Origin of the sequence: Parvibaculum indicum (assembly GCF_011762095.1) — a bacterium.
GTDB lineage: Bacteria > Pseudomonadota > Alphaproteobacteria > Parvibaculales > Parvibaculaceae > Parvibaculum > Parvibaculum indicum.
In genome coordinates this window covers 1-56,688 of record NZ_JAASQO010000020.1, presented here as the reverse complement: position 1 = coordinate 56,688, position 56,688 = coordinate 1, and the positions used below count along the sequence as shown (strand labels likewise).

The window sequence follows — 56,688 nt, the reverse complement described above, 5'->3', positions numbered from 1 at the left end:
CGCCGGCTTCGTCGGCAATGTTGTCGGTGAGCTTCACCACTGTCATGGCCGGTACATTGGCAGCCTCCGCATAGGCGCCGACGGGGCCCATGCCATAGGCGACACGGTCGCCGGTCTGGATGTTATCGACACCGGGGCCAACCGCCTCCACCGTGCCGGCCGCCTCGAGCCCGATACCGGAGGGAAGTTTCAGCGGGTAGAGGCCGGAGCGGTGATAGGTGTCGATATAGTTGAGGCCGATGGCGCCATGGCGGATGGTGATCTGACCGGCGCCGGGCTCGGGCAAGTCGATCTCTTCTAGGGTCATAACCTCCGGGCCGCCCTGTTTTTCGATGCGGATGGCTTTGATTTTCATGGGACCGTTCCTGTTGGTGCGAGTTCGGGAATCCAGTTGTCATAGAGGCGTCAGCGGCGGCTGAACGCGAGGCCGAGGCCTGCGAGCGCAAGCACGGCGCCTGAAACCTTGTTGCGGATCGTCTGGGCGCGGCGCGATTTCAGCCAGGGGGCGAGTGCGCCGGCGCCGACGGCATAGGCTCCATCCGAGATGGTGCTGACGGCGATGAATGTCACGGCGAGAATGATGAGCTGCGGCGTGGCGGGTGCTGCCGGACTCACGAATTGCGGAAAGAAGGCGGCGTAGAAAGCGAGCGTCTTGGGATTGGTGACGGAGATGAGGAAACCGCGACGCAGCAGCAGGTCGATCGTCGGTCGCGATGACGGTTCTGTGTCTTCATCCATCGGATCATAGGGTGCGCGCCAGCTCTGGATCCCGAGCCAGATGAGATAGGCCGCGCCGACGAGCTTCAGAGCTACCGTCCAGGGCCCCAGCGCGGCCAGGAGAGGCGCAAGGCCCAGCACGGTCAGCACCATATGAAGCGAGAGCGCGCCGGTGGTGCCTGCCAGTCCGGTGAGAGAGGCGCGCGGGCCGAAGCGGATGCCGGTCGCGACAAGCCATGTCACCACCGGTCCGGGGATGATGCAGAGAATGAATGTGGCGGCGATGAAGCCGAGATAAAGATCGATCGGGACCATCGCCGCCTTCCTATCGGTTTAGCCGAGATGACGGCGGAAGAAGTCGAGCGTCCGGCTGTTCGCCTCGTCGGCATTCTTCTTGTCGTAATGCGCGCCGCCCACACGCGCGAAGGCGTGGTCGTTGTCCGGATAGCGGTGGATCGTCACCAGCGCATTGTCGCGCAATCCTTCGACCATCGCTTCCTGCGCTTCCGGCGGCACGAATTCGTCCTTGCCGGCGACATGCAGCATGAGCGGGGCCCTGATGCCCTTGGCCTCGTCCAGACGGTTGGCGATGTTGACGCCGTAATAACCGACCGAGGCATCGCTCGTCGTATGGCAGGCGGTGAGATAGGCAAGCAGGCCGCCAAGGCAGTAGCCCACCGCGCCGACCTTGCCGCCGGTCATCGGGCGCAGCGTGTCGATCGTCGCCTGAATGTCCCTGGTGCCCTGGTCCGGATCGAACTTGCCCATCAGATCGAAGGCCTTCTGCCATTCCGCATCTGTCTTGTCGGTGATGTCGACGCCCGGTTCGATGCGCCAGAAGAGATCCGGCGAGAGGGCGACATAGCCTTCCGAGGCGAGCCAGTCGCAAATGTCGCGCATCACCTGATTGACGCCGAAGATTTCCTGAAGGACGACGATGCCCGGGCCGGTGCCGGAGGCGGGCTTGGCGAGATAGCCGCTGAATGAGCCGTCATCTGTCTTGATCTCGATGGTTTCGCCGCTCACTTGCTGATCTCCTTGGATTGCCTGGATAGGGAGGTGGGGTTTCCTGCGCGGGACTCTAGCTCTCTGCGTTCGTTGAATCGAGGCCCGATTGGCGAGTGCTGCGCAGGTTGTCGATCAGAGCGTCGGGGTTCGTCACCGGTAATGAGCAGGTTTCGCCGACGCAGACATAGGCCGTGGGTTTGCCGCCGACCATTCCCTTGCCGGAGGCAGGATGACTCTGCGGCAAGCTGGCGTCCGGCGGCAGATGGGTGACGATGCGGTTGGGCAGGGCAAGGGCGTAGACGGCGCGGCGCAGGGGTTCGATCCCGTCGGCCTCGCCCGCCAGTACGATCTGGATGGGGTGAAGGCGGGTCTCGAAACTCGCGATATAGCTGCCCATCGGAAAGATGTTGCGCTGAAGCTCGCCCGCAAAGGCGCGGATGAGGCCGTCCGCCTTTTCGAGATACGCATTGTCGCCCGTGAGAAAAGCGAGGCGGGTGAGTACGCCCGGCAGAATGCCGTTCGCCGAGGGCGTGGCGTCGTCATAGACGGTCCGTGTACGGACGATGAGACCCGGGGCGTCGTCGGCGGTGAAGAAATATCCGCCATTCGCGGTATCCGCATAATGGGAATCCAGTTGCCGAATGAAGGTTTGCGCGGCTTCGAGGTAGCGGGGGTCGAATGTCGCCTCGTGAAGCGCCAGCGCCGCATCGGCCATGAAGGCGAGGTCGCTTGCCATAGCGAGATGCTGCAGCTTGCCGTCGCGCCAGGCGTGATGGATCCGGCCGTCGCGGGTCATGTTTTCCTCGGCGAAGCGGAAGGCGTCCGCGGCCAACGCGATCCATTCGGGCTCGTCGAAGGCAAGGCCGGTGCGGGCCAGCGCGGCGATCATCAGCCCGTTCCAGTCGGCCAGTACCTTGTCGTCGAAACCGGGGCGGATACGGGTGGCGCGGCGGGCGAGGAGTTTTTGCTTCGGGGGGGAGAGGGCGGTTTCTTCCTCCTCCGTGACGCCGGTATCGGCATGGTGGAGGCGGTTCAGGATATTGGTGCCTTCCCAATTGCCGCCGGCGGCTACGTCATAGGCCTGCTTGAAGAGGGGGGCATCGTCGCCCAGGACCTCGTCGATTTCGGTTTCGCTCCAGACATAGAACTTGCCTTCCTCCCCCTCGCTGTCGGCATCGAGGGACGCGGCGAAAGCGCCGTCGGGGAGGCGCATTTCCCGCTTGAGCCATTCCACCGTTTCGCGGACGCGGCGGGCGTAGAGCGGCTTTCCCGTTTCCTGCCAGGCGCTCGCATAGAGGTCGATGAGCTGGGCGTTGTCGTAGAGCATCTTTTCGAAATGCGGGACGAGCCAGCGCTCATCCACCGCATAGCGGGCGAAGCCGCCGCCCAGATGGTCGTAGATGCCGCCTTCGGCCATGTGATCGAGGACGCGGGTTGTTGCGGTCTCGAAAGAGTGGCCGTCAGGGGCAGGGGTGCCGCGCAGATGGGCTCGCCAGAGGAGGGAGAAGATCCCGACCTGAGGGAATTTGGGTGCGCCCTTGAGGCCGCCTTCTTCCGGGTCCATCAGCTCGGCGAATTTGCCGGCGACGATGTCCGGCACTTTTGCGGTCGGCGCGCCGGGTCTTGCGTCGGCCGATTGGGCGGCGAGAGACTTTGCTAGCGCGGCGCGGTTCTGTTCGATCTTGCCGGGCTCCTCGCGAAAGAGGCGGGCGACCTCTTCCATCACCTGGATGAAGCCCGGACGTCCGTATTTCGGTTCCTTCGGGAAATAGGTGCCGCCCCAGAAAGGTTCGCCATCCGGCGTCAGGAACATGGTAAGCGGCCAGCCGCCCTGTTCGCCGAGCATGTGGAGCGCACTCATATAGATAGTGTCGATGTCGGGCCGTTCCTCGCGGTCGACCTTGATGGGGACGAAAAGCCGGTTCATCACAGCGGCCACGTCCTCGTCCTCGAAACTCTCATGCGCCATGACATGGCACCAATGGCAGGCCGCGTAGCCGACCGAGAGGAGGATCGGCTTGCCCTCGTCGCGCGCGGCGGCGAGCGCGTCCTCTCCCCAGGGACGCCAGTGAACGGGATTGTCCTTGTGCTGCAGGAGATAGGGGCTCGTTTCCTCTGCGAGAAAATTGCGTGACATAGGGCGTTCCTGATTGTTCACTCGACGAAAGACGGTACCCCGCATGTAAGGGTTCGCCGCGCCCGCGTCGATGGATGGATGAGCCATGAAAGTAAAGATCGACCTCGATATGACGCCCGAGGAAGCGAGAACGCTGATGGGGCTGCCGGATTTGCAGCCGATGCAGGAAAGGCTGCTTGCGCAGCTCGAAAAGCAGCTCGCCAGCAATATGACCTATGTCGATCCCGAGCAGATCATGAAAGGCATCATGCCGATGGGTGCGCAGTCCATGGAGCAGTTTCAGGAACTGCTCTGGGGCATGGCGCGCAGCGCGATGGGGTCCGGTGGCAAGAACGCCAAAGACAAGACGAACAACGACAAGGACCAGAAGGGCGAGTGATTTTCGCCTTCTGACGGAGACCGGATTTCTTGGACACGATCTATGCTCTTTCGAGCGCGGCCGGACGGGCCGGCGTTGCGGTCATTCGTTTGTCCGGACCCGAAGCGGGCGGGACGCTGCAGGCGCTGACGGGACGGGCGCCGGGGGACGCGCGCAAGGCGGAGCTTCGGCGGTTGCGGCGTCCCGATGACGGCGCGCCGCTGGACAGGGCGCTGGTGCTCTTTTTCTCAGGGCCTGAAAGTTTCACCGGCGAGGATGTGGCCGAGCTGCATGTCCATGGCGGGCGGGCGGTGGTCGCCTCGGTTCTGGAGGCGCTGGCCGGAATCCCCGGATTGCGCGCCGCGCTGCCGGGGGAGTTCACCCGGCGGGCCTTCGAGAACGGCAAGCTCGACCTGACCGAGGTGGAAGGGCTCGCCGACCTCATCGACGCGGAAACGGAAGCGCAGCGGCGCCAGGCGCTGAGGCAGATGGAAGGTGCGCTGGGCCGTCTTTATGAAGACTGGCGGGCGCGGCTGATGCGGCTTCTGGCCTATGCCGAGGCGGAAATCGATTTCCCGGACGAGGAAGTGCCCGGCGATCTGCTGAAATCGCTGGGGCCCGAGGTCGAGGCGTTACGCGCCGATATTGCGATTCATTTGAAGGACGGTCATCGCGGCGAGCGCCTGCGCGAGGGGGTGGAGGTCGCGATCATGGGGCCGCCGAATGCGGGCAAATCGAGCCTTTTGAACCGGTTGGCACGGCGGGAAGCGGCGATCGTTTCGGCTGAGGCGGGGACGACGCGCGATGTGGTCGAGGTGCGTTTCGATCTCGGGGGGGTGCCGGTGACGCTGGCCGACACGGCGGGGCTGCGCGAGGCGGCCGGAGAAATCGAGGCCGAAGGGGTCCGCAGGGCGCTGGCGCGGGCCGAGGCGGCGGATCTTCGGATCGTGGTGGAAGCCTGCGACGGGAAAGGGGGGCTCACCGGCAGCTTCGCATTGGCGCGGGAGGGGGACCTGAAACTCCTCAACAAGGTCGATCTGGGAGCGCCCGACAATGTCGATGCGATCATGGTTTCGGTCATGAATGGGGAAGGTTTGGGCGAGGTAGAACAGAAGCTGAGCGAGATTGTGTCTGAGCTCGCTTCGCTGAGTGAGAATCCGGTTGTCACGCGCGCCCGGCACCGTGAGGGGCTGGAGGAATGCCTGGCCTCGCTGGAGCGGGTCGGGGAGGGCCTGAGGGCGGGCCGGGAGACCGAGTTGATCACCGAGGATTTGCGGCTCGCCGCCCGGGCGCTGGGCCGGATCACCGGTCGGGTCGATGTCGAGGATCTGCTGGATATCGTTTTCCGGGATTTCTGCATCGGGAAGTGACGGGAGGCGATGTTTCACGTGAAACAGAGTCGGCGGTTTCCGCTCTCCGTGCCTCATCCATTGACCTGCGGACAATCTTGAGTCTATCTCTCGGGCAATGAGCGGCGGCGGTTCCGCCGGATATTTCTGTCAGAAAGCCCATGTCCCATCATTTCGACGTCATCGTGATTGGCGGCGGCCATGCCGGTTGCGAGGCGGCCTCGGCCGCGGCGCGGGCCGGCGCGCGAACCGCGCTCATCACCCACAAGGTTTCGACAATCGGCGAGATGTCCTGCAACCCGGCAATCGGCGGGCTGGGGAAGGGCCATCTGGTGCGGGAGATCGATGCGCTGGACGGGCTGATGGGCCGTGTGGCCGATGCGGCGGGCATTCAGTTCCGGTTGCTGAACCGGCGGAAAGGACCGGCGGTGCGCGGACCGCGCGCGCAGGCGGATCGCAAGCTCTACCGCGAGGCGATGCAGGACGCGATCCTGAACCACCCGAACCTCGAAGTGATCGAGGGCGGGGTGGACGATCTGCTCGTCAGGCATGGCCGCGTCTCCGGGGTGAAGACCGAGGACGGGCGCGAATTCGGGGCCGGGCGCGTGGTGCTGACCACGGGCACTTTCTTGCGCGGCATGATCCATCTCGGCGAAAAGCGGATTCCCGCGGGCCGGGTCGGCGAAGCGCCGGCACTAGGGCTTTCGGAACGGCTATACGGGCTCGGATTCCGGCTAGGGCGCCTCAAGACGGGAACCCCGCCGCGCCTCGATGGCGGCACGATCGACTGGGGGGCGGTGGAGATGCAGCCCGGAGACGAGCCGCCGGTCGCCTTTTCTTTTCTGACGGACGCGATCACGACGCCGCAGATCGAATGCGGGATCACGCGGACGACCGAGGCGGGGCACCGGATCATCGAGGAGAACCTGCATCAGTCGCCGGTCTATTCCGGGCAGATCGAGGGGGTGGGGCCGCGCTATTGCCCGTCCATCGAGGACAAGGTGGTGCGCTTCCGCGAGCGCGACAGCCATCAGATCTTCCTGGAGCCGGAAGGGCTCGACGATGACACGGTTTATCCCAACGGGATTTCCACCGCGCTGCCGGAAGAGGTCCAGCTCGCTTTTCTGAAGACCATTCCGGGCCTGGAGAACGCCACGATGCGGCGGGCGGGCTATGCCATCGAATACGATTATATCGATCCGCGCGAGCTGCAGGCGACGCTGGAGACAAAGAAACTGCCGGGGCTCTATCTGGCCGGGCAGATCAACGGGACGACGGGTTATGAAGAGGCGGGCGCGCAGGGGCTGATCGCCGGGCTCAATGCCGCGCTGGCGGAGAAGGGGGACGATCCGCTGATCCTCGACCGGGCCCAGGGCTATATGGGCGTGCTGGTGGACGATCTCATCACGCGGGGCGTGTCGGAACCCTATCGGATGTTCACTTCCCGGGCCGAATACCGTCTGACGCTTCGCGCCGACAATGCCGACCAGCGCCTGACGCCGCTCGGGATCGGCTGCGGCGTCGTGGGCGATGCGCGGGCGCGACGGTTCCGGGAGAAGGCTGTGGCGCTGGAGGAGGCGGGGACGCTGTGCCGCTCGCTTCGTCTGTCGCCCAATGAGCTGAACAAGCGCGGCTTCAGGATCAACCAGGACGGCGTGGTGCGGGACGTGTTCGACCTGCTCGCCTATCCGGATATCGACATGGCGCGGCTGATGGGTGTCTGGTCGGAGCTAGGCTCCCTGGAATCCCATATTTCGGAGCAGGTTGAGATCGAAGCACAATATGCAGGGTATTTGGAGCGGCAGGAGGCGGATATTCGCGCCTTCCGGAAGGATGAAGGCATGAGCCTTCCGCTCGACCTCGACTATGATGCCATTCATGGCCTGTCCAATGAGGCCAAGGTCAAGCTGGCCTCCGCGCGTCCCGCCACGCTGGGGCAGGCGGCCCGGATCGACGGCATGACGCCCGCGGCGCTGACCAGTGTGATGATTCACGTGAAACAAAACACACAATCGCGCAGCGCTTGAGGGGTATGATCGGGTATGCCCCAAAATCTGGTACAAGTCGTTGATGCGGAATCCTTTTCGGCCACGACCCATGTTTCACGTGAAACAATGGAGCGACTCGCGCAATACGAGTCCTTGCTGATCAAGTGGCAGCGCTCCATCAATCTGGTGGCCAAATCCACGCTGGATAGCCTTTGGCAGCGGCATATGCTGGATTCCGCCCAGCTTGCCGATCTCGCACCGGAAACCGCGCGTTGCTGGGTCGATCTGGGCAGCGGGGGCGGGTTTCCGGGGCTGGTGGTGGCCATTCTTCTGCGGGACCGCCCGGGATTCGAGATGCATCTGGTGGAAAGCGACCAGCGCAAAGGCATTTTCATGCGCGAGGTCATCCGGGCGACCGGCGCACCAGCGGAAGTCCATACGCAGCGGATAGAAGCCTTTGCCCGGGAGACCGAGCTGACCCCCGAGGTTGTGTCGGCCAGGGCGCTGGCGCCGCTGGACCGTATTATAGAGTGGGCGCACCTGCTTTTCGGGCCGGAGACGATGGGGCTGTTTTTGAAGGGGCAGGGCCTCGAAGACGAATTGACCTCGGCGCGTAAAGGTTGGATATTTGAAAAAACCGTCATACCCAGCCTGTCGGACCCCAGCGGCTCGGTGCTGCAGCTAAGAGGCCTCCATGGTGCAGATCGATGAAGATCGGATGGAAGATATTCCGTCTGCGGACAGCTCCACCCACAATATGCCGTCCGAGCAGTCAGGCGATGACGACAAGCCTGTGGCCCATGAAGATGCGCCGACGCTGATGAGCCATACCGGGTCGGACCGCGCGGTTGTTCCGTCCACGGACCGTCCCCGGGTGCTGGTGATCGCCAATCAGAAGGGCGGCGTAGGGAAGACCACGACGGCCATCAATCTCGGGACCGCGCTCGCCGCGGTCGGCGAGCGGGTGCTGGTAGTCGATCTCGATCCGCAGGGCAATGCGAGTACCGGGCTCGGTATCGGGCGCGGCGAGCGCAAGGTTTCCTCCTACGAGCTGCTGATCGGCTCGGCGCTTGCGGAAGATTCCATCGTGCCGACCAAGGTGCCGGGGCTCGACATCATTCCCTCGACCATGGACCTGCTGGGTGCCGAACTCGAACTGGCGACCGTGCAGCGCCGTTCGCACCGGTTGCGCGACGCCTTGCTGCGCATGCCGCGCCACGGAAAGGTGCGCGAGGGAAGCGACGCGGAGATGAAAAGCACGTCGCGTCCCTACTCTTATATATTGGTGGATTGCCCGCCCTCGCTGAACCTGCTCACCATCAACGCAATGGTCGCGGCCGACGCGGTGCTGGTGCCGCTGCAATGCGAGTTCTTCGCGCTGGAAGGGCTCAGCCAGTTGTTGCGGACGGTGGAGCGGGTGAAGACCAGCCTCAATCCCCGGCTCGAAATCCAGGGCGTCATCCTGACCATGTTCGACCAGCGCAACAAGCTGTCGGAGCAGGTGCAGGCGGATGTCCGCAGCTATCTCGGCGAGAAGGTCTACCGCACGGTGATTCCGCGCAATGTCCGGATTTCCGAAGCGCCTTCCTATGGCAAGCCGGCGCTGGTGTACGACCATCGCTGCGCGGGCAGCAAGGCCTATATGAAGCTTGCCGCGGAGATGATCCAGCGTGAGCGAATTTTGCGGAAGAATGCGGCGGCATAGCCGAATCTCCGTGTGCGGACAACAGGTCCGCGAGGAATTTTAAAGTCGGATCTGAAGACTCTTAACAAAACACTACAAGTCTCTGATCCGGCTTTCGAATCCGGTCATACCGGGTAGTGATGCATGTTTTCGGACCATAATCCGGCGCGATATTCCGCGGTTTATGGTCAATCGTTCCGGCCATACCGCATATGGCATCGGGCCCCGCGCAAGGAAGACTCGCGGCGGCATTGGAGAGGGAAGACGAGATGGCTGAAGAAGCACCGAGCAGGCTTGGACGCGGTCTGGCCGCCCTGATCGGCGACGATACCGCTTATGCGCTGGGCGATGCCGAGGCGCCGAAGCCGACCGGCATTCGCGAAGTGCCGATCACCGCGCTGCGCGCCAACCCGTATCAGCCGCGTCATCGTTTCCGCGAGGAAGATCTGGCCGATCTTTCGAACTCGATCCGCGAGAAGGGCATATTGCAGCCCATCGTGGTGCGGACGCTGTCCGGGCAATCCGACGCCTTCGAGATCGTGGCGGGCGAACGCCGCTGGCGTGCCGCGCAGCGCGCGCAGCTTCATCAGGTGCCGGTCATCGTCAAGGAACTGACGGATGCCGAGTCCCTCGAAATCGCGATCATCGAGAACGTGCAGCGCGCCGACCTCAACGCGGTGGAAGAAGCGGCGGGCTATGAGCGGCTGATGGCGGAGTTCGACTATACGCAGGACACGCTGTCCAAGCTGATCGGCAAGAGCCGCAGCCATGTCGCCAATACGCTGCGCCTTCTTTCGCTGCCCAAGCCCGTTCTCGGGCTGGTGGAGGAAGGCAAGCTCACCGCCGGGCATGCCCGCACGCTGATCGGCCAGGCGGATGCGCCGAGACTTGCGCAGGAAATCGTGAGCAAGGGGCTGAGCGTGCGCGAGGCGGAAAACCTGACGCGCAAGCCGGATACCGCGAAAAGCGGCAAGTCGTCCGGCTCGTCGGCCCGAGTGCAGAAGGACGCCGATACGGCGGCGCTCGAGCGCAGCGTCTCCGAACATCTCGGACTGGCGGTGGAGATCATTCACAAGGGCGACAAGGGCGGCGACGTGAAGATTTCCTACAAGACGCTGGAGCAGCTCGACGAGGTTTGCCGGCGGCTGGCCGGGCACAAGCCCCAGCCCATGGGTTGAGAGGGCGCCGCGCCGGTCTTTTGCCGGTCAGCGCCTGCCCGCGCGGGCGCCCTGTGCGATGCGCAGCAGGGTCTGGCCGCAGACCGAAACGTCGGGTTGGCCGGTCGTCTTGCACAGATTTTCCGCATCCAGCGCCAGTTCCAGGGCGCGGTCGAGCCGTTTGCGCGACCAGAGCTGAAGCTGGCGCTGAACGGTTCCCTGACGGCTGAAATGGACCGGCGGGCGCATGGATTTGAGCGCCGCGGACCGGTCGCCGCCTTTTTCCACCCGCGCCAGCGCCAGGTGAAGCTGCTGCAGGTGGCGAGTGAGGGCGTTCAATATGGCAACCGAATTGACATCCGCCGCACGGGCGCGCGCCAGCGCCGTGTCCAGTGCGCCGATATCGCCCGAAGTCGCGGCGTCGACCAGATCGTCGAGGCTCGAAGCGGCGTTGTCGCCGATACAGGCGCGCGCTTCTTCCAGCGTCACGTCGGATCCGCCGCTCATATAGAGGACGAGTTTCTCCAGTTCGTTGCGCGTGATGCCCCGGTCCGCCCCCAGATGGCTCATCAGATAGTCGAGGGCGGCGGGTTCCGGCCGCAGCCCCTCGCGCGAAAGCGTATCCCGGATGAAGGTTTCGAGCGCGCGCGCATCGTCGGCGTAACAGGGCAGGGCGGCGGCGTTTTCCGCCGCTTCGAAAAGTTTCCGCAGGCTTGATCGCGGTCCCAGTTCGCCGGCTTCGACAAGCACGAGCGCATCGCCCGCGGGATGGGACAGAAAACTCTCGACCGTCTTGGTCAGGCTGTCGCCGGCGCCGCGCACCCGGATGACGCGCCGGCCGCCCAGCATCGAGATCGCGGCGGCCTCGTCGGACAGGCGGGCCGGATCCTGCCGGAGATCCTGGTCGGTCAGATCGCAGAGGCGGAAAGGGTCGGAGAGGTCTTCCACCACGGAGGCGGTGAGCTTCTTCGTCCGCTCACGGATCAATCCGCTATCCGGTCCGTAGATCAGAACGGCCCGGATTGCCTCGCCCGGCCCGGCGGCAAAACGGTCTGCTTCTGCCGGTCTGATCTTCAAGGATCCCGTCCTATTCCGCCGTTTCCCGTTTCGCCGTCTTGTGGCCGTCGAAATAGATGCCGAGCTGCAGCTTGATGTCTTCGGCCACCATTTCGGTGCTGCGCTGCAGGCCGTCTTCCGATGCGACGATATTGGCGAATTCGGAATCCACGCGGTTATAGGAGGTCCGCGAGCGGGCGATGGAGCGATAGAGCGGCTTGTCCTCGTCCAGCCGGGCCAGCGTGAAACTCACCAGGAGCACGATGTTCTTGCGCGTGACCGAGGCATCCTGCTGGATCGCCACGTCTTCCTCATAGGTGCGCGGCGAGAGCTTCACCACATATTCGGGTGTGGCGGCGGGCGTACCGGCGGCGCGCAGATTGTCGATCAGCGTGTATTTCAGATCGCGGCCGAGCCGGGTATCGGGCGCTTCGACCGCTACATTGGCGAGGCTTGCGCCCAAATCGCCGTCGCGCGTGGCGTAAAGCGGGCTGAAGCCACAGGCGGCAAGCCCGGGGGCCAGGCCGAGAAGCAGCAGCACCAGAAACGGCATCGCCCTTGTCAATCCGCGCTTGCGCGCCGGCAATTCAGTTGGCGACGATATTGACGATCTTGCCCGGTACCACGATGACTTTCCGCACCGTCTTTCCATCGATCGCCCTTTCCACTTTCTCAAGTGCGAGCGCGGCGCGCTCCACGTCTTCCTTTGCGGCATCGCGTGCCACGGTCAGCTCGTCGCGCCGCTTGCCGTTCACCTGTACCGCCACCGTTACGCGATCATCTACCAGCAATGCCGGATCGGCAACCGGCCAGGGCGTTTCCACGATCAGCCCGTCGTGGCCGAGCGCCGACCAGCACTCCTCGGCGAGATGCGGCATCATGGGCGCGGTGCAGAGCACCATGAACTCCAGCGCTTCGCGCCTTGCCCATTTCCCGGCATCGTTCTGCGCCTTGAAGCCCGAAATCGCATTGGCGAGTTCGTAGATGCGGGCGACCGCGCGGTTGAAGCGCAGATGCTCGATATCCTCAGTGATCGAGGCGAGCGCCTGATGGGCCGCGCGGTGCAGCGCCAGGGCCTCGTCGTCGAGGTCCGGCATGGGGCTGCCGGCCGGGCACAGCTCGTCGACGCCTTCCGAGGCCAGGCGCCAGAAGCGCTGGGTGAAGCGCCATGCGCCCTCCGCGCCGGCATCCGTCCACTGGACGTCGCGCTCGGGCGGGCTGTCGGACAGCATGAACCAGCGCGCGGTATCGGCGCCGTACTGGTCGATGATGTCGGTGGGGTCGACGGTATTCTTCTTCGACTTCGACATTTTCTCGACCGAGCCGATCGAGACCGGCGCGCCGGTTTCGGCGTGTTTCGCGATCCGCTTGCCGTCGACATTGTCGAGGACGACCTCGGAGGGCGCGACCCATTTGCCGTCGGCGTCGCGATAGGTCTCGTGGTTCACCATGCCTTGCGTGAAGAGGCCGGCGAAGGGCTCGGCAAGGTCGAGATGTCCGGCCTTCTGCATGGCGCGGGTGAAGAAGCGCGAATAGAGAAGATGCAGGATCGCGTGCTCGATGCCGCCGATATACTGGTCCACCGGCAGCCAGTGTTCCGCCGCGGCCTTGTCCACCGGGCCGTCCGCATGCGGAGAGGTGAAGCGGGCGAAATACCAGGAGCTGTCGACGAAGGTGTCGAAGGTGTCCGTCTCGCGGCGCGCGGGCTTGCCGCAGGCGGGGCAATCGACATGCTTCCAGGTCGGATGACGGTCGAGCGGGTTGCCCGGCACGTCGAAGGTGACGTCGTCGGGCAGCGTTACCGGCAATCGGTCCTTCGGGACGGGCAGGGTGCCGCACTCGTCGCAGTGGATGACGGGAATGGGGCAGCCCCAATAGCGCTGGCGGGAGACGCCCCAGTCGCGCAGGCGGTAGTTCACCGTGCCTTCGCCGATTTTCAGGCCTTCGAGCTTTTCAATGGCCGCGTGCTTGGCGGCGGCGACATCGAGGCCGTTCAGGAAGTCGGAATTGACGGCCACGCCGTCGCCGGTGAAGGCCTCGTCCGCCTTGGCGGCGAAATCGGCAAGCCAGCTTTCCAGCTCGGCGCCGGTCTTGTCCTTCGGCGCGACCACGGGAATGACCGGCAGGCCGTATTTGCGGGCGAAATCGAGGTCGCGCTGGTCATGCGCGGGGCAGGCGAAGATGGCGCCCGTGCCATATTCCATCAGCACGAAATTGGCGACATAGACGGGAAGCGTGCGTCCCTCGATGAAGGGATGGCGCGCGGTGAGCCCGGTATCGAAGCCCATCTTCTCGGCCGTCTCGATGGCTTCTTCCGAGGTGCCCAGCCGGTCGCATTCGCGGATGAAGGCTTGCAGCTCTTCATTGTCCGCGGCGAGTTTCTGCGCCAGCGGGTGATGCGGGGAAACGGCGCAGAAGGAAGCGCCGTAAAGCGTGTCGGGCCGCGTGGTGAAGATTTCGAGCGCTTCGTCCGGCGCGTCCGCAAGGCCCTCGATGGGGAAGAAGACGCGGGCGCCTTCCGATTTGCCGATCCAGTTCTTCTGCATCAGCCGGACTTTTTCGGGCCAGCGATCGAGCGTTTCCAGCCCCGCGAGCAGGTCTTCGGCAAAATCGGTGATGGTCAGGAACCATTGCACGAGCTCGCGGCGTTCGACAGGCGCGCCGGAACGCCAGCCGCGTCCGTCGATCACCTGCTCGTTGGCCAGCACGGTATTGTCGACCGGGTCCCAGTTCACCGTACTCTTCTTGCGGGTCACGAGGCCCGCGTCGAGCAGGTCGAGGAAGAGCGCCTGCTGGCGGCCGTAATATTCGGGGTCGCAGGTCGCGAACTCGCGCTCCCAGTCGATGGCGAGGCCGATCGCCTTCAGCTGTTCGCGCATGGCCGCGATATTGGCGTAGGTCCATTCCTTGGGATGGACGCCCTTTTCGATGGCGGCGTTTTCGGCCGGCATGCCGAAGGCGTCCCAGCCCATGGGGTGCAGGACGTTGAAGCCGCGGGCCCGGCGATAGCGGGCGATCACATCGCCCATGGTGTAGTTGCGGACATGCCCCATATGGATGCGCCCCGACGGGTAGGGGAACATCTCCAGCACATAGTATTTCGGCTTGTCCGCGCTATCGGCTTCGGTGCGGAAGGCGGCCTTTTCGGCCCAGGCCTTCTGCCATTTGGGTTCGCTGGTGCGGGGATTGTAGCGGCTGGACATTGACGGAAATCGATTGCTGGTCGGATTTTGGGGAAAAGGGGCTCAGAAAGCGGACCGCCCGCCCGGCGGAACCGGGCGGGCGGGGAAGGTATAGCTTGCCGCGCGGTGCGGGAAAAGGATCAGTTGTTCTGGTTTTCCACCGAACGCATCCGCAGTTCGCGGGCGCGGACCAGAATGGCGTTTTCGATTTGGGTGGCCGTCGCCTGATCGACGGGCGTATCGACCCAGCCACCGTCCTCGTCCTTTTTCTGACGGAAGACGGCTACTTTCACGCCGTCGGCGCGCAGGCGCTTGTCGAGAATATAGGTGGTGACCTTGAAGCGTTCGCCCTGGGCCTTGGGATCCTGGTACCAGTCGGTGATGATGACGCCGCCAAAGGGGTCGGCAGAGGCCAGCGGCATGAAGCTCAACGTGTCGAGCGAGGCGCGCCAGAGATAGGAGTTCACGCCGATGCCGCCGCCGGTATCGTTGCCGCTTCCGCCGCCGCCGAAGATGTTGAGGCCGCCCTCGCCGAAAATCGTCTCGCGATCGCCGGCTTCCGGCGCAGGATTGCTGGGCCCGGAGCGGCCCGCGGTGTCCGGATATTGCCGCTCGCCGCCGCTGAAAACGCCGCATGCGGTCAGGCCGGTCGAGACAGTGAGCAGCAAGGCCGCGGCCATTGCAAAGCGGATGACATGGCGCAGTTTTCCGCCCGTTGCGGAATTTCTACGCATCGCGCGTCGTTCAACGGTCTTGGTCATGAGTTCCGGCAAGCCTCTTGTTTGCGCCCCCCGGGCCGTCGGTGCGGCCGGTGCCGTGATTATATGTCCGCCGCCTTCGGCCTCGGACCCGTTCCTTGCGCCCGCAAGCGCCCTGTTCGCCGTTGCGGGCGGGCCTTTATAGCGAGACATGGCGGTTCTCCGCAATCGCGCAGCAGCTTAAGTTTGCGAAATGACGCGGTGCGAGGCGCCGCGGGATGCGTTACGCGCGCGCCACAGCCGGGACTGTTTTTCGATGCGCGACGGAGCTTCCGGTTTTCTCTTCTCCTCATGCAGCGCGCATGTGCCGAGATTTGAGGCAGACTGCCTGGGCAGACCGCCTACATGTTGCGCAATAACCACATGCCATGACGCTTTCTTGACGGTCGACGCTGCGAACGGCGCGACTGATTCGCGCTGAAAAATGCGCGTCCGACGCAAAACATCCTTGTGGCACAAGCGGTTTGGGCATGGCGACGGCCCTTCTTCGTTAACGGTTCGTTAACCACCTCGAGGCCGCTTGTGCTGTTTCGGCAACATCTATCGACATTCCATCGTCATAAGGGGCCGGTGCGCTTGACCCTGAGGGTTATCGACGGATTAATCAGCATACGCGCTCGGGGGGCACCTTGTCGGCCCGGCGAATGTTGCGATCCGGTCGGGCGGCCTGGGCAAGCGTTGGGGGGAAACTCCTTATCCCGCACGCCTCAGACAACCCCGGCGGTTCGTAAATGGACCAGCACTAGCTGCTACTGCGAGGAACACATGAAAAAGATTCTTCTGGGGACGACCGCTCTCGTCTCTGCCGGCCTGGTGGCCGGTCCGGCTCTCGCCGGCGACCCGCTTTCCGTTTCGGTCAGCGGTTCCGTCGTGACCGGCTTCTATGTTGTCGATGCCGATGACGCCGTCGGCGGCACGGGATACCAGGACACCAAAGTCGCGCTCGTCGCCCGTAACATCGACATCATCGCCGAAGGTACGCTGGACAACGGCATGACCGCCGGCGTCGACGCCAAGCTGATGCTCGGCAGCGACTGGAATACGATCCACAATGTTGCTTCTCCGTCCGGCGTGACGTTCCGTCAGCTCTTCGCCTATCTCGAAGGCGGCTTCGGTCGTTTCGAAATCGGTGGCGTGGACGGTGCGGCCTACAAGATGCACTACACCTCTCCGTGGTTCGTGCCGGGTAACGGTGTCGACAGCCCGAACATCTACAATGGTGTGACGAGCACTGGCGGTTCTGCTTCGACCCGTCTGTCGACCTTCTCGCTGATGGCGACGGATGCGAACAAGGTCACCTACTTCACGCCGCGTTTCGCTGGCTTCCAGCTCGGTGCGTCCTACACGCCCGACGTGACGCAGAGCACCACTGGCCCGCGTGCCAGCGGCCGGGGTGTGCTGCCGGCGCTGACCGGTGGCGCCGGCGTTGGTCCGGTCACCGACGTGTTCGAAATTGCCGCCAACTATGCCGGCACGATTGGCGGTCTGGATGTCGGCGTCGACGGTTTCTACGTCGATGGTGACGGCAACGCCACGAATGCCGATCCGAAGGAATACGGCTTCGGCGCGAGCCTCGGCTACATGGGCTTCACGCTCGGTGGTGCCTGGTATCAGAACGAGGACATTGCCGGCCCGACCAACTACGGTGCCTTCACGCCGTCCGCTTCGCTGTCCGACGCGGGTTCGGAAATCCAGACCTGGACGGTCGGTGTGTCCTACGGCACGGGTCCGTGGACTGTCGGTGTTGCTTACATCGAAAGCCAGGACGACTCTTCCGCTACCTCGGCGTTCGGCAGCAATGGTGCCGAAACTCAGGCCTGGCAGGTCGGTGGCGGCTACTCGCTCGGCTCCGGTGTGGACCTCGGTCTCGACGTCCAGTTCACCAGCGACAAGTCTGCTGCTGGTGCGCCGACCTACGACTCCACGTCGGGCGGTCTGGTGCTTGCCGTTTCGTTCTAATCCGAACGAGACATCGAGAATTACGGAGAGCGGGTTTCGGCCCGCTCTCTTTTTTTGAATTCGGGCTTCGTGTCTGTCGGTGGCAAACAGGCACAACGCCGTTGTCAGCCAAGGAACATCACCGATGGGTGCGTTGATCTGGCTCGCGTCCTATCCGAAATCCGGTAACACCTGGATGCGGAGCTTCCTGCACAATCTGTTGCGTGGCGGAGCCACTCCCGTCGACATCAACAGCATGTCGGATTTCTGCCTCGGAGAGTCCGACGCGCAGTGGTATGCGCCTCGAGCGGGCAAAGCCGTCGACGAGTTGACGCCGGAAGAACTAGCGGACGTTCGACCCATCGTTCACCAGGACTTCACAACAGCGTTCCCCGACTCTGTTTTTGTGAAAACGCACAACTTTCTCGGAGAGTCCTTCGGCCGGCCAATCCACAATATGGAAGTGACGGCGGGTGGAATTTACATCCTGCGGAATCCGCTCGATGTGGTGTTGTCCCTTACCAACCACTATGCGATCTCGATCGAAGAAGCGATCGAGATGCTCGACGACAAAGAGATGACGACGGGCGGCAATGAAAAGCACGTCTTTGAATATCTGTCTTCCTGGTCGCTTCATGTGCAGAGTTGGACGCAGCAACCCAACCCGCAACTTCTCGTCGTACGGTATGAAGATCTGCTCGCCAAGCCGCGCAAACACTTCAAGCAGGTTGCCAGTTTTCTGGGCCTGAAACCGCCATCGGAACGGCTCGAACGTGCAATCCGGTTTTCTTCCTTCAAGGCCCTCAAGGCACAGGAAGAAAAAGGCGGGTTTCGAGAAAAGCCCGATAAAGCCCAAAGCTTCTTCCGTGAAGGCAAAGCGGAGCAATGGCGTGAAAAGCTGACGGAAGATCAGGTCCGCCGCATTATTTCCGACCATCGTGAACAGATGGAGCGCTTCGGCTATATTCCGAAAGAATATCTCTGAGTCATCGGAATTCGTACGCCTCACAAGAAACGGAAGGGTCGATAAATGGCTGGTCTGATCTGGCTTGCGTCCTATCCCAAGTCCGGGAACACCTGGATGCGGACCTTTCTCCACAACTTGCTCATGAATACGGACGAACCTGTCAGCCTCGACGAGTTGACGCGTTTTTGCATCAGTGAAGTTACGTCGACGCATTATCGCCGCCGCCTCCAGAAGCCTTGGGATCAGGTTACTCTTGAGGATGTCATGAGGGTACGCAGTGCGGTTCAGGCTGATTTCACATTCGCGAGCCCCGACTCCGTTTTTGTCAAAACGCATAACTATATGGGGGACTGGCTCGGTCTCCCTCTTATCAATCTGAATGTCACCGCAGGCGCCATCTATATGGTTCGTAATCCGCTGGACGTCGTTCTCTCCGCACGGGACCATTTCGATCGTCCGATCGATGAAACGATAGAGATCATGAATAGCGCCGATGGCGGTGTCGCAAAAACCGATCACCATGTTCCCGAGCGATACAATACATGGTCGGCCAACGTCGAAAGCTGGACCAAACACGCCAGCCCACAACTTCTCGTGTTGCGTTATGAAGACATGGTGGAAAAACCAAATGAAGCTTTCGGGAAAGTGGCGAATTTTCTCGGGCTGAATCCGCCGCAAGAGCGGTTGGACCGCGCGATTGCAAACTCCTCATTCGACAAGCTGAAGAGGCTTGAGGAAGAGGAAGGTTTCGTCGAGCGCCCGAAACATGCCAAGGCATTTTTCCGAAAGGGTCAGACAGGCCAATGGCGCGAGGAGCTGACCGAGGACCAGGTTCGCCGGATCATTTCCGATCATCGCACCCAGATGAAGCGCTTCGGTTATATTCCCGAAGAGTATGCCTGACGCTCACTTGTCGAGCAGAAAGCCGATCCCGGCGATGCCGGTGACGCCCGTTCCTTTCAGGCGGCGTATATCCGCGGGGGACGATACGCCGCCCAGGGCGTAGGAGGCGAGGCCGAGGGCTGCGGCGTGTCGGGCGAGCGAGGCCAGGCGCACCGTGCCGAGATGCGCGGCGCCGGGATGGCTTTGCGTGGGAAAGACCGGCGACAGCAAAACGGCATCGACGCCCCGCTGGGCCGCGCGGCGGATCGCGGATCGGGAATGGGCGGCCGCCGTGACGATGAAGCCGGGCCCTCGTTCTTGCGGATCCATCAGGTATCCATCCGTCAACGGATCGATTAGCGCGTATTCGGGCAGGTGCATGCCATGCGCGTGAATGGCAAGGCGCGGCTGGCCTGCCAGCAACAGAAGGCAATTGCGGTTTTCGGCAAGTCTCGCGACATGGCGTATCTCGTCGCGGCCGAGGCGCTGGCCGTAAGCGCGCCAGATCAGGATATTGCCCGGGGGCAGGGCGGCGAGCGCCCGTTCCGGATCGGGCAGGCGGACCGGATCGGTCATGCCGATCAGCGCCGGCGCGCCGTCCGCGTTCAGGCGCCGCGCTGCGCGGGCGAGCGGCGATGCCTTGTTTTCAGGGCCTTGCGGCACTAGCTTCGACCTCCCGATTGAGAGGCTCTAGATGACACGGAACGAGGCGGAACATAAAGAGGAAACGGCGGTGACGCGGCTTGCCGGCGTGCGGCGGAAAATCGCCGCGGCGGCCGGCGAGGCCGGGCGCGATCCGTCGTCGGTGACGCTGATCGCCGTTTCCAAGACGTTCGATGCGCAAGCCATATTGCCCGTCCTCGACGCGGGGCAGCGTGTTTTCGGCGAGAACCGGGTTCAGGAAGCGCAGGGCAAATGGCCCGATCTCAAAACGCGCTTTCCCGATGTCGAGCTGCATCTCATCGGACCGCTCCAGACCAACAAGGTGAAGGATGCGCTGGCGCTTTTCGACGTCATGCACACGCTCGACCGGGAAAAGCTTGCCCGGGTGCTCGTCAACGAGCGCGACAAGGGGGCGTCGCTTCCCCGGCTTTTCGTTCAGGTGAATACGGGCGAGGAAGACCAGAAGGCCGGGCTGCGGCCTGCCGAGGTCGACGATTTCATCGCGTCGTGCCGGGGCGAATGGCAGCTCGAGATCGACGGGCTGATGTGCATTCCGCCGGTCGAGGAAGAACCGGCGCTGCATTTCGCGCTGCTGGAAAAGATCGCGCGGCGTAACGGGCTTGCGAAGCTTTCCATGGGCATGAGCGGCGACTACGAAACCGCGATCGCCTGCGGGGCGACGCATGTGCGCGTGGGCAGCGCCATTTTCGGCAGCAGGGACCGGCTCTAGGCGGAAATCGAGATCATCGTCTCGTCGTCGATACGCGCCAGCAGCGCCAGCATGTCGTCGAGGCGCAACGCGACGCAGCCTTGCGTCGGCTGAAGCTTGCCGTTCTCTTCCTTCGCCTGATGAACGAAGATCGCGCTGCCGGCTTCGGGCACGACCGGATCGTCATTATAGCCGACAACGATCACAAGGTCGTAGAGATGGTCGTCGCGCCACATCTGCTCGGCGCTGGCGGTATAGGGAAAATCCACCGGCCGGTTATAGGCGGGATCGGCGGAGGCGTCGCACCAGCCATCCTTCGGTCCGATGGGGATCAGGGGCAGGCCGGTGTCGGGTGCGCTCATGCGGTCCTGCCGGTAACGCAGCTCACGAAGGGGGAAGGTGCCGATCGGCGTGCCGCCATCGCCTTCGCGTTTCTCCCCGGCAAGTCCGGTCCTGCCGATGGCGCAGGGGAAGGTATGGTCGCCCGCCGTCAGGCGGCCCGTCCGGGCACCCGGCTTTGCCGTTACGCTGATTTCGCTGAGCCTGTCCATGGCGCAAGAGTAAGGGCTCCGGGGCCGCAAAGCCATATCCTATCGGGTGGCCGCCTGCCGCTCGCGCATGTCCATCATGCTGCGGTATTTGTCGAGGCCGTTGGCCATGGCGGCGGCAAACCCCGATGGCGGCACCGGGGCCGGATCGGCAGCGGCCAGGCGGGGTTCGGCGGATTTTGGCGTGGCCGTTTCTGCGCGGGCTGTTCCGGCGGTCGCGGTGTCGTCGCCAAAGGCGGCAAGGATTGCGTTGAAGCCTGCCGGGCTCAGCTGCGGGATCGATGGGTTGCCGGTCCGGGCGGCGGTCTGCTGTACGGGCTTTGCCGGCTCCGGGGCGGTGTCGCGCCAGGGTGTGCCGAGGCGGTAGGCGGTGGCGATTTCCTGTCGGTCGGTGCGATCTTCCGCCGGTGCCGGGTTTTGCGCGGCGTCCGTTTCGCCGCCCAGCGCCGCGACGAGCGCCCGGCCCGGCGAGCGGCCCTCGGCGGTCTGAATGGCGCTGGAGAAGATACCGGATACGAGGCCGAGCGGACCGCCGTAAAGCGCATCGCCCACGACCTGCGCGCTGCCGGAGATGCTGTCGCCGGTCAACGATCGGTAGATTTCGGACACGACCGGGATGTGCTGCAGCGGGTTGGCGATGTCGAGAAGATCGCCGAAGCCGAGGGGCTGCCCGCTATCCGCCATGCGCGTGTCGCCCGCCGCGTCCCGCTGCGTGCGGAGCGCCTCGAAGGCGCGGGAGGCCATATTGTGCTTGCCCGCGCGCGGGTGGAAATCGGGCCTGACGGCGGCGGCGGAAAAATCGGTCATGCGCGGTGCGCTCTTGCGGATTCGGAATGGTTGCCCGTTTCCACGCAATAGGCGGGCCAATGGCCGAACGCAGGGAAATTCCCGTATATTCAAGCGATTGTGAATTGTGCGTGTGCCGCGCAGGGCAGTATTTGCCGGGTCGGCGTTCGATCTTGCCCATTCACCCGGTCGCGGGGCGCAATGCTTTGGCGCCGTGGCGGGCTGTGGCAGATTGGCGAGACGAACGGCGAAAAGGGTAACGAAGACATGGCAAAACCTCCGTCCAAAACACTTCCGGGGCTTCCCGCCGGCCGGCCGGGGCAGGCGAGGGCCGGCGGGCCCGGCCCGGCAGGCTTTGGCGGTGGAACCGTGCCCTTGCCGGGCGCGGCCGGGGGGACGGCGGGCTTTGCGCCGCGACCCGCACAGGCGCCACGGGCCAATCCGCAACAGCTTCTCATGGCGATCCAGCAGGCGGCGGCACTTTACGGACAGGGCCGGATGCACGAGGCCGCGGAGATGGCGCAGCGTATCCTGAAAGCCGATCCGGAATACCCCGATGCGCTGCACCTTCTCGGGCTCATTCTCTATGAGACGGGCAAGGCTGCGGACGGGGAGAAATTCATCCGGCAGGCGCTGGATGCGGCGCGGAAAAAGAAGACGCCCGTGCCCGCCTCGCTCTGGATCAATCTCGGCAATGCCCGGCGCGCGCAGCAGAAATATTCGCTGGCCGAAAAGGCCTATGACGAGGCGCTGAAACTCGATCCGCGCAATCAGGACGCTTGTCTGGAACGCGGTATTCTCAATCAGCTTTGTTTCGACCATGACGCCGCGCTGGCCGATTTCACGAAGGCCATCGAGATCGATCCGCAACGTCTTTCGGCCTATCTGCGGGCGGCGCAGTCTTCGGTGGATGCGGGCCGGTTTCGCAAGGCGCTGGAGCTGTGCGACATCGCGCTGGCGCGGCTCGACCCGCCGCCGGCCGAGCTTACCGCCTTCATCGGCATGGTGCATGAGCGCCTGTCCGAGCTCGATCTCGCCATCGAATGGACGGAACGGGCGCTGGCAAGCGGCGAAGCGAATGCAACCGCGCTCAAGAGCTGGGCCAAGGCGTCGCGGCGCAAATTCCGCAAGGATACGGAGAGGCTCCGGGAAATCCGGTCCCGGCTGGAGGCTGCCGATTTCAGCCAGTTCGAGGCCGACAACCGCCGGGCACTCTATGCGGAGCTGGGGCTCGTCTGCGACGATCTGGGCGATGCGGATGCCGCGGTCGAATGGTTTTCCAGGCAGAACAAGGCGAGCGAGGAGTTCGGCAAGACGGTCGGGATCGATCCGGAATCCTATGTCCGGCAGGTCGATGGGCTGCATGATGCCTTCACGCCGGAATTCGTGGCGTCATGGTCGCCCGTTCCCGGCTCGGGCAAACGAGCCGCGCATCGCGCGGCGCCGGTGTTTCTCGTCGGCTTTCCCCGCTCGGGGACGACGCTGCTCGACCAGATTTTCGACGCGCATCCCGATGTGCAGGCGCTGGAGGAACGGCCCACGCTTGTGGCGCTGGTGGAAAACCTGCGCGCGAAGAAGGCCGGCTATCCCGGATCGCTTGCTTCGCTGAGCGAGAAGGAACGCGACCGGCTTTCCGATCTCTATTACGAAGAGGCGGAAAGACACGGTGTCGATTTCACGCGGCATGTTGTGGTCGACAAGATGCCGCTCGATCTGGTGCATGCGGGGCTCATCCACCGTGTGTTTCCGGATGCCAAATTCATCTTCGCGCTGCGTCATCCCGCGGCCTGCGTACTGTCCTGTTTCATGCAGGATTTCGTGCCCAACGCCTCCATGCTCAATTTCGGTTCGATCGAACGCGGCGCGCGCCTCTATGACAAGGTGATGAGGCTTTGGGGCCGGTATCGCGAGGTGCTGCCGATCGAGGTTCAGGAAGTGCGCTATGAAAATCTGATTACGGATCTTCGCGGCGAGGTGGAACCGGCGCTCGAATTTATCGGGCTCGGCTGGGATGAGGCGGTGTCCGATCCGGCGGCGCATGCGCGCCAGCGCGGCAGCATCCGCACACCCTCCTATGCGCAGGTGACGGAACCGATCTATAACCGCGCGGCGGAACGCTGGCGGCGCTACGAGAAATATCTGGAGCCGGCCCTGCCGCTTCTCAAGCCGCATATCGAGCGGTTCGGCTATTCCCTCTGACACGCGGGCGAAGATGAGCGCGACAAAGAAAATCCTGATCGTCGACGATGACGATGTGCTGCGTGGATCGCTGATCGAGCAGATGGAGCTTTACGAGGAGTTTTCCTGCGCCGAGGCGGCGACGGCCGCGGCGGGGCTGGCGCTGGCCAAGGAAGGGCATTTCGATCTCGTGCTGCTCGATGTCGGCCTGCCGGATATGGATGGCCGCGAGCTTTGCCGCCTGATGCGAAGGGCGGGGATCAATGTGCCGATCATCATGCTGACCGGCGCCGACACCGATTCCGACACGATCCTGGGGCTCGATGCCGGGGCCAATGATTATGTGACGAAGCCTTTCCGCTTCGGCGTTTTGCTGGCGCGCATCCGGGCGCATCTGCGCAGTCACGAACAGAGCGAGGATGCCGTCTTCACCATCGGCCCCTACAGCTTCCGGCCCAGCGCCAAGACGCTTCTGGACGAAAACGGGAAAAAGGTCCGGCTGACGGAGAAGGAAACCGCAATCCTGAAGTTTCTTTACCGCGCGGGCTCGAAAACGGTCGGGCGCGATACGCTGCTCGCGGAAGTGTGGGGCTATAATTCAGGCGTCACTACCCACACGCTCGAAACCCATATCTATCGCCTGCGCCAGAAGATCGAGAAGGATCCGTCGAGCGCTGAAATTCTCGTGACCGAAACCGGCGGTTATCGGCTGATGCCCTGAGGGCGCTCCGTTGCCCGGTCAGGCCGAAACCGTCAGCGACAGGGTGACGATGATGCCGAGCGCGATGGGCGTGGCGATCAGCGCGAAGACGACCAGCGCGCTCGCGCCGAAGAAATAGACGGCGATCATCAGCGCCAGCAGAAGATTGATGCAGAACAGGGTCAGAGCGTCGGGACGGTCCATTACTCACGGGCCTTTCGGAAAACCGGGTGATCGGGTGCTTCCGAGTAAATGACTTTTTCTGCTTCCAATGTGCAGATGGCAATTCGCCGCATGGGGCGGTCCGCAAGGGCGCTCAGAAGGCTTCGCGCGACACCTCGTCCACCGTCAGCGCATAGGTTACGACGAAGTTTTCCGGCATGCGGGTCGGGCGGCCCGTTTCGATATTGATGCAGACGAAATCGGTCACCCCGCGCAGCAGCGTCTTGCCGGTTTCCGCATGGACCATCTGGAAGCGGCGGCGCAAGCGGATCTTGCCATCGTTTCCCGTAATCCATGTCGCGATCCATATCCGGTCGCCTTCATGGCTTGCGCCCAGATATTCGAGTTCGTGGCGGCGGACCACCATGCCGCGATTGAGCGAGGCATAGGCGTCGAAGTCGAGCCCCAGCGCCTTGGAATGCTCCCAGGCGGTCTTGGCCATCCAGGTCAGATAGACGACATTGTTCGTGTGCTGAAAATCGTCGATGTGCTGGGGCTGCACCTCCACCTCATGGATGTAGGGCCGGGGCCAGTCCCACCGGATCTGGTCGTCGTTTTTCTCTGGCACTGTGCAGGGTCCGTGCTGTCGGGGCCGAAATCGCTCCCGCTTTCTTAGCGGGGCCCCCGCCGGAGCGCAAACGGCGCGGCGGAAAACCGGTATCCACATTCCGGTGCGACGCTTTATGCTCGCTCCATGAGCCTGGAGACCATCGTCAGCAAGCTGAGGCGTCACGCGCTGTTTTCCCGTTTCGACAGGGTGCGGCTGGAAGTGATCGCCTTTTCCGCCGAAGCGCTTTCCTATGCGCCGGGTGCGACCGTTTGCGAGGCCGGGACGCCCGCCGACGGCGCCTTGCTGGTGCTGGAAGGCGAAGCGGTGATGTTTCTCGACGAGCAGGGCGAGCGCCGCGCGCTCAGGCTTGACAGCGGAGACCTCATCGGCGAAACGGCCCTGATCGAGCCCAGATCCTGGGAGGCGACGATCCGCGCGGTGAGCGCGCTTCAGGCGGTCCGGCTGCGGCGCGACACGTTTCACAGGCTCATTTCGGAATTTCCGGAGATGGGACAGCTCGTCACGGCGCATATGGCCGACCGGCTGGACGAATTGCAGGACGATCTATGGCGCCTGAAGGCGCGGCTGGGATCGGCGAGGCCGGTCCCCCGCGCGAGGCGGATGGCGGAAGAAGAACAAGGGGAGGGGAGTGGTCCCGATGACGACAAGTGATGCGCCGCAATGGGGCGAGCCGGCCGGAGAGCCCAGGGCCGACTGGCCGCCGAACATTCAGGCGCTCTACAAGCGCCGGGCGCCGGCAAGCGAGTATCTGGGGCTCCATATCATCGATGTCAGCCGGGAGGCGCTGACCGTCGACGTGCTGTTCGAGGCGGGCGAGCAGCTCTGCAATCTCTGGGGCGGCATTCAGGGCGGCATGGTCGCGGCCATGCTGGATGATGTGATGAGCCTCGCGGTCGGCCTCGACCTTGAATGGGGCCAGATCAGCCCGACGCTGGAGCTCAAGGTTTCCATGCTCAACGCCGCGCGGCCGGGCCGCATCTATGGCAAGGGGCGCGTCATCAAGAAGGGCAAGTCGGTCGGTTTCGTGGAAGGCGAACTTTATGCGCCGGACGGGACGCTGCTGGCGACGGCAAGTTCCACGGCGACTTTCGTGACGCTGAAGCGGAAGGAAAAAAAGACCGGAGAGACGGAAAAGGCGTCTCAGGCGTAGCCGTTCTTTTCAAAGAAGTCCCGTGCCTGCGGGCTCAGATGCGTTTCGAACAGCGCGAAATGGTGGCGGATGCCGGCATTGAGCGCGGGCTTGTCGAGCTTCAGGACGTTGCGCGTTTCGCGCAGGAAACTCGGCCAGTAGCGCACCACCATCCAGACATTGTCGGCCAGCGGCACCAGCTCGTCTTCCGGCAGGGTGAGATGCCCGGCCTCGATCATGTCGTGCAGAAAGCCGATCACCGCCCGGGTGGTCATGTCGTAGATGCCCGAGATGCGGCTTTCGAGATCCGGCGCTGCGCTGCCGTACTCCGCCTGGTCGCGATAGAGATACTGATAGGTCCAGACCTCCTCGAACATCACGCGATTATAGCGCGCATAGTCTTCCAGGACGGTTTCGGGCGTGCTGTCGATCGCGTTGCGCTGGTCGATCTGGGCGAAGAGCGCTAGCTGGTGCGCGCGCACGAGGTCGCGCTTGGTGCGGAAGTGGTACCAGAGATTGCCTTCCGAGATGCCGACATCCTCTGCGATCCGCGCCGTGGTGACCGCGTCATAGCCCAGCTCGTTGAAGAGCTTCAGGCTGTTGGAAACAATTCGGTCCTTGGTCTTGGGTGCCATGGGGTTTCTTGCTTTTGTTTTCCGCATTGCATCCGGTGCGGGTCGCACCGCGAGCGGCCGAAAGCCCGGCGCCTCCCTTATTTGTGCCAGTTTCGGCGCCAATTCACAAACTTGTCACTAGCGGAAACCGGCCAAAATCCGGGCTTGCGCGTCTAGGGCAGATACCCTACTTTAGGGGCCTCACCCTAATAAGAACCGGGTGGCGCTTTCCCCCTATTTGGCGTCAAAAACCGGCTGGACGTGAGGAACCCCAGGAGCGGGCACCGAGGCGGCACCCCCTATAATAAGGGCTGCCCCACAGCCTAGAGCCGCAGCGTCGCGATTACCGGCGCATGATCGGAGGCCCGCTCCCATCCTCTCGCTTCTTTCAGAACCTGCATGGATGTCGGCGCGTCGGCGAGAGCCGGTGTGACCCAGATATGGTCGAGGCGGCGACCCCGGTCGGACGCTTCCCAGTCCTTGGCGCGATAGCTCCACCAGGAATAGAGCTTTTCGTGCTCGGGCACGAACCGGCGCATGACGTCCACCCAGTTATGCGAGGCGATGACCTCGTTCAGCAGATCGACCTCGACGGGGGTGTGGCTGACGACTTTCAGCAATTGCTTGTGGGACCAGACATCGTGTTCCAGCGGTGCGACGTTGAGGTCGCCCACCAGCACCATGCGGGCTTTGGATTTGTTGCGGTGGCCCTTGTACCAGTCCCGCATCTCGCCCATGAAGTTGAGCTTGTGGGCGAATTTCTCGTTCTTGTCCGGGTCCGGCTCGTCGCCGCCGGCGGGCACGTAGTAATTGTGGATCCGCAGGCCGCCCGGCACATCGAGATCGACCGAAACGTGGCGGCTGTCGCCCATTTCGCAGAATTCGCGCGAACTCGTCGCCGTGAAGGGAATGCGGCTCACCGTGGCGACGCCGTGATAGCCCTTCTGGCCGCAAACGGCCATGTGTTCATAGCCGGCCTTTTTCAGCGCCTTGTAGGGGAAGTTGTCGTCGGTGCATTTGATTTCCTGCAGGCACAGCACGTCGGGGGCATGTTCGGCCAGCAGCTTCTCGACATGGTTGATCCGCAGGCGGACGGAATTGATATTCCAAGTAGCGAGTTTGAACTCCACGGGCGACTGGCTCCGTTTTTCGAAATGGGTGGGCGTTTCAGAAGAGGTTGAGCGTAAGCCCGGCAATGCCGATGGGCCAGCGTCCGCGCGCGAAAAGCGTGAATTTGCGGCGGAAGGGGTGATCGTGCTCCTCCTCCGCGATGAGCGCCAGCGCGGCATTATGGGCGGATTGCAGCGCGGCGCCCGCGGCGGCGTTCAACAGCCCCTCGTCGCTTATGTCCCAGAAATGCGCGGCGTCGCCGACGGCCTGGCGCATGCGCTGGCCCAAAAGCGCGCTGACATGCGTCATGGCGATGGAAAGCCCCTGTTCGCTGACGCGCTCGACGGCCTCCGCCGCGAGCGCGGCCCGCAGGCCTTCCTCGGCCTCCCACTGAAGGGGCTCGATGTCGAGGGTCATGGCCGCGTCGGCGGCTTCCTCCCAGTTGCGGATGCGAGCGACCTCGGCGTCGGGAAAACCGAGCCCGTCGAGATAGGAGCGTGCCAGCGCCCGCGTTTCCTTGTCGAGCGGGCGGCCGAGATCGGAGAACCAGGGCAGGCTTACGGCTTCTTCGGCAAAGCGCCTGAGGCCCGCCAGGACCGGCAGCTCGGATTCCAGCGCCTCCAGTTCGGCGTCCGAAATGGTGAAGGTCTGGCCCTGAGGCTCATTGTCGTTGGAGTAGAAGTCGTCGGACATGGTCCCGCTTATACAGATCGTGGCGGGGAGCGGAAAGCGGGAGGAGGTCGGCGCGGGCATAAAAGTAGCGCCCCCAAACCGATGAAAAAAGACGGCGGGCGCATAAAAGTAGCGCCCCGCCGGGGGGAGACGGGGCGCTACCGCGCATCTTCTTGCGCGGGGGCGCCGGGAGGGGAAGCCGGCGCCTTGGTCGGGACTTTCGCGAGAGGCATCGGGGGGCTTTGCCAGACGCGATTTTCGATGTCCCGGCCTTGTAGAGAGTATTTAGGCTTGAAGCCCGAGCGTTTCAATGGGGATTTATGGGTAATCGGTAATTTTGGGTTAACGATTCGACAGCATGAAAATATATTAATAATCAATAGCTTATTGGATAGGCAGGTGCGGCATCAGGCACCGGCCCGGGCGATAGGGCGGCAGCCGGGCACCATCCGCAGCGCAAAACTCGGGTATTCGCCGTTTTAGCGTCAGGACGGCAAAATCGCCAGAACCGCGATGGCGGCGACATTGAGCACGATCCCATAGGTCGCCAGCAGCCCGAAAACGGGCCGGATCGGCTCTTTCACTGCGAGCGCCAGGGCGAAAAACATGACCGGCATCCAGTCCAGCGTGAAGCGCTGGGTGTTGTACTGGGAGTAGCCGTTGCCGTGATAGAAGAGCGTGATCCCGGCGATCAGCGCGGCGCAGAGCGCGCCGACGACGACCGGCCGCGTGGCCGGGGCGAAGATCGCCAGCAGGACGAAGGGGCTCGCCGCTATGATCGAGGTGCCCATCGGATCGAAGGCGACGATATCCAGGAAGTCCGGTCCGCCCCACTGGACGTGGAAGCCCTGCAAAAACAGATAGACCGCGTTGAAAGGCACATAGTCTTTCGAAAAGAGCCCGATATGCGTCAGCCGGTAGTTGATGAGCGACCAGTGATCGAGATCGGGCGCGGCGATATAGGCATAGCCCGTCTGCATCGGATCGCCGAAGCGCAGCCAGTTATAGGTCAGGTAGACGGCGATGGCCCCGGCGACCGGCAGGCCGAGTTTCAGCGCGCGGACGATATGCGCCTTGCCGAATGAGATGAGCGGCTCCCGCGGTGTCAGCGACAGCGCGAAGAGGAACGGCACGAGCAGGATCGACATCTGGCGGCAGAGAAAGGCCGCGCCGATGAAGATGCCCGCGCGAACGAGGCTCATCCCCCGCAAGACTTCATGCAGCGCCGCGGAGACCAGCAGGAAGTCGATACTGTGCGCGAAGAACCAGACCTTGTCGGCGCGCAGCGTGACGTAGAAAAGCGGGCTTGCAAAAGTGAGGGCGAGCAGCAGCCAGAGCGCGGTTTCGCGGCGGACCTCCATGGCTTCGAGAATGCGCCACCAGAGCCAGAGCGAGGCGGCGAGCGCGACGACGCCGATGATCATGAAGTGATGGAAGCCAGGTCCGAAAGCGGCCACGAAGGGCATGGCGACGATGGCGGGCACGGGGGGAAAGACGATGTAGCGTTTGCCGTCGAATTTCGCGCAATCGCTGTCGAAACATTTGTCGACATCGAGACGGCCCTGCAGAAACCCGTCCGCCAGCGCGGCATAGCTGTTGCTGTACCCGGTCTCGACCGTTGTCTGGCGGCCGATCGCCATGGCGAGGAGCAGGGCCAGCAGCACGGCGACGACGAATAGAAATTTTTCCCGGAACCGCATGGACGCGGCGTCCTGAGTGGAAATTTCCGTCATTCACGTCACCCCGTTCGCGGTTCGCCGTCCGGTTCCGCTGCCCGGTTTCGGGGCGGCGGGCGGTTCGGTCTCGTGCACGAGAATGCCGGGCAAAGGTTTCGGAATGTTTGCCCCGGCGGATGGAAAGGTCCGCCGGGGGTTTTTGCGGTTTTCCGGGTCCTAGAGGACGCCGAGATCCTTTGCGGTCAGGTCGATGCAGCGGCGGGCCAGCTCGAAAAGCTCGTCGATCTCGGCCTGCGAAATGACCAGCGGCGGGCTCAGCACCATGGTGTCGCCGATGGCGCGCATGATGAGGCCCTCGCGGAAGCAGTGATTGCGGCACTGGCCGCCGACATCCATGTCGCCGGGGAATTTGGCGCGGGCCGCCTTGTCCTGCACCAGTTCGATGGCGCCCAGCATGCCGACGCCGCGCGTTTCGCCCACCAGCGGGTGGTCGGCGAGTTCCGCGAGCTTCTTCTGGAAATAGGCGCCGGTGTCGCCGCCCGCCTTCTCCACCAGCTTTTCGCGCTGGATCAGCTCGAGATTGGCCAGCGCCACCGCCGCGCAGACCGGATGGCCGGAATAGGTGAAGCCGTGGGACCATTCCTGCGGCGAGTTGAAGAGCGTGTTGCCGACGCGCTCGCCGAAGCCCAGCGCCGCGATGGGCTGGTAGCCGGACGAGAGCCCCTTGGCCATGTTGATCATGTCGGGCTCGATGCCGAAGGTGTCGGAGCCGAACCAGTTGCCGGTGCGTCCGAAGCCGCAGATCACTTCGTCGACATGCAGCAGGATGTCGTATTTGCGGCAGATGCGCTGGATCTCTTCCCAATAGCCCTTCGGCGGGATGATGAGGCCGCCCGCGCCCTGCACGGGTTCGGCGACGAAGGCCGCCACGTTTTCCGCACCGAGTTCGAGGATCTTGTCCTCGAGGCTCTTCGCGGTCTTGAGGCCGTATTCCTCCGGCGTCATGTCGCCGCCTTCGGCGAACCAGTCCGGGCAGTCAACATGGACGAAGCCCGGCAGCGGCAGGTCGGCCTGCGGGTGCATGGAGGTGAGGCCCGAGAGCGAGGCCGCGGCCATGGTGACGCCGTGATAGGCCTTTTTGCGGGCGATGAAGATCTTCTTCGATGGCTTGCCTTCGAGGTTCCAGAAATAGCGGATCGCCTTCACGGCGCTGTCGTTTCCTTCCGAGCCGGAATTGGCGAAGAAGAAGCGGTCGATGCCTTTGGGCGTGACCTCGGCGAGCTTTTCGGAAAGCTCGGCGACATAGGGCGTCGTGGTCTGGAAGAAGGCGTTGTAGTAGGGCAGCTCCTTCAGCGCCTTGTAGCCGGCCTCGGCCAGTTCCTCGCGGCCATAGCCCACCTGCACGCACCACAGGCCGGCCATGCCGTCGATCAGGCGTTTGCCTTCGGAATCGTAGAGATAGACGCCTTCGGCGCGGGTGATGACGCGCGCGCCCTTCTCGGCGAGATCGGCATGGGTAGTGAAGGGATGCAGGTGGTGGCGGGCGTCGATTTCCTGCCAGCGTTTGGTCTGGTTGGAAGGGGCAGCTTGAGACATGAAGTGGCTCCGGGTCCGAAGAGAATAAGAAATCAGCGGAAAAGAACGCGCGGACGTTTCCCCGCGCGACGGAGCAGGCCTAGGGGTTGTAGCCGATGCGGGCGCACAGGATCAGCAGGTCGCGCTTGGGCATGAAGCCGATCACTTCGGCTGGGCGCTTCTCTCCGCGGGGGCTTCTAAGCATCGGAAAACAAGCTCCTGAATTTCGCCATTAGCTGCAGCATCACCGCAGCAAATAGCGGGGCGATCATCAGCGCTCTCAGCCACACCGAATCCGTACGGACGAACAAGATCAACCCGACGCTGATCGCCCATAGTGGTAGCCATAACCAGTCGCGCAGGTGCTTGTTCATAAATCTGATTTTATCCGAAGCGCTTCGAGGGTGCGAGTCTCACCCTCTCAGCGCCTCGATGCCTCACACATTCAGCAGCAGATGCTCGCGCTCCCAGGCGGAGATGACCTGCTGATAGGCTTCGTGTTCGGTGTTCTTCACATCCATATAGACCTGCGAGAAACGCTGGCCGAGGACTTCGCGCAACTCGGTTGCGGTGCGCAGATGGTCGAGCGCGTCGAGCAGATGGCGCGGCAGTGCATAGCGCTTCGATTCATAGGCATTGCCCTTCATTTCGCGGGTGGGCGTCAGCTCGTTCACCATGCCGAGATAGCCGCAGGCCAGCGTTACCGCGATGGCGAGATAGGGGTTGGCGTCGGCACCCGGCACGCGGTTTTCGACCCGGCGTCCGACACGTTTGGCATCGGGAATGCGCAAGCCGACCGTGCGGTTTTCGTGGCCCCAATGCGTGTTGATGGGGGCGGCGAGGTCTTTCACGATGCGGCGGTAGGAATTCACATTGGGTGCGATGAGCGGCATGGCGGCAGGCAGATATTTCTGCAGGCCCGCGATGAAGGAAAGGAAGAGCCGCGTGTCCCTCCCCTGCTTGCTCGCGAAAAGATTGTCGCCCTTTTCCGCATCCACGATCGAGGTGTGGATGTGCATGGCGCTGCCCGGCTCGCCCTCATAGGGCTTGGCCATGAAGGTCGCATAGATACCGTGGCGCAGCGCCGCCTGGCGCATGGTGCGCTTGAAGAGAAAGGCCTGGTCGGCAATTTCCAGCGGGTCGCCATGATCGAAATTGATCTCGACCTGGGCGGCGCCGGATTCGTGGATCAGCGTATCGATGTCGAGATCCTGCGCCTCGCAGAAATCGTACATGTCCTCGAAGATCGGATCGAACTCGTTCACCGCGTCGATGCCGTAGGACTGGCGCGCGCTTTCCTGCCGACCATTGGCGCCGATGGGCGGCTCCAGCGGATAGTCCGGGTCGATATTCTTGGCGGCGAGAAAAAACTCCACCTCCGGCGCGCAGACGGGCTTCCAGCCGCGTTCCTCGTAAAGATCGAGGATGCCTCTCAGCACATTGCGCGGCGCGATGAGGACCGGCGTCTGATCCTTGTAATTCGCATCGCAGATGATCTGCGCCGTCGGTTCGTCATACCAGGGCACGACGCGCACGGTCTTCGGGTCCGGATCGAGCGTGATGTCGGGTTCCAGATCGTCCAGCACGTCGCTGTCGATATAGTCGCCGGTCACGGTCTGGCCGAAAATCGATTCCGGCAGGCGCAGCGTGCGGTCTTCGAGGCTGGCGACGAATTTGCGGGTGGGAAGGATCTTGCCGCGGGCGATGCCGGCCATATCCGACACCATGCATTCGACTTCCGTGATCCGGTGGTCCTTAAGCCACTTGATCAGTTCTTCGCGTGTTTCCGGCTTGCTGTTGTTGCTGGCCGCCATACGACACCTGATTTTCCTTTGCGGCGTCCCCCGGATGACTGCCGTGATTTTCGTCGGGCCCGGAAATTCCGGTCCGGGGAGGCTCGGGAACGATGCCCGCGGCCTCGCGCACCGCATCGCCGAAGGCGCCGAAGAGCGCCTGCGATACGGGATTGTCCCAATAGTGCCATTCGGGGTGCCACTGGACGCCCATGGCGAATGCCTTCGCGCCGGCGACGCGCATCGCCTCGACCGCCCCGTCGGGCGCGCGGCCCTCGACCAGAAGGCCCTCGCCCACGCGGTTCACGCCCTGGCCGTGCAGGGAATTCACCTCGATCTCGGTCGTGCCGAGAATGCGCTCGAAGGCGCCGCCCTCTTCCAGCGCGACCTTGTGCGCCGGTCCATATTGTTCGTCGAGCGGCGCGTCCTTGTTCTCGCGATGATCGAAGCGCGGCGCGTAGCCTTTCTCGGCCTCGCTCTCTTCCAGGTGCTGGAAAAGCGTCCCGCCATAGGCGACGTTGAGTTCCTGAAAGCCCCGGCAGACCACGAAAAGCGGCACCGCCCTTTCCACGCAGGCGCGGATGAGCGAGAGCGTCAGCGCGTCGCGCTGCGGGTCCAGCAACACGCCTTCGCGCGGCTCGGCCCCGTCATAATGCGAGGGGTGCACGTTGGAATGCGACCCGGGCAGGAAGATGCCGTCGCAGAGCGCGAAGATTTCGTCGAGATCCACCTCCCCGTCCAGCGGCGCGCGCGGAAGGGGCAGCAGCACGGGCTGGCAGCCGGCGGCGCTGTCCACGGCGGCGATGTATTTTTCGCCGACGGCGTGGAACGGATGGGGCCCGAGCATCTTCACGTCGCAGGGAATGCCAACCACTGGACGCTTTTTGGTGGGGCGCTTCTTTGCCGGTCTCGATACGGATGAATTCTGGCTCATGAGGGGATCAGGTTACCATGCCGGTCGCGGGCGCGGTCAAGCGGGCTCACGAGGCGCCGAACCGGCCGTGTCGAGGATATTAGACGGTTTCATACGAGGCGGCTTTGGGGGCGAGAAGCCGGAATGCCGCCCCGGCCCTGTTGCCAGGGGGCGGTCGTCAGTTCTTGGTGCCGCCGATCGCAGGGCGCTGATCGTCGCGCAGGACGAAGAGCGCATTGTCGGCCTCGACCCCGGCGCGGACATTGCGCAGCGCCACGGTGGTCTGGAGGCCTTGCGCATCCGTCACCACCCATTGGCGAAGCTGAAGGCTCGGCCGGTCGAAAACCAGCGTCACCGTGCCGGGCAGTCCGTCGTCCTTGCCGGTCAACTGGATGCGCAGCACGCCCGGCGCCTTTTCGACGTCGAGCACATTGGTCTGGGCCAGAAGATCGACCTTCTCGTCGAGAATGGGGGCAAACGGCAGGGAACTCAGCGGAATGCGCTGGGCGGGGGCATCGCCTTCCTTCACCGCGACCCAGAAGCCGTCGGCGACCACAAGCTGGTTTGCCGGCGGATCGTATTCGAAACGGGCGCGGCCGGGGCGGCGGATGAAGAATTTGCCCTGCGCCATGGAGCCGTCCGCGCCGATCTGCAGGAAGTCGCCCTGCAGGCGTTTCATCCCGTTCAGATGGGCGTCGACTTCTTTCACGGCGGCGATGTCGGCGGCGCTCAGATTGCCGGGCGCCGCGGCGGCTTCCTCGCGCGGGGCGTCCGCCCGCGTTTCGGCATTGGCGGCGCTTCCGCCGGCGCTCAGCACGGCGAAAGTCAGTATGCCAAGCCCGATCACGGCGGCGGCATAAAACCAGCCCTGACGGGCGCGGTTGTTCTCACCTGGTATGTGATGCTGCTTCGACATGGGTGCAAAGCTAGCGATGGTTTGTGGCAAAATCTGGCTATCCATTGGGCGTTCTATGGGCGTTACTGCGGCTTTCCGGGGCCTTTTCGTGGAATTTCATGATGGCTCCCTCGCAATGAAAGCAAGGTAAACCGGCCCGGAAAACAAATATTTTACGAGTGGTCGCCGACCAGAACCTCGCGTTTGCCCTGATGATTGGGCGGGCTGACCACGCCCTGTTCCTCCATCATTTCGATGAGGCGCGCGGCGCGGTTGTAGCCGATCTGCAAGCGGCGCTGAATGTAGGAGGTCGAGGCGCGCTTGTCCCGCGCCACGATCGCCACGGCCTTGTCGTAAAGCTCGTCGCCGGAGCTGCCGCCATCCAGCGACAGGCCGTCGCCCTCGCCCCCTTCCGGCTCGGCGGTGATGGCGTCGAGATATTCGGGCACGCCCTGCTTCTTCAGGAAGCTCACCACCTTCTCCACCTCCTCGTCGGAGACGAAGGGGCCGTGGACGCGGCGGATGCGCCCGCCGCCGGCCATGTAGAGCATGTCGCCCTGACCGAGAAGCTGCTCGGCGCCCTGTTCGCCCAGAATGGTGCGGCTGTCGATCTTGGAGGTCACCTGGAAGGAGATGCGGGTCGGGAAGTTCGCCTTGATGGTGCCGGTGATGACGTCCACCGAGGGGCGCTGGGTCGCGGTGATCATGTGGATGCCGGCGGCGCGCGCCATCTGCGCCAGGCGCTGCACGGCGGCCTCGATCTCCTTGCCCGCGACCATCATCAGGTCGGCCATTTCGTCGACGATGACGACGATGAAGGGCATGGGCTGGAGATCCATTTCCTCTTCTTCGTAGATCGCTTCGCCGGTTTCCTTGTCGAAGCCGGTCTGGACGGTGCGCACCAGCACCTCGCCCTTGGCGGCGGCCTCGCCCACGCGGTTGTTGTAGCCCTCGATGTTGCGGACGCCGACCTTGGACATTTTCCGGTAGCGGTCCTCCATCTCCTTCACCACCCATTTGAGCGCGACCACCGCTTTTTTGGGGTCGGTCACCACGGGGGCCAGAAGATGGGGAATGCCGTCATAGACGCTGAGTTCCAGCATCTTGGGGTCCACCATGATGAGTTTGCAGCGGTCGGGCGGCAGCTTGTAGAGGAGCGACAGGATCATGGTGTTGATCCCGACGGATTTGCCCGAGCCGGTGGTGCCCGCGATCAGCAGATGCGGCATGCGCGAGAGGTCGGAGATGACCGCTTCGCCGCCGATATTCTTGCCGAGCGCGAGACCGAGCCTTGAGTTGTGGCTTTCATATTCCTGCGTTTCGAGCAGCTCGCGCAGATAGACCATTTCGCGCTTGGCGTTGGGCAGCTCGATGCCGATGGCGTTGCGGCCCGACACGACGGCGACGCGCGCGGAGACGGCGCTCATGGAGCGCGCGATATCGTCGGCCAGCGCGATGACGCGGGAGGATTTGATGCCCGGCGCGGGTTCCAGTTCGTAGAGCGTGACGACGGGCCCGGGGCGTACATTGATGATCTCGCCCTTGATGCCGAAATCGTCGAGCACGGATTCGAGCAGGCGCGCATTCTGCTCCAGCGCGTCGTCGCTCATCTTCGCACCGCCGCCCCCTTTCGGCGGGGTCAGCAGCGAAAGCGGCGGCAACTGATAGGGGCTTTCCGGATCGAGCGCGAGCGAGGGCTGCGCTTCGGCGGCGGCGCGCTTGGAGGTCTTTTTCTTCGGCGCCGTGCGGCTCACCTTGGGGGCGGGTTTGGTGGACGCGGTCGGCTCCACCCGCCGGGCGCCGGCGGCGCGCTCGCGGCGCGCGGACGCCTTTTTGCGGCGCGGCGTTTCTTCCTCGTCGTCCTCGTCGTCGGCGTTGCGGCGGCCGAAGCCCGTATTGTTGCGCGCGGCCTCGCGTTCCTCTTCGCTCAGCGGCGCGAAATCGCCCCGGCGCAGCAGCCGGTCGGTGAAATCGGTGACGCTGTCCGACAGGGTCCAGATCGCCATGCGCAGGCGGCCCGGTTCGAGGTCGGGACGGTCGAAGATGTCGTCGTCCCCGTCTTCTTCGTCCTCGTCTTCGTCCGCGCGGCGGCGGGGACGGCTGACGGCGCCGGCCCGGTAGCCGGCTGGTTCCTCGCGCCGGGCCTGCGCGCGTTCGGAGCGCGCATCGGCCAGACGGCTGAACAGCGCCGCCACATCCTCGCGCCGCAGGTCGATCGCATAGCCGAGCGCCAGCACCGCCACGGGGCCCATGACGATCGCGGTCAGCACATAGGCGCCGGTTTCGCCAATGAAATTGACGAAAAGGCTGAGGCCCAGCGCGGCGAAGATGTCGCCGAGAAAGCCGCCCAGTCCCGACTGGAGCTGCCAGTCGAAAAGCCGCGGCATGGTGCCGAAGAAGCAGGCGGCGGTGAGCGTTCCGCCCAGCCAGGCGGCGACGCGGAAAACCGGATGGCCGGGTGCGCGATGGGACAGGAGCCGCCAGCCCCAGGCCATGAGCGGGATCAGGAAGAAAAGCGCGCCCAGTCCCAGCGTCTGGAGCAGCACGTCGGATGCATAGGCGCCCGGCAGCCCCATCCAGTTGCCCGGCAGATTGGACGTCGCGTTGTTGAAGCTCGGGTCGTCGATGGAGAAGCTGGCGAGCGCCACGAGGCCGAAAAGCCCCAGCCCGGCCAGTACGAGGCCGGCCAGTTCCTGCAGCCGCTTCGCGCAGAAATCGCGAATGGCGGGCGGCAGATGGCTCAGCGGGTTCGCAAGGAAACGTCTTACCAAAGCTGTTCCGTTCGTCCTGTTGCGGGCGGACCGGGCCGCGGATCCGCGCGTTGTGCCGGTGCCGCGCGACCGGCTGCCCCGCGCCGCCGTCTTGGCGGTTTTCCCCTTCCCCGCCTTGTTGCGGGCGGTCGCGGGTTTGCGGGGGGCGGATCGGCTTGCGGACTTCGTCTTCTTGCCACGCTCGGAGGAGACGCTCACAACACCTCCGCCATGCGGGTCAGGGCTTCGCCGGTTTTCTCCTCATTGTCGACAAGCGCGACGCGGATATAGGCCGCGCCGGGATTCGCACCTTCGTAACCGATGGAATCTTCGCGCGAGAGATAGGCTCCCGGCAACACTTTCACGCCGCCTTTCGCCCAAAGCTCGCGCGCCGCGGCCTCCCCGTCGCCGACATCGAGCCAGAGGAAGAAGCCGCCCGCCGGGCGGTAGAAGCCGAAGCGGTTGCCCAGAATGCTCTCCGCGAGGTCGATCTTGCGGCGATAGAGGTCGCGGTTTTCGGCGGCATGGGCGTCGTCGTTCCAGGCGGCCGTGGAGGCGGCGAGTATGGGCAGCGGCACCTGCGGCGCGCCGATATTACGGAAGGCGCGGAAGCGGGTCATGAAGGCCTTGCCGCCCGCGCAGAAGCCGGAGCGCAGGCCGGGCAGGCTTGAGCGTTTCGACAGCGAATGAAAGACAATGAGATTGTCAAATGGGTCCGCACCGGGCTTTGCCGGGCCCAGCTCCAGCGCGGCCTGAAGTGCACCGGGCGGCGGGTCGCGGTCATAGATGTCGGCATAGCACTCATCGAGCGCAAGCAGGATGCCATGTTCGCGGGTCAGTGCGATGAGGCGCTTCAGATAGTCCATATCCGCGACCGCGCCTTGCGGGTTGGCCGGGCTGCAGAAATAGATGACCGAGGTGCGGGCGAGGAGATCCTCCGGCAGCGACCAGAAATCCGGCAGGAAGCGGTTTTCCGCCGTCGCGGCGAGATAGACCGGCTCCGCGCCCGCGGCGAGCGCGGCGGCGGCATAGCATTGATAGAAGGGGTTCGGCATCAGCACGGCGGGGCGCTGGCCGTTCTTTTCGGGCGGGGTCGCCACCAGCGCCATGTTGAAGAGCGCCTCGCGCGTGCCGTTCACCGGCAGGATCTGCGTGTCCGGGTCGAGCGCGTCGCCCACGCCGAAGCGGCGGGTCAGCCAGCCCTGCACGGATTTGCGGAAATCGGGCGTGCCCATGATTGGCGGATATTTGCCGAAAAGGGCCGCATTCGCGTTGATTTCGTCCAGCACGAAATCCGGAAAGGAGTGCTGCGGCTCGCCCAGCGAGAGGATGAGCGGCGGCTTTCCCGGCTCGATTCCCTCGATCAGCGCATTGAGGCGCGGAAAGGGGCTGTCGGGCAGGGCGTCGAAACGCGAGGCGTCTGCGCGTTTTCGGGCGTGAATCTCCGTGTCGGTCATGACGCTGCCGGCTCTCGAGCCTGTTGAAAAGAATGCTTCGGATGTCCTCCCGGTCGCGGGCGACGGGAATCGGGAACGCTTCGGGCTGCGAAGCGTGGGCGATCTTAAACAGCCCGGCATCGGCGGTCCAGCGCTACCGACCGGCCCTTGAGGTGGAAAACTCTGTGGATTCCTCGTGGGTTATCCACAAAATCCGAAGCAATCCCTTAAAACTGCGTTAACCGGGCCCGGGGGCGGCCGCCTCAGCGGGCGCCCACTTCCTGTTCCGGGTTGGCGCCGATCATGTGAACGGAGAGGTCCGCGCCCCTGTGTTCGGCCTCCGGATCCAGGCGGATGCCGACCGTGGTGCGCAAGCCCGCATAGACGGCGAGGCCGGCGGCGAAGGCATAGGCCGCGCCCGCCAGCGAGCCGACAAGCTGCGCCATGACGCTGACGCCGCCCATGCCGCCCAGTTGCTCCAGGCCGAAGACGCCCGCGGCCACGCCGCCCCAGAGACCGCACAGCCCGTGCAGCGGCCAGACGCCGAGGACGTCGTCGATCCGGAAGCGGTCCTGACAGGCCTCGAACATGACAACGAAGATGGCACCTGCGACGCCGCCCACGACAAGGGCGCCGACCGGATGCATGATGTCGGAACCGGCGCAGACCGCCACCAGGCCCGCCAGCGCGCCATTATGCACGAAGCCGGGGTCGTTCCGGCCCGCGACGAGGGCCGCGAGAATGCCGCCCGCCATGGCCATCAGCGAATTCATCGCGACGAGGCCGGAGACGCCTTCGAGCGACTGGGCGGACATGACGTTGAAGCCGAACCAGCCGACGCAGAGCATCCAGGACCCGAGCGCGAGCCAGGGAATGGACGAAGGCGGGAAGGCGTGCAGCTTGCCCGAGCGGGAATAGCGGCCCGAACGGGCGCCGAGCATCAGGACCGCGCCGAGCGCGATCCAGCCGCCCACGGCATGGACGACGATGGAGCCGGCGAAATCGTGGAAGGGCGCGCCGAAGGCGGCGGTCATCCAGTCCTGGATGCCCAGATTGCCGTTCCAGACGATGCCTTCGAAGAAGGGATAGACCAGCGAGACGAGGATCGCCGTGGCGCCGACCTGCGGCCAGAAACGGGCGCGCTCGGCGATGCCGCCGGAAATGATCGCCGGAATGGCGGCGGCGAAGGTGAGCAGGAAGAAGAATTTGACGAGATCCTTGCCCTGAGGCGCGTATCGGGGTGCGAGGCTGCCGGCGGCGCCGGAAAGTTCATGCGCGGAGGCGAAGAAGTTCATCCCATAGGCCACCATGTAGCCGATGAAGAAATAGGCGACGGTCGAGACGGCGAAATCCACGAGGATCTTCACCAGCGCGTTCACCTGGTTCTTGTGACGGACCGTGCCGACTTCGAGAAAGGCAAAGCCGCCATGCATGGCGAACACCAGAATGGCGCCCATCAGAATGAAAAAGACATCGCCGCCCGACATCGCCCCTGTCAGGGCTGCGGGCGCGCTCTCGACCGGATTCATGAAATGCTCTCCTTCGGTGCCACCGTCGGTCCGCACGGAAATGCCGGACCGTTTCTCCCGGGCTGTTGTCGCGTCCCGCCGCTTGGGGGAGACGCCCAGCCTTTTTATTCAGCGGGTTGCACAATCAAGGGGCATGCCAGCCTGCTCATTTTCCGGGCAAGGGCGAAGATTGGGGGATTTCTGTCTGATCCGGGTGTGAAGGAAAATCGGAGGCGGGAAATACGCCTAATAATTGGACCCGATATATAGGCAAGTAGACTAATTAATATGCATTTCGTGGTGGCAGCCTCCGGTGTCCGGGGGCGGTCGCCATCGGCGGGCCCGACAAAAAAGAGCCCGACGGGTGACCGTCGGGCTCCAGTGTTGCCGGCGCCACCCGGAGAGTCGGTGGCAGAGGGGTGGGAGCGCCGGCTTTCGTCCTTTCAGTCCGGCGTTACGCCTGGCTGAACTCGGGATAGGCTTCGACGCCGATCTCGGCCTTGTCGAGACCCATCATCTCTTCCTCTTCCGAGGCGCGGATGCCGATCGTGAAGCGCAGTGCGAGCCACAGGACCAGGCTGACCAGCGAGACGAAGATGCCGATCGAGATCACGCCCGTCGCCTGGGTGGCGAAGCTCGTGTCCGCATTGGTGATCGGAACCGCCATCGTGCCCCAGATGCCGCAGAAGAGGTGAACCGGGATCGCACCCACGACGTCGTCGATCTTGAGCTTGTCGAGGAGCGGAACCGTCAGCACCACGATCACGGCGCCGATACCGCCGATCACCATTGCCCAGCCCAAGGTCGGGGTGAGCGGTTCGGCCGTGATGGAGACGAGACCGGCCAGAGCGCCGTTCAGCGCCATGGTGATGTCGACCTTCTTGTAGATCAGCTGCGTCATCACCATCGCCACGACAACGCCGGAGGCGGCCGCGATGTTGGTGTTGATGAAGATGGTCGCAATCGCGTTGGCGTCGTCATAGGTGCCGAGTGCGAGCTGCGAGCCGCCATTGAAGCCGAACCAGCCGAGCCACAGGATGAAGGTACCGAGCGTGGCGAGAGGCATGGACGAACCCGGAAGGGCGTTCACTTCGCCGTTCGGGCCGTATTTGCCGATGCGCGCGCCGAGCACCAGCGCACCCATCAGAGCCGCCCAGCCGCCGGTGGAGTGCACGATGGTCGAGCCGGCGAAATCGGAGAAGCCCATTTCGCTCAGCCAGCCGCCGCCCCACTGCCAGGAGCCCTGGATCGGGTAGATGAAGCCGGTCAGGAAAACGGTGAAGATCATGAAGGGCCACAGGCGGATACGTTCCGCAAGCGTACCGGACACGATCGAGGCCGCGGTGGCGACGAACACCATCTGGAAGAACCAGTCCGAAGCGGAGGCGTAGCCCGCGCCGTCGGTGGGCGGCGAATCCGACACGCCCCAGATGGAGATCGAGCCGACATAACCGCCGTCAACGCCCGCATACATCAGGTTGTAGCCGATGAGGTAGTAAAGGATACCGGCCACGGAATAGAGGGCGATATTCTTCGTGCACTGCATGGCCACGTTCTTGGAACGGACGAGACCCGCTTCCAGCATGGCGAAGCCGGCCGCCATGAACATGACGAGAAAACCGGTCATCAGGAACGACAGCGTATTGAAGATATACGCCGTGTCGGGCGCGGAGAGCGTAAACGCTTCCTCCTGCGCAAATGCGGGCGATGCCAGGGCGATCGAAGCGATCGCCGCTACCCCCGCAATCTTCGTTAGGTTGGACTTCTTGCTCATAATTCCTCTCGCTTTCGAGATTGCCTTCCCCAGGGAGTACCCGTCTAACCCGGCACGGTCAGAGGGCTTCCGCGTCGGTTTCGCCGGTGCGGATACGCAGCACCTGTTCCACCGAGCTCACGAAAATCTTGCCGTCGCCGATCTGACCGGTCTTGGCGGCACCGCTGATGGCGGCAACGACCTTGTCGGCCTGATCGGTCGGCACTGCGACTTCAATTTTCAGCTTGGGCAGGAAGTTCACGGCATACTCCGCGCCGCGATAGATTTCCGTCTGGCCCTTCTGGCGGCCATACCCTTTTACTTCCGTCACCGTCAGGCCCTGGACCCCAAGCGCGGTGAGCGCCTCGCGGACCTCGTCCAGCTTGAACGGCTTGATGATTGCCATAACGAGCTTCATATCGAGTTTCCTCTTCTCTCATTTGGCCGGGCAGATCACACACCTGGCAGTTCATGCGCATGTCTGGCCGTACCGACGTTCCCCTCATGATCCCTGCCGGGCGTCATCTCCCAGGCCCGGCTTACCGGACATTTGCCGCAAGCAAGCGGGAGCGGGTTGCAAAGGCATCTTCAAAAATCGTGCCGGACAGGAACTTTTTGGTAAGCCTTTGAATCGACACCATGAATCCCCATGGTGAGTTCGGGAGGGAAAAACAAGCCCCCACAGGGGCCGTGAATCCGGGCGCGGTTGCACAAAAAGTGTGCACCCGGACAATGCCGTGAACAACTGGCATCTTTTTCGGCAGCGCAAGAATCGTCGCGATGGGTCACTCCGAAGGGCGGATATGAAAAAGGGCGCCCCGCGGGGCGCCCTTTCCTTGTTCTGAATTTCCGTGTCCGGAATGCCGCGGCCCTACTGGATCGTCTCGCCATGCAGCGTGATGTCGAGGCCCTCGGTCTCTTCCTGCGGCGTCACGCGCAGGCCCAGCACGGCCTTCACGATCATCAGCAGGATGAAGCTGCCGATGCCGGAATAGGCCAGGGTGATCAGCACGCTCTTGATCTGGATCCAGAGCTGGGGCCAGTTGCCTTCCAGGCCGCCCGCCGTGCCGCCGACCGCGGCGGAGGCGAAGACGCCGGTCAGTACCGCGCCGACGATGCCGCCCACGCAGTGCACGCCGAACACGTCCAGCGCATCGTCATAGCCCAGCGCGTTCTTCAGGCTGGTCGCGGCAAAGAAGCAGAGCACGCCGGAGGCAAGGCCGATCCAGAGCGCGCCGCCCGGCGCCACGAAGCCGGATGCCGGGGTGATGGCGACGAGGCCGGCCACCGCGCCCGAACACATGCCCAGCAGGGTGGGCTTCTTGTGGACGAGCCATTCGGCGAACATCCAGGACAGGACGCCCGCCGCGGTCGCGATCTGCGTCACGGCCATCGCCATGCCGGCACGACCGTCGGCGGCAAGCTCGGAGCCGGCGTTGAAGCCGAACCAGCCCACCCAGAGAAGCGAGGCGCCGATCATGGTCAGCACCACATTGTGCGGTGCCATGTTGTCATGGCCGTAGCCCTTGCGGGGGCCGAGCACGAGGCAGCAGACGAGGCCCGCGATACCGGCATTGATATGCACCACCGTGCCGCCGGCGAAGTCGAGCACGCCGTCGGCGCCGAGGAAGCCGCCGCCCCAGACCCAGTGGGTGACCGGCGAATAGATGAAGACCAGCCAGAGCGTCATGAAAAGAAGCATGCTGGAAAACTTCATGCGGTCCGCATAGGCGCCGGTGATGAGCGCAGGCGTGATGATCGCAAAGGTCATCTGGAACATCATGAAGACGGTTTCGGGGATGGTGCCGGAAACGGCATTCACCCCGACGCCCGACAGGAACGCCTTGTCGAGGCTGCCGATGACGGCGTTCATGCCGCCGCCGTCGGTGAAGGCGAGGGAATAGCCCGCCACCATCCAGACGATGGTTCCCACCGCCGCCATGACGAAGTTCTGTGCTGTCATCGCCACGACGTTCTTCTTGCGGACCATGCCGCCGTAAAAGAGCGCCAGGCCCGGAATGGTCATCAAGAGCACCAGCGCGGTGGCGGTGATCATCCATGCGGTGTCGCCCGCGCTGATGGCCGGGGCCCCGGCTTCCTGGGCGAACGCTCCGCCCGCGCCGGCCAACAGGGCGAAGGTGCCGGCTGCCGCGGCGAGCGCGGTCCGGGTGGCGGCCCGCCGTACGCCCCCGGCGAAGATCTGAGTTTCTTTCATCGAATTTTGCTCCTTGGCTGCGGCAGGCCTCCTGCGGCCTGTCTTTTTTGCGCGCCTTTGATCGGAGGGAATGCGCCTCCCGGCACATTGCCCGTCAGGTTCCCTATCTCAAGAAGTGTGCCGATTTGTTGTGCAGATGTAAGCCATTGTTAAATAACGGGTTTCCCAACATTTCCGGTTCATTGCCATCCTGTAACCCGGGTCTTTCTGCCTAAATTCTAGGCGCGGTCGGAAATTGCCGTCGGGATTGGCCGGGGCGGGAGGATCGGTCCCGTTCGCCGATCCCGCGCCCATGCCCGTCCACCGGGGCGGCCCGGGAACGCGGCTGCCTTCCGGCCGTGCGACCGGCCCATTCGCCCGGGCGACTCCGGTAACCCATTGAAGGAACGATTGTTTCCGGCGCAGCTGACGCCGCTTGCCGCAAGCGGGTGACTAAAATGCGCTCAATTTGGTCATGATGCACAAATTATGTGCTGAAATTGCCGCGAAAGTCCGCCGCCGAACCATTTGCGCCTTCCCCCGGTTGCGCTACTCTCTGGACAAAAGGCGGAGTGTAACTCCGCATAAGAAGAAAGGCCTGCGCGCCTTCCTGGCAGCGGGCGAGGGACAACAGGACGGGGAGACTATGGCGGATTCCACGAAAAAGTGGCCCGTGGCGGTGAATGCCGTCGCCGGGCTGGCGCTGATCGGCGTGATCGGCTGGCTGATATTCGGCGGCGGCGACGACGCGCCGCAGCAAATGGCGGAACAGACGGCGGCGACGGATGCCGATACGAGCGGCATGGCCGAACAGCCGGCCGCCGCCGAGGAAGGGGACGGTATCGCCGACATCGCCGAGAACATCATCGGCGATATCGACGGCGACAAGATCATCAATGCGGACGAGCATCCGGGCGACTGGCTCGCCCATGGCCGCGACTATAACGAGCAGCGTTTCTCGCCGCTGACCCAGATCAACAGGGACACCGTCAAGGACCTGTCGCTGACCTGGTCCTACGACACGGGCACGGTGCGCGGTCTGGAAGCCACGCCCATCGTGGTGGACGGGCGCATGTTCGTTTCGCTGAGCTGGGGCAAGGTGGTCGCGCTCGACGCCACGACCGGCGAAGAGTTGTGGAGCTTCGATCCGGAAGTGCCGGGCGAATGGGGCCGCTATGGCTGCTGCGACGTGGTCAATCGCGGCGTCGCGGTGTGGAAGGGCAAGGTCTATGTCGGCAGCTTCGACGGACGGCTTTTCGCGCTGGACGCCAGGGACGGCTCGGTCGTCTGGGAAAAGAATACGGTGCCGGGTGCGCCCTATACCTCCACGGGCGCGCCGCGCATCGTGAAGGGCAAGGTGCTGATCGGCAATGGCGGCGGCGAATACGGCGTGCGCGGCTATATCACCGCCTATGACGCGGAGACCGGCGAGCAGGCCTGGCGTTTCTATACGGTGCCGGGCGATCCCTCGAAGCCGGTGGAAAACCCCGAACTGGAAAAAGCCATTCCCACCTGGAAGGGCGGCGAATGGTGGAAGATCGGCGGCGGCGGCACGGCCTGGGATTCGATGGTCTACGACCCCGATCTCGACACGCTTTATGTCGGCACGGGCAATGGCTCGCCCTGGACGCGGGAAATCCGTTCGCCGGGGGGCGGCGACAATCTGTATCTCGCCTCGATCCTCGCGCTCGACCCGGATACGGGCCGGATGAAGTGGTATTATCAGGAGACGCCCGGCGACAACTGGGACTACACCTCCACACAGCCGATCATGCTGGCCGATCTCGATATCGACGGCGAGACGCGCAAGGTTCTCATGCATGCGCCGAAGAACGGTTTCTTCTACGTGCTGGACCGCGAGACGGGCGAGCTGCTGTCGGCGAAGAATTTCGTCACCGTGACATGGGCCAGCCATGTCGACATGGAGACGGGCCGTCCGGTGGAAACCGACAATGCTCATTACAAGGACAAGACGCAGTTCATCCTGCCGTCGGCGAATGGCGGGCATAACTGGCATCCGATGGCTTACAGCCCGGACACCGGCTATGTCTATCTGCCGACGCAGGATATTGCCGGCATCTATTCGCTGTCTTCGGAGTGGCGGCAGGACCGCAAGTTCACGCCCGAGAACAACTGGTGGAATACCGGCCTCGACTGGGCGGCCTATATCGACGCGATCAAGTCGCTCGGCGAAATCCCGCTCAGTCATGGCTTCCTGAAGGCGTGGGACCCGGTGAAGGGCGAGGTTGCCTGGCAGGTGGAATATCCCGCCCCGCTCAATGGCGGCGTTCTGGCCACCAAGGGCGGTCTCGTCTTCCAGGGAACGGCGGACGGCTATCTCTACGGCTATGACGCGAAGACGGGCGAGAAAGTCTGGGAACGGAATATCCAGACCGGCATCGTCGCGCCGCCCATCTCCTATGAGATCGACGGCACGCAGTATCTCGCCGTGCTGGCGGGCTGGGGCGGCGTCAACATCGCTTCGGGCGATGCGAGGACCTCCGCGGCGGCGAAATACGGCAATGACGGGCGGATGCTCGTCTTCAAGGTCGGCGGGACGAAGGAACTGCCGAAGCTCGCCATGCTCGACCAGTCCATTCCGGCCTGGCCGGCGCTCACCGCCGACGAGGCGACGGTGCGCGAGGGCGAGGTGTCCTTCGCCGAGCACTGCATGGTGTGTCACGGTGCGCTGGCGATCAGCACCGGTATCACGCCGGACCTTCGCCGGATGAACGAAGTGACGCGCAAGCACTTCCAGGACATCGTGCGGGGCGGCATGCTGAAGGATCGCGGCATGGCAAGCTTTGCCGATCTCATCAGCGAGGAAGAGGCCGACGCCATCAAGGCCTATATCCAGAAGCGTGCGCTGGAAGACAGGGCGCGGATGCAGCCGACCAACTGACGGTCGATCCGTTCACGAAGGAAACCCCGGAGAGCAATCTCCGGGGTTTTTTCGTTTTTCTTATCTGTCATCCCGGGCTTGTCCCGGGATCCAGGGCGTCATATGCCGAGGTCCGCGGCCCCTGGACCCCGGCATAAAGCCGGGGTGACCATTCTGGGTTGGGTCAGCACAGCGCCGCCTCCACCGCCTTTGCCAGACGCAACAGCTTTTCATCCTGACCCGGGGCCGCCTGCAGCATGAGGCCGACGGGCATGCCTTTCGCGTCATGCCCGACGGGCAGGGTGACGGCGCAAAGACCGAGCTGATTGCCGATGGTGGTGTTGCGCAGCGCCATGCGGTTTGCCTGTCCATAGGCGTCGCCGCCGGGCTCCAGCTCGGCGATGGGCGGCGGCGCGATGGCAACGGTCGGCATCACCACCGCGTCAACGCTGGCCGTGCGGGCAAGGTAGAGATTGCGGATATCCTCGCGCCTGGCGTCGGCGCGCATCAGCTCCGCGAGGTTCAGCGTTTCGCCCGCCGTGACACGCTCGAAGACCGGCCGGAAGATTCGCTCCTCATTGGCGCGCAGCATTTCGCCCCACAGCGCATAGGCATCCGCCACGAGGCGGCTCTCGGTCGGCGACCAGGCGAGCGCGTTGATCTCGTCGAGTTCCGGCAGGTCGCGTTCGACGATGCGCACGCCTTTCGCCACGAGTTTCCGAAGCGCATCGTCGACCGCCGCCGCGATGCCGTCATCGAGATCCTGCCAGCCCACATCGCCGGCAACGCCTTTGGGGAGCCAGAGCACGGCGCGGTCGAGCGCGCCGCCCGCGATGTCCGGTGCCTTCACGCCGGCGAGAAGGGCAAAGAGCGCGGCGGCGTCGGCCACATCGCGGGTCAGCGGTCCCACCGTGTCGAAGGTGTGGGACAGGGGGACGGTCCCGGCGAGGGATACGCGGCCATGCGTGGTCTTGAGGCCGACAAGCCCGTTCCAGGCGGCGGGGATGCGCACCGAGCCCCCCGTATCCGTGCCGATGGCGGCGGCGGCGAGACCGGACGCAACCGATACGCCGGCGCCCGCCGAGGAGCCGCCCGGCGCGCGCTCCACCCTGTCGTCCCACGGATTGGCGGGGGTGCCGAAATTCGGGTTCACGCCGAGGCCGGAAAAGGCCAGCTCCGTCATCGTCGTCTTGCCGAGCGCGACGAGGCCCGCCCGGGTGAGGCGCGAAAGCACCGCCGCGTCGCGCGCCGGGGTTCTGTCCTTCAGGGGCAGCGATCCGGCGGCGGTCGGCTCTCCGGCCATGTCGAACAGGTCTTTCCAGGAGAGCGGCACGCCGTCCAGCAGGCCGCGCCGGAGCCCCCGCTTCGCGCGGTCGGCGGCGGCGGCGGCTTCCGCGCGGGCGCGCTCCTTCGTCAGGCGGACATAGATGCGGCGGTGCGGATCGTTTTCCTCCGCATGGGCGAGGAAAACTTCCGTCACGTCGCGCGGGTCGGCAACGCGGTCCTCGAAGAGGGCGCCCAGTTCCAGCGCGCTCATATGGCTCCAGTCATGGGTGACGGCGGCGACGGGCTGTTTGCGGGGGGTCTTGCGGGGCGTTTCAAGGTCGTCTCGGGTCTTTCCCATGGCCGTTTCCTCCCGTTCTTCTTGTTCGTTGAGGAAAAGAGTAGCGCCCGGGAAGGGCGTCCGTCCATCGGGGCCGCCCCTGCGACGAGAAGGCCGCCATGTGCCTCTGGACATATGGCGGCTTCCGGCCAATTCTGTGCGTCATGAGCGAGAAAATGATCGACAGCGATGTGCTGATTGTCGGCGGCGGCCTTTCCGGCCTTCCGCTGGCGCTGGCGCTGGCGCAGGGCGGGCTGAGCGTGACCGTCGTGGATGCGCTGGACCCCGCGACGGCGACGGATGCGGCATTCGACGGGCGGGTTTCCGCCATCGCCTTTGCTTCCTGCCGCATGTTCGACCAGCTGGGCGTGACGCCGCATCTGAAGGGGCAGATGCAGCCCATCAACGACATCGTGGTGTCGGACGGGCGGCTCTCGGAAGGGGCTTCGCCCTTCTTCCTGCATTTCGATCACACGGAAATCGGCGACGAGCCGCTCGGCAATCTGATCGAGAACCGGCATATCCGCATCGCGCTGCAAAAGGCCGTGGTGGCGGCGTCCGGTATCCGTGTCGTCGCGCCCAATGCGGTGAAGAGCGTGGAATATGGCGCGTCGCATGTGACGGGGCATCTGGCCGACGGCACGGCGGTGAAGGCCAAGGTGTGCCTTGCCTGCGACGGGCGCGGGTCGCCCACGCGCAATGCGGCGGGGATCAAGACCGTCGGCTGGTCCTACAACCAGACCGGCATCGTCTGCACGGTGGCGCATGAGCTGCCGCATGAGGGCGTGGCGCAGGAATATTTCCTCCCCGGCGGACCGTTCGCCATCCTGCCCATGGTGGGGAACCGGTCCTCGCTCGTCTGGACGGAAAAGACGGCGGATGCGAAGGCGATCCTGTCGCTCGATGACGAGGAATTCGCCGATGAGATGCGCGAGCGCTTCGGCGATTATCTGGGCGATTGCGCGCCGGTCGGCCCGCGCTGGTCCTATCCGCTGACGCTGCAGCTTGCCCGCGACTATGTGCGGCCGCGTCTGGCGCTCGTTGCCGATGCCGCGCATGGCGTGCATCCGATCGCGGGGCAGGGGCTCAATCTGGGTCTGCGCGACGTGGCGGCGCTCGCGGAAGTGCTGGTGGACGCGGCGCGGCTCGGCCTCGATATCGGGCAGATCGACGTGTTGAAGCGTTACGAGCAGTGGCGCCGCTTCGACAACACGGCGCTCTCCTTCATGATGGACGGGCTCAATCGGCTGTTCTCGAACGACATTACGCCCGTGCGCCTTGCGCGCGATCTGGGGCTTGGCGTCGTCAACCAGATCGGCCCGCTCCGTCGCCTCTTCATACGCCATGCCGGCGGCGCGGTGGGCGACCTGCCGAGGCTTCTCCGGGGCGAGGCGGTTTAGGGCCAATTGTCCTCATCCTGAGGCGGCCGGTGGAGAGAAATGTCATTGCGAGCGTGAACGAAGCAATCCAGAGGCCACAGCCTCCGGACTGGATTGCTTCGTCGCTGCGCTCCTCGCAATGACGGTCGCGCTCAGTCCCGGTTGAGGCCTTTTTGCTCCAGCGCGTAGAGATAGTCGGTCCAGATCTTTTCCCGATCCTTCCCGAGCCGGTAGAGCGTTTCCCAGGTGTAGAGGCCGGTGTCGTGGCCGTCGGAGAAGATGAGGCGGACGGCGTAATTGCCGACGGGTTCCACCGCGTCGATGGCGACATTGCGCTTGCCGCCCAGCGTCACCTTCCGGCTCGCGCCATGGCCCTGCACTTCGGCCGACGGGCTTTCGACGCGCAGATATTCCGCAGGCAGATGGAATGTCGCGCCGTCGTCGAAGACGACTTCGAGGGCGCGTTCGGATTTCCTGAGCTTGATGTCGGTCGGCCAGGGAGAGGCCATGTCGGGCCTCAGTCGTCCAGCGCGCGGGCTTCGTCCACCAGCATGATCGGGATGCCGTCGCGGATGGGGAAGGCGAGTTTCGCCTTTTCCGAGATCAGCTCCTGCTTCTCGCGGTCATAGGTGAGCGTCGATTTGGTCAGCGGGCAGACCAGAATTTCCAGAAGCTTCGGGTCCACTTCGGGCCGGGCGCCGCGCGGGGCTGTTTCTGTGTTCTCGCTCATCCTGTTTTCCTTTTTGGCAGGCGGTCTTTCGCGCGCCCTTATGCCATGAAACCGCGCCGGGCCGAAACTACTGAACGGTATTGCCGCTTTCCGTGTCCTGAAGCGCGACCTCGGTGAGCGCGATCAGCATCTGGTTGCGGTCTTCCAGCGTTTTGGCTTCCAGAAGCGCCTGCTTTTCCTTCGGCCCGTAAGGGCTGATGGTGCAGAGCGAATTCACGAGGTTCTCATTGGAGGAGGCCTTGATCGCGCGCCAGTCCGCCTGCAGCTCGTAGGCTTCCAGATATTGCTGCAAGACCTCAATGAGGCGCTCGCGGCTGACGGCTTCCTCGCCCTCGCCGGGGGTGAGATCGTCGCGATAATCGTCCCACGCCACCTCGCATTGCCGGTAGGGCGTCATGGCGTCGAGTTCCCTGACGATGCGGAAACGGGAGACGCCCGTCAGCGTGATGACCAGGCGCCCGTCCGGCGTTTCGGCATAGGAGGTCACGCGGCCCGCGCAGCCCACTTTCAGCAGCGGCGGGTTGTCGGAGGGGCGGATCACGTCTTCCGATTCCGGTTCGGGCTGGACCATGCCGACGATGCGCTCGCCGCGCATGGCGTCGTCCACCATCTGCAGATAGCGCGGCTCGAAAATATTGAGCGGCAATTGCCCGCGCGGCAGCAGCAGCGCACCGGCGAGCGGAAAGACGGGGATCACCGAGGGCAGGTCCTCCAGGGATCGGTATCGGTCGGTGAGTCCCAAAATACGTCCTTTGTCCGGTCTGGAGCGGGCTTAGCTGAACAGGATGGACGACAGGCGGCGGCGGCCGGCAAGGGTCGCCTCGTCGGTCGGGCCATAGGCGTCGAAGAATTCCAGAAGCTGCTTGCGGGCGGCCTCGTCGTTCCAGCCCCTCTCCACCTCGATGATGTTGAGAAGCTGTTCCACCGCGCCTTCCCGGTCGCCGCGCCCGTTGAGCGCGAGAGCGAGGTCGAAGCGGGCCTGATGGTCTTTCGGGTTTTCGGCGAGCTTTGCCTCCAGCTCGGCCGTGTCGCCGGCCTCATCGGCCTTCTGGGCCAGGGAGAGGGCGGCCTGCGCCGATTTGTAGTCGGGATCGTTGGTGCCGTCGGGCCGGATGAGCGCCAGCGTCTGGCGCGCGCGCTCCAGATCGCCATTGGCGATATAGCATTGCGCAAGGCCGGAGACGGCCGCCGGGTGGCCCGGCTCCTGCTGGATCACTTCGGCGAAGGCCTGGGCGGCGCGGTTCAGATCGCCGCCTTCGAAGGCGGCCTTGCCGAGCGTGACGAGCTGGTCGGTCTGGGTGGGGCCGGGCTCGGGTGCGCCGAGGCCCTTGATGAATTCCTTGAGCTGGCTTTCCGGGATCGCGCCCATGAAGCCGTCCACGGGCTGGCCGTCGCGGAAGGCATAGACGGCGGGGATCGACTGCACGCGAAGCTGCTGGGCGACTTCGGGATGGTCGTCGATATTCATCTTCACGAGCTTCACCGCGCCGCGCGCCTCGCGCACCACCTTTTCGAGGATGGGCGTGAGCTGCTTGCAGGGGCCGCACCAGGGTGCCCAGAAATCCACCAGCACGGGCACCTGTTTGGAGGCCTCGACGACATCGGCCATGAAGTTCTGCGTGGTGGTTTCCTTGATGAGGTCGCCATCCGCGCCGCCTGCGCCCGCGCTGCCCATGGGGGACGCGCCCGCGTTTCCGTTGCCGATAATGGGATCCATGTTTCTCCGGCCTTTCCATCCTGACCTTGCTCCCCAAAAGATGGGGCGAGGCCATGCGAAAACAATGATTTAGCTCATGGTTTAGCGAGAAGCGCGGGCGAGCGAAAGGGGCAGCGGGCGCAACAGGCGGTCCCGGAAGGCGGTCGGGGGCCCCGAGGCGGCGGATTCGGTCGCAAAATCGTCGTTAAGCCCCTTTTTGGCCCTTGCATTGGGTCAAGCGATAGGTCATAAAACCGCCCTCACAGGCAGCCGGTTCCGCCGGATTTCGCCTGACCCGGATGCGGGCGTAGCTCAGGGGTAGAGCACAACCTTGCCAAGGTTGGGGTCGTGAGTTCGAATCTCATCGCCCGCTCCAGACTTTCAACGACTTAGCAGCGATTTGGGCCTTCCAGTTCCCTTCGGGGGAGCAACGGGGAGCAGATTATTGCTTTTCCTCGGCCAGAAAGTCGCCCAAAGGGCGGGCCGTTTTGCGAGAATTGCACTGCAAGCACGCCGTCACCAGGTTGTCTGCGCTGTTATCGCCACCCTTGGCTACAGGGGTGACGTGATCGAGTGTCGCGGTGAAGCGCGTCAATTGCTTGCTGCAGTAGGTGCAGTGGTAGTCGTCGCGCTCCCATATTTTGATGCGGTTTTCTCGCACATTGTAGAAATCAGCCTCTAGCGCGTCGGCGGTGATTGGGCGCGTCTCTTGCTGGGCGGCGCGGCGGCGCTGGCAGACCTCAATCTCCTCCGGCAGCAAGAGACGAAAGAGGGTACCTTCCCGGTTGGGTTCGCCCTCCTGTCGGATTGCGCCAATGGCTTCCAAGCCGTCGAGTGTCTGTTTTGCACTGGCATAGCTCATTGCCGTGTTGGCAGTCCCGTCTCGCGAAGTGTCAGGACGGTCAGCGCGATCTGAGTAGGCTGATTTAACTACTCCTGATTTCAGGCCGCGACGGCTCACTCTCACGTAGGGCGTTCCATGCTCGATCAGCGAGTGACGTAGAAAGTGAAGGTAGAACGCCGCCTCGTATGGCTTCAATTCTGGCATTAACAGATCAACAACATCACACATGATGTCGGGCAACTCCAAGCCTGAAAAGGCCCGGAACTCGCTTGCGCTTTCGGCTTGTTCGGCGGCTGTCTCAAGGTTTCGGAGCAACTGTTGAATCTGCTGTATGGTGTCTTTCATGGCTTGAGGTTAGCACATCAATCACATCTGCACACCTGGAATAGAAAGGCCGCCCCAAGTCGAGGCCTGAGTTCACAAACGAAGTGCAACACCAGCTTAAGGTGTTGCGATGGGGCAGATATACAATCAGTTCACACTGGAAGACCGGTGCGAGATTGCCCGCCTACGTGGCGCGGGGCGCAAACACCTCAATGTAATCGTCGCCGAGGATGCTCATAAAGCGCGCCGTATCATGCGGAAGGTGCGGATGGCTGCTCGACACGCCCGGCATGCGCGAACTGCAACTGACCGAGGCCGCTGCGGGGGTCGAAGAGGTCTTCGAAGGCATCCTTGCGCTGTCGTGGCAGTGCCGCTTTTCCGATTGCGCGCATGACGCCGAGCCGGGTTGTGTCGTGCAAGCCGCTCTCGATGCGGGAACGCTTGAGGTCGCGCGCTTTAAACCGCAGGCGGAAACTCGCAGCAGAAGAAGCTACAACACCGAAACGCTTTCGGAGAGGTGGGCGCGCGACCGCGCGTTCGACAAAATGTTGCGATCCGTCTCAAAGGAAAAAGCAAAGAGGAGAGAGGAATGATCCGCCCTACTCCCCCTTCTTCGCGCCTGCGCGGCGTCGCGCCTCGTCGAGCAATAGCTGGGCGGGGAGGGGGCGTGTCTTGGCGGGTCTTGTGACGAGGTAGACGGGGTAGCCCGGCAGGGGGCGCCAGGAGAGCAGCGGCCATAGCTCGCGGCGTCTGACCTCATCCTCCACGATGCAGGTGGGCAGGAAGCCGATGGCGGCGCCGGTGAGGATGAGGCGTTTCAACTCGCCCAGATCTTCCGAGCCGCCGCGCACATATTTGCCGAGGCCGAACTGGCGGCGGAAATTCATCAGCTCCACCGGCTCGTCGCGGCCCGTCAGGAAGAAATGTTCGTCCGCCAGCGCACGTGGATTGTCGAAGCTCTGGCCGAAAAGCGCATGGTTCGCGCTGCAGTAAAGCTGCTGCGTTTCGCTGAACATGGGCTCATAGGCGAGCACGGAATCGAGGATCTGCACATAGCCGAGCCCGGCATCCGCCTCGCCCGTGCGGACCGCGTCCAGGATGCTCTGCCAGGGCGCGAGGTCGATCGAGACTTCGAGCAGCGGATGGCGGCGCGCCATGGCGGCGAGGATCTGGTCGAACTCGCGGTCGCGGATGCTCGACATGATGGCGATGCGCAACGCCCCTCGCACGCTGCCTGCGGCCTGTGTCAGCAGGTCGGGCGCCTGACGCATCAGTTCCACCATCTCAGAGGCGATGTCGAAAACGATCCGGCCTTCCGGCGTCAGCGAGAAGCCGCCGGGGCCCCGCTCGCAGAGCTGGACGCCGAGCTGCTCTTCGAGGCGGGACAGCGCCTGGCTGGTGGCGGGCTGCTGGCGGCCCAGTGCGCGGGCGGCGGCGGTGACCCCGCCATGCTGGACGATTTCGTGAAAGAGCCGCATCAGGTTCCAGTCCAGGCGGCGCCAAAGCAGGTCGTGAGGGGTCATGGGGCTTTTCATCGCGGACATATCCCGTTCTCCGACCCTAGAGCGGTTTCATCATAAAAGGAATCGTCAGGGGATTCCCACGGGGGACGACACATGATTCTGTATCCCGAGGCAGATCGGGAGGCAGATATG

The 56,688-nt window shown here is 63.9% G+C and carries 52 protein-coding genes and 1 tRNA gene (1 of these 53 only partly in view); 18 read left to right on the top strand and 35 right to left on the bottom strand.

Annotated features, from left to right (window positions below):
* The 4 genes in view from FHS78_RS18000 to FHS78_RS17985 are tightly spaced (at most 55 nt apart) and all read right to left on the bottom strand, a layout consistent with a single transcriptional unit that may run on beyond the window.
* Window positions 1-355, bottom strand: the beginning of a protein-coding gene (locus FHS78_RS18000; protein WP_167095760.1) for a quinone oxidoreductase family protein. It extends 623 nt beyond the left edge of the window; only the first 355 of its 978 coding nucleotides appear in the window; the start codon lies at window positions 353-355; the stop codon falls past the left edge of the window.
* Between the two features lie 50 nt (window positions 356-405).
* Entirely contained in the window at window positions 406-1,032 is a 627-nt protein-coding gene (locus FHS78_RS17995) for a LysE family translocator (RefSeq protein WP_167095759.1), read from the bottom strand.
* An 18-nt stretch (window positions 1,033-1,050) separates the two neighbouring features.
* Entirely contained in the window at window positions 1,051-1,743 is a 693-nt protein-coding gene (locus FHS78_RS17990) for a dienelactone hydrolase family protein (RefSeq protein WP_167095758.1), read from the bottom strand.
* A 55-nt stretch (window positions 1,744-1,798) separates the two neighbouring features.
* Window positions 1,799-3,862, bottom strand: a complete 2,064-nt coding sequence (locus tag FHS78_RS17985; protein WP_167095757.1) for a thioredoxin domain-containing protein — start codon at window positions 3,860-3,862, stop codon at window positions 1,799-1,801.
* 85 nt (window positions 3,863-3,947) lie between these two features.
* Between FHS78_RS17985 and FHS78_RS17980 the strand changes: the two genes are divergently transcribed.
* The 6 genes from FHS78_RS17980 (at window position 3,948) to FHS78_RS17955 (ending at window position 10,419) form a co-directional block, all read left to right on the top strand.
* Entirely contained in the window at window positions 3,948-4,241 is a 294-nt protein-coding gene (locus tag FHS78_RS17980) for a DUF6489 family protein (RefSeq protein ID WP_167095756.1), read from the top strand.
* Window positions 4,242-4,270: 29 nt separating this feature from the next.
* Complete coding sequence (gene mnmE, locus FHS78_RS17975; RefSeq protein ID WP_167095755.1) at window positions 4,271-5,590, top strand: tRNA uridine-5-carboxymethylaminomethyl(34) synthesis GTPase MnmE; 1,320 nt, start codon at window positions 4,271-4,273, stop codon at window positions 5,588-5,590.
* A gap of 140 nt (window positions 5,591-5,730) precedes the next feature.
* A complete protein-coding gene (mnmG, locus tag FHS78_RS17970) occupies window positions 5,731-7,596 on the top strand; it encodes a tRNA uridine-5-carboxymethylaminomethyl(34) synthesis enzyme MnmG (RefSeq protein ID WP_167095754.1) in 1,866 nt (621 codons plus the stop codon).
* A gap of 15 nt (window positions 7,597-7,611) precedes the next feature.
* The gene (rsmG, locus tag FHS78_RS17965) at window positions 7,612-8,268 is read left to right on the top strand and encodes a 16S rRNA (guanine(527)-N(7))-methyltransferase RsmG (RefSeq protein ID WP_167095753.1); all 657 of its coding nucleotides are present in this window, start codon (window positions 7,612-7,614) and stop codon (window positions 8,266-8,268) included.
* A 109-nt stretch (window positions 8,269-8,377) separates the two neighbouring features.
* The gene (locus FHS78_RS17960; protein WP_167095766.1) at window positions 8,378-9,262 is read left to right on the top strand and encodes a ParA family protein; all 885 of its coding nucleotides are present in this window, start codon (window positions 8,378-8,380) and stop codon (window positions 9,260-9,262) included.
* A 248-nt stretch (window positions 9,263-9,510) separates the two neighbouring features.
* Window positions 9,511-10,419 (top strand): ParB/RepB/Spo0J family partition protein, encoded by a 909-nt coding sequence (locus FHS78_RS17955; protein ID WP_167095752.1) that lies wholly within the window; start codon window positions 9,511-9,513, stop codon window positions 10,417-10,419.
* A gap of 27 nt (window positions 10,420-10,446) precedes the next feature.
* On the opposite strand, the gene holA is transcribed toward FHS78_RS17955, so the two are convergent.
* From holA to FHS78_RS17935, 4 genes are all read right to left on the bottom strand, one after another.
* On the bottom strand, window positions 10,447-11,475 hold the full coding sequence (holA, locus tag FHS78_RS17950; protein ID WP_167095751.1) for a DNA polymerase III subunit delta: 1,029 nt from the start codon (window positions 11,473-11,475) through the stop codon (window positions 10,447-10,449).
* A gap of 10 nt (window positions 11,476-11,485) precedes the next feature.
* Window positions 11,486-12,007, bottom strand: coding sequence for a hypothetical protein (locus tag FHS78_RS17945; protein ID WP_167095750.1), 522 nt, complete (start codon window positions 12,005-12,007; stop codon window positions 11,486-11,488).
* A gap of 34 nt (window positions 12,008-12,041) precedes the next feature.
* Complete coding sequence (gene leuS, locus FHS78_RS17940; protein WP_167095749.1) at window positions 12,042-14,657, bottom strand: leucine--tRNA ligase; 2,616 nt, start codon at window positions 14,655-14,657, stop codon at window positions 12,042-12,044.
* A 119-nt stretch (window positions 14,658-14,776) separates the two neighbouring features.
* Window positions 14,777-15,370 (bottom strand): DUF3576 domain-containing protein, encoded by a 594-nt coding sequence (locus FHS78_RS17935; RefSeq protein ID WP_246220584.1) that lies wholly within the window; start codon window positions 15,368-15,370, stop codon window positions 14,777-14,779.
* Between the two features lie 789 nt (window positions 15,371-16,159).
* Between FHS78_RS17935 and FHS78_RS17930 the strand changes: the two genes are divergently transcribed.
* The 3 genes from FHS78_RS17930 to FHS78_RS17920 all read left to right on the top strand — a co-directional run bounded on the left by FHS78_RS17930 (window position 16,160) and on the right by FHS78_RS17920 (window position 19,202).
* Window positions 16,160-17,353 (top strand): porin, encoded by a 1,194-nt coding sequence (locus FHS78_RS17930; protein ID WP_167095747.1) that lies wholly within the window; start codon window positions 16,160-16,162, stop codon window positions 17,351-17,353.
* Between the two features lie 124 nt (window positions 17,354-17,477).
* Window positions 17,478-18,317 (top strand): sulfotransferase domain-containing protein, encoded by an 840-nt coding sequence (locus FHS78_RS17925; protein WP_167095746.1) that lies wholly within the window; start codon window positions 17,478-17,480, stop codon window positions 18,315-18,317.
* A 45-nt stretch (window positions 18,318-18,362) separates the two neighbouring features.
* The gene (locus FHS78_RS17920) at window positions 18,363-19,202 is read left to right on the top strand and encodes a sulfotransferase domain-containing protein (protein ID WP_167095745.1); all 840 of its coding nucleotides are present in this window, start codon (window positions 18,363-18,365) and stop codon (window positions 19,200-19,202) included.
* A 3-nt stretch (window positions 19,203-19,205) separates the two neighbouring features.
* On the opposite strand, the gene FHS78_RS17915 is transcribed toward FHS78_RS17920, so the two are convergent.
* Window positions 19,206-19,844 carry a thiamine phosphate synthase gene (locus tag FHS78_RS17915; protein ID WP_167095744.1) on the bottom strand — a complete coding sequence of 213 codons (639 nt, stop codon included), beginning with the start codon at window positions 19,842-19,844 and terminating at the stop codon, window positions 19,206-19,208.
* Between the two features lie 31 nt (window positions 19,845-19,875).
* Between FHS78_RS17915 and FHS78_RS17910 the strand changes: the two genes are divergently transcribed.
* Window positions 19,876-20,574: a YggS family pyridoxal phosphate-dependent enzyme gene (locus tag FHS78_RS17910; protein WP_167095743.1), complete on the top strand. Its 699-nt coding sequence runs from the start codon at window positions 19,876-19,878 to the stop codon at window positions 20,572-20,574.
* Here the strand turns inward: FHS78_RS17910 and FHS78_RS17905 are convergent.
* Window positions 20,571-21,104, bottom strand: a complete 534-nt coding sequence (locus tag FHS78_RS17905) for a L,D-transpeptidase family protein (RefSeq protein WP_167095742.1) — start codon at window positions 21,102-21,104, stop codon at window positions 20,571-20,573. The genes FHS78_RS17910 and FHS78_RS17905 overlap by 4 nt on opposite strands.
* Window positions 21,105-21,143: 39 nt before the next feature.
* Window positions 21,144-21,908: a hypothetical protein gene (locus FHS78_RS17900; protein ID WP_167095741.1), complete on the bottom strand. Its 765-nt coding sequence runs from the start codon at window positions 21,906-21,908 to the stop codon at window positions 21,144-21,146.
* 435 nt (window positions 21,909-22,343) lie between these two features.
* On the opposite strand from FHS78_RS17900, the gene FHS78_RS17895 reads away from it, so the two are divergent.
* On the top strand, window positions 22,344-24,086 hold the full coding sequence (locus FHS78_RS17895) for a tetratricopeptide repeat-containing sulfotransferase family protein (protein ID WP_167095740.1): 1,743 nt from the start codon (window positions 22,344-22,346) through the stop codon (window positions 24,084-24,086).
* Window positions 24,087-24,099: 13 nt separating this feature from the next.
* Window positions 24,100-24,786 carry a response regulator transcription factor gene (locus FHS78_RS17890; protein ID WP_167095739.1) on the top strand — a complete coding sequence of 229 codons (687 nt, stop codon included), beginning with the start codon at window positions 24,100-24,102 and terminating at the stop codon, window positions 24,784-24,786.
* Between the two features lie 18 nt (window positions 24,787-24,804).
* Here the strand turns inward: FHS78_RS17890 and FHS78_RS17885 are convergent, their stop codons facing one another.
* A complete protein-coding gene (locus tag FHS78_RS17885) occupies window positions 24,805-24,969 on the bottom strand; it encodes a hypothetical protein (protein ID WP_167095738.1) in 165 nt (54 codons plus the stop codon).
* Between the two features lie 112 nt (window positions 24,970-25,081).
* Window positions 25,082-25,555 (bottom strand): acyl-CoA thioesterase, encoded by a 474-nt coding sequence (locus tag FHS78_RS19620; RefSeq protein WP_343042011.1) that lies wholly within the window; start codon window positions 25,553-25,555, stop codon window positions 25,082-25,084.
* A 126-nt stretch (window positions 25,556-25,681) separates the two neighbouring features.
* Between FHS78_RS19620 and FHS78_RS17875 the strand changes: the two genes are divergently transcribed.
* Together FHS78_RS17875 and FHS78_RS17870 are read left to right on the top strand one after the other, a co-directional pair.
* Window positions 25,682-26,209: a Crp/Fnr family transcriptional regulator gene (locus tag FHS78_RS17875; protein ID WP_167095736.1), complete on the top strand. Its 528-nt coding sequence runs from the start codon at window positions 25,682-25,684 to the stop codon at window positions 26,207-26,209.
* Window positions 26,196-26,708, top strand: a complete 513-nt coding sequence (locus FHS78_RS17870; RefSeq protein WP_167095735.1) for a PaaI family thioesterase — start codon at window positions 26,196-26,198, stop codon at window positions 26,706-26,708. The genes FHS78_RS17875 and FHS78_RS17870 overlap by 14 nt, the downstream gene beginning before the upstream one ends.
* On the opposite strand, the gene FHS78_RS17865 is transcribed toward FHS78_RS17870, so the two are convergent.
* From FHS78_RS17865 to FHS78_RS17795, 15 genes are all read right to left on the bottom strand, one after another.
* Window positions 26,699-27,322, bottom strand: coding sequence for a TetR/AcrR family transcriptional regulator (locus FHS78_RS17865; protein ID WP_167095734.1), 624 nt, complete (start codon window positions 27,320-27,322; stop codon window positions 26,699-26,701). The two genes, FHS78_RS17870 and FHS78_RS17865, sit on opposite strands and share 10 nt — an antisense overlap.
* Before the next feature lie 302 nt (window positions 27,323-27,624).
* Window positions 27,625-28,431 (bottom strand): exodeoxyribonuclease III, encoded by an 807-nt coding sequence (locus FHS78_RS17860; RefSeq protein WP_167095733.1) that lies wholly within the window; start codon window positions 28,429-28,431, stop codon window positions 27,625-27,627.
* Window positions 28,432-28,468: 37 nt separating this feature from the next.
* Window positions 28,469-29,104, bottom strand: a complete 636-nt coding sequence (locus FHS78_RS19505; protein ID WP_246220583.1) for a hypothetical protein — start codon at window positions 29,102-29,104, stop codon at window positions 28,469-28,471.
* A 464-nt stretch (window positions 29,105-29,568) separates the two neighbouring features.
* Window positions 29,569-30,816 (bottom strand): hypothetical protein, encoded by a 1,248-nt coding sequence (locus FHS78_RS17850; protein WP_167095732.1) that lies wholly within the window; start codon window positions 30,814-30,816, stop codon window positions 29,569-29,571.
* A gap of 159 nt (window positions 30,817-30,975) precedes the next feature.
* Complete coding sequence (locus FHS78_RS17845) at window positions 30,976-32,355, bottom strand: aspartate aminotransferase family protein (protein WP_167095731.1); 1,380 nt, start codon at window positions 32,353-32,355, stop codon at window positions 30,976-30,978.
* Window positions 32,356-32,531: 176 nt separating this feature from the next.
* Window positions 32,532-32,708, bottom strand: coding sequence for a hypothetical protein (locus tag FHS78_RS17840; RefSeq protein ID WP_167095730.1), 177 nt, complete (start codon window positions 32,706-32,708; stop codon window positions 32,532-32,534).
* A 63-nt stretch (window positions 32,709-32,771) separates the two neighbouring features.
* Window positions 32,772-34,148, bottom strand: coding sequence for a glutamine synthetase family protein (locus tag FHS78_RS17835; protein ID WP_167095729.1), 1,377 nt, complete (start codon window positions 34,146-34,148; stop codon window positions 32,772-32,774).
* Window positions 34,090-35,061, bottom strand: coding sequence for a gamma-glutamyl-gamma-aminobutyrate hydrolase family protein (locus FHS78_RS17830; protein WP_246220582.1), 972 nt, complete (start codon window positions 35,059-35,061; stop codon window positions 34,090-34,092). Before FHS78_RS17830 ends, FHS78_RS17835 begins: the two co-directional genes overlap by 59 nt.
* A 157-nt stretch (window positions 35,062-35,218) precedes the next feature.
* A complete protein-coding gene (locus tag FHS78_RS17825) occupies window positions 35,219-36,001 on the bottom strand; it encodes a LolA family protein (protein ID WP_167095728.1) in 783 nt (260 codons plus the stop codon).
* 107 nt (window positions 36,002-36,108) lie between these two features.
* Window positions 36,109-38,904 (bottom strand): DNA translocase FtsK 4TM domain-containing protein, encoded by a 2,796-nt coding sequence (locus FHS78_RS17820; protein ID WP_167095727.1) that lies wholly within the window; start codon window positions 38,902-38,904, stop codon window positions 36,109-36,111.
* Window positions 38,901-40,142: an aminotransferase class I/II-fold pyridoxal phosphate-dependent enzyme gene (locus tag FHS78_RS17815; RefSeq protein ID WP_167095726.1), complete on the bottom strand. Its 1,242-nt coding sequence runs from the start codon at window positions 40,140-40,142 to the stop codon at window positions 38,901-38,903. The genes FHS78_RS17820 and FHS78_RS17815 overlap by 4 nt, the downstream gene beginning before the upstream one ends.
* 242 nt (window positions 40,143-40,384) lie before the next feature.
* The gene (locus FHS78_RS17810; protein WP_167095725.1) at window positions 40,385-41,650 is read right to left on the bottom strand and encodes an ammonium transporter; all 1,266 of its coding nucleotides are present in this window, start codon (window positions 41,648-41,650) and stop codon (window positions 40,385-40,387) included.
* Between the two features lie 433 nt (window positions 41,651-42,083).
* Window positions 42,084-43,403: an ammonium transporter gene (locus FHS78_RS17805; protein ID WP_167095724.1), complete on the bottom strand. Its 1,320-nt coding sequence runs from the start codon at window positions 43,401-43,403 to the stop codon at window positions 42,084-42,086.
* Between the two features lie 58 nt (window positions 43,404-43,461).
* The gene (locus tag FHS78_RS17800) at window positions 43,462-43,800 is read right to left on the bottom strand and encodes a P-II family nitrogen regulator (RefSeq protein ID WP_167095723.1); all 339 of its coding nucleotides are present in this window, start codon (window positions 43,798-43,800) and stop codon (window positions 43,462-43,464) included.
* 453 nt (window positions 43,801-44,253) lie between these two features.
* Complete coding sequence (locus FHS78_RS17795; protein ID WP_167095722.1) at window positions 44,254-45,597, bottom strand: ammonium transporter; 1,344 nt, start codon at window positions 45,595-45,597, stop codon at window positions 44,254-44,256.
* Between the two features lie 625 nt (window positions 45,598-46,222).
* Between FHS78_RS17795 and FHS78_RS17790 the strand changes: the two genes are divergently transcribed.
* Entirely contained in the window at window positions 46,223-48,478 is a 2,256-nt protein-coding gene (locus FHS78_RS17790; protein WP_167095721.1) for a PQQ-dependent dehydrogenase, methanol/ethanol family, read from the top strand.
* A gap of 163 nt (window positions 48,479-48,641) precedes the next feature.
* On the opposite strand, the gene FHS78_RS17785 is transcribed toward FHS78_RS17790, so the two are convergent.
* Window positions 48,642-50,081, bottom strand: a complete 1,440-nt coding sequence (locus tag FHS78_RS17785) for an amidase (protein WP_167095720.1) — start codon at window positions 50,079-50,081, stop codon at window positions 48,642-48,644.
* A 98-nt stretch (window positions 50,082-50,179) separates the two neighbouring features.
* On the opposite strand from FHS78_RS17785, the gene FHS78_RS17780 reads away from it, so the two are divergent.
* Window positions 50,180-51,460 (top strand): FAD-dependent monooxygenase, encoded by a 1,281-nt coding sequence (locus FHS78_RS17780; RefSeq protein WP_343042010.1) that lies wholly within the window; start codon window positions 50,180-50,182, stop codon window positions 51,458-51,460.
* 131 nt (window positions 51,461-51,591) lie between these two features.
* Here FHS78_RS17780 and FHS78_RS17775 read toward each other — a convergent pair whose 3' ends face one another.
* The 4 genes from FHS78_RS17775 to trxA all read right to left on the bottom strand — a co-directional run bounded on the left by FHS78_RS17775 (window position 51,592) and on the right by trxA (window position 53,886).
* Entirely contained in the window at window positions 51,592-51,948 is a 357-nt protein-coding gene (locus FHS78_RS17775; protein WP_167095719.1) for a gamma-butyrobetaine hydroxylase family protein, read from the bottom strand.
* 8 nt (window positions 51,949-51,956) lie between these two features.
* Window positions 51,957-52,169, bottom strand: coding sequence for a Trm112 family protein (locus tag FHS78_RS17770; protein ID WP_167095718.1), 213 nt, complete (start codon window positions 52,167-52,169; stop codon window positions 51,957-51,959).
* Window positions 52,170-52,236: 67 nt separating this feature from the next.
* Window positions 52,237-52,911, bottom strand: a complete 675-nt coding sequence (locus FHS78_RS17765; protein ID WP_167095717.1) for an LON peptidase substrate-binding domain-containing protein — start codon at window positions 52,909-52,911, stop codon at window positions 52,237-52,239.
* A 30-nt stretch (window positions 52,912-52,941) separates the two neighbouring features.
* A complete protein-coding gene (trxA, locus tag FHS78_RS17760) occupies window positions 52,942-53,886 on the bottom strand; it encodes a thioredoxin (RefSeq protein WP_425500313.1) in 945 nt (314 codons plus the stop codon).
* Window positions 53,887-54,166: 280 nt separating this feature from the next.
* Here trxA and FHS78_RS17755 point away from each other — a divergent pair.
* Window positions 54,167-54,241, top strand: a tRNA-Gly gene (locus FHS78_RS17755).
* A 66-nt stretch (window positions 54,242-54,307) separates the two neighbouring features.
* On the opposite strand, the gene FHS78_RS19265 is transcribed toward FHS78_RS17755, so the two are convergent.
* The gene (locus tag FHS78_RS19265; protein ID WP_205305372.1) at window positions 54,308-55,054 is read right to left on the bottom strand and encodes an HNH endonuclease; all 747 of its coding nucleotides are present in this window, start codon (window positions 55,052-55,054) and stop codon (window positions 54,308-54,310) included.
* A 269-nt stretch (window positions 55,055-55,323) separates the two neighbouring features.
* Between FHS78_RS19265 and FHS78_RS17745 the strand changes: the two genes are divergently transcribed.
* Window positions 55,324-55,626, top strand: coding sequence for a ribosome small subunit-dependent GTPase A (locus FHS78_RS17745; protein WP_167095716.1), 303 nt, complete (start codon window positions 55,324-55,326; stop codon window positions 55,624-55,626).
* A gap of 6 nt (window positions 55,627-55,632) precedes the next feature.
* Here the strand turns inward: FHS78_RS17745 and FHS78_RS17740 are convergent, their stop codons facing one another.
* Window positions 55,633-56,577, bottom strand: a complete 945-nt coding sequence (locus tag FHS78_RS17740; protein WP_167095715.1) for a LysR family transcriptional regulator — start codon at window positions 56,575-56,577, stop codon at window positions 55,633-55,635.
* Window positions 56,578-56,688: the final 111 nt, after the last annotated feature.

Coding starts and splice junctions, on each gene's coding strand:
- FHS78_RS17995 (WP_167095759.1), bottom strand. CDS start 1,032: ATGGTCCCGATCGATCTTTATCTCGGCTTCATCGCCGCCACATTCATT.
- FHS78_RS17985 (WP_167095757.1), bottom strand. CDS start 3,862: ATGTCACGCAATTTTCTCGCAGAGGAAACGAGCCCCTATCTCCTGCAG.
- FHS78_RS17980 (WP_167095756.1), top strand. CDS start 3,948: ATGAAAGTAAAGATCGACCTCGATATGACGCCCGAGGAAGCGAGAACG.
- mnmG (WP_167095754.1), top strand. CDS start 5,731: ATGTCCCATCATTTCGACGTCATCGTGATTGGCGGCGGCCATGCCGGT.
- rsmG (WP_167095753.1), top strand. CDS start 7,612: ATGCCCCAAAATCTGGTACAAGTCGTTGATGCGGAATCCTTTTCGGCC.
- FHS78_RS17960 (WP_167095766.1), top strand. CDS start 8,378: ATGAGCCATACCGGGTCGGACCGCGCGGTTGTTCCGTCCACGGACCGT.
- FHS78_RS17955 (WP_167095752.1), top strand. CDS start 9,511: ATGGCTGAAGAAGCACCGAGCAGGCTTGGACGCGGTCTGGCCGCCCTG.
- FHS78_RS17945 (WP_167095750.1), bottom strand. CDS start 12,007: ATGCCGTTTCTGGTGCTGCTGCTTCTCGGCCTGGCCCCCGGGCTTGCC.
- leuS (WP_167095749.1), bottom strand. CDS start 14,657: ATGTCCAGCCGCTACAATCCCCGCACCAGCGAACCCAAATGGCAGAAG.
- FHS78_RS17935 (WP_246220584.1), bottom strand. CDS start 15,370: ATGCGTAGAAATTCCGCAACGGGCGGAAAACTGCGCCATGTCATCCGC.
- FHS78_RS17930 (WP_167095747.1), top strand. CDS start 16,160: ATGAAAAAGATTCTTCTGGGGACGACCGCTCTCGTCTCTGCCGGCCTG.
- FHS78_RS17925 (WP_167095746.1), top strand. CDS start 17,478: ATGGGTGCGTTGATCTGGCTCGCGTCCTATCCGAAATCCGGTAACACC.
- FHS78_RS17920 (WP_167095745.1), top strand. CDS start 18,363: ATGGCTGGTCTGATCTGGCTTGCGTCCTATCCCAAGTCCGGGAACACC.
- FHS78_RS17910 (WP_167095743.1), top strand. CDS start 19,876: ATGACACGGAACGAGGCGGAACATAAAGAGGAAACGGCGGTGACGCGG.
- FHS78_RS17905 (WP_167095742.1), bottom strand. CDS start 21,104: ATGGACAGGCTCAGCGAAATCAGCGTAACGGCAAAGCCGGGTGCCCGG.
- FHS78_RS17900 (WP_167095741.1), bottom strand. CDS start 21,908: ATGACCGATTTTTCCGCCGCCGCCGTCAGGCCCGATTTCCACCCGCGC.
- FHS78_RS17895 (WP_167095740.1), top strand. CDS start 22,344: ATGGCGATCCAGCAGGCGGCGGCACTTTACGGACAGGGCCGGATGCAC.
- FHS78_RS17890 (WP_167095739.1), top strand. CDS start 24,100: ATGAGCGCGACAAAGAAAATCCTGATCGTCGACGATGACGATGTGCTG.
- FHS78_RS17885 (WP_167095738.1), bottom strand. CDS start 24,969: ATGGACCGTCCCGACGCTCTGACCCTGTTCTGCATCAATCTTCTGCTG.
- FHS78_RS17875 (WP_167095736.1), top strand. CDS start 25,682: ATGAGCCTGGAGACCATCGTCAGCAAGCTGAGGCGTCACGCGCTGTTT.
- FHS78_RS17870 (WP_167095735.1), top strand. CDS start 26,196: ATGACGACAAGTGATGCGCCGCAATGGGGCGAGCCGGCCGGAGAGCCC.
- FHS78_RS17865 (WP_167095734.1), bottom strand. CDS start 27,322: ATGGCACCCAAGACCAAGGACCGAATTGTTTCCAACAGCCTGAAGCTC.
- FHS78_RS19505 (WP_246220583.1), bottom strand. CDS start 29,104: ATGTCCGACGACTTCTACTCCAACGACAATGAGCCTCAGGGCCAGACC.
- FHS78_RS17850 (WP_167095732.1), bottom strand. CDS start 30,816: ATGACGGAAATTTCCACTCAGGACGCCGCGTCCATGCGGTTCCGGGAA.
- FHS78_RS17845 (WP_167095731.1), bottom strand. CDS start 32,355: ATGTCTCAAGCTGCCCCTTCCAACCAGACCAAACGCTGGCAGGAAATC.
- FHS78_RS17840 (WP_167095730.1), bottom strand. CDS start 32,708: ATGAACAAGCACCTGCGCGACTGGTTATGGCTACCACTATGGGCGATC.
- FHS78_RS17835 (WP_167095729.1), bottom strand. CDS start 34,148: ATGGCGGCCAGCAACAACAGCAAGCCGGAAACACGCGAAGAACTGATC.
- FHS78_RS17830 (WP_246220582.1), bottom strand. CDS start 35,061: ATGAGCCAGAATTCATCCGTATCGAGACCGGCAAAGAAGCGCCCCACC.
- FHS78_RS17825 (WP_167095728.1), bottom strand. CDS start 36,001: ATGGATAGCCAGATTTTGCCACAAACCATCGCTAGCTTTGCACCCATG.
- FHS78_RS17815 (WP_167095726.1), bottom strand. CDS start 40,142: ATGACCGACACGGAGATTCACGCCCGAAAACGCGCAGACGCCTCGCGT.
- FHS78_RS17810 (WP_167095725.1), bottom strand. CDS start 41,650: ATGAATCCGGTCGAGAGCGCGCCCGCAGCCCTGACAGGGGCGATGTCG.
- FHS78_RS17805 (WP_167095724.1), bottom strand. CDS start 43,403: ATGAGCAAGAAGTCCAACCTAACGAAGATTGCGGGGGTAGCGGCGATC.
- FHS78_RS17800 (WP_167095723.1), bottom strand. CDS start 43,800: ATGAAGCTCGTTATGGCAATCATCAAGCCGTTCAAGCTGGACGAGGTC.
- FHS78_RS17795 (WP_167095722.1), bottom strand. CDS start 45,597: ATGAAAGAAACTCAGATCTTCGCCGGGGGCGTACGGCGGGCCGCCACC.
- FHS78_RS17790 (WP_167095721.1), top strand. CDS start 46,223: ATGGCGGATTCCACGAAAAAGTGGCCCGTGGCGGTGAATGCCGTCGCC.
- FHS78_RS17785 (WP_167095720.1), bottom strand. CDS start 50,081: ATGGGAAAGACCCGAGACGACCTTGAAACGCCCCGCAAGACCCCCCGC.
- FHS78_RS17780 (WP_343042010.1), top strand. CDS start 50,180: ATGTGCCTCTGGACATATGGCGGCTTCCGGCCAATTCTGTGCGTCATG.
- FHS78_RS17775 (WP_167095719.1), bottom strand. CDS start 51,948: ATGGCCTCTCCCTGGCCGACCGACATCAAGCTCAGGAAATCCGAACGC.
- FHS78_RS17770 (WP_167095718.1), bottom strand. CDS start 52,169: ATGAGCGAGAACACAGAAACAGCCCCGCGCGGCGCCCGGCCCGAAGTG.
- trxA (WP_425500313.1), bottom strand. CDS start 53,886: ATGGATCCCATTATCGGCAACGGAAACGCGGGCGCGTCCCCCATGGGC.
- FHS78_RS19265 (WP_205305372.1), bottom strand. CDS start 55,054: ATGAAAGACACCATACAGCAGATTCAACAGTTGCTCCGAAACCTTGAG.
- FHS78_RS17745 (WP_167095716.1), top strand. CDS start 55,324: ATGCGCGAACTGCAACTGACCGAGGCCGCTGCGGGGGTCGAAGAGGTC.
- FHS78_RS17740 (WP_167095715.1), bottom strand. CDS start 56,577: ATGTCCGCGATGAAAAGCCCCATGACCCCTCACGACCTGCTTTGGCGC.